The sequence below is a fragment of the Actinocorallia aurantiaca genome (genome assembly GCF_039533685.1).
In the GTDB taxonomy this organism is placed as follows: domain Bacteria; phylum Actinomycetota; class Actinomycetes; order Streptosporangiales; family Streptosporangiaceae; genus Actinocorallia; species Actinocorallia aurantiaca.
Genome location: NZ_BAAATZ010000003.1, coordinates 132643 through 186374, shown reverse-complemented (window position 1 = coordinate 186374; position 53732 = coordinate 132643). Strand labels below are relative to the sequence as shown.

The following is a 53732-nucleotide window of genomic DNA, read 5'->3' as shown; positions in this document are numbered from 1 at the left end:
AGTCGCTCGGTGCCCTCCCCAGCGCCCCCTTCACTCGATCGACCACTGCTCTCCTCGGTGCCTCCGCCCGGGGACGTGTCGGGTGGTGACGAGCATCGGAGCCGTGAGTGTCGAGCTGACGGTCCGGCCGGGTCGGGTCGCTATCGGGCGAGCGGGGCGGGCAGGGAACTCGACGGCACTCGCGCTTCGGCGCTACCTGGCATCAGCGAATAGAACGAGCCGGTACCTAGATTGCATTCCTAACTAGCTAGCTCTAGCATCTAGCTAGCACCGCATCTAGGAGGTTCCTGATGACGCTCGCCCTCTCCCTCGCACTCGTCGCCTACCTGCTCCTGGCCAGCCCTGTGCTCGGCAAGCGCGCCTACGATCGGCTGGCCGCCGCCCGTGCTGCCGATCCGGGTGTCTACCGCCGCATGTTCGGGCTCTGGTGCGCGGAGTTGTGGCTGCTCGCCGCCACAGCCCTGGTGATCGTCGTCTTGTCTTCGGACCTCGGCCCGGCGGACCTCGGCCTGACGCTCACCGAGCCTCTCGGGGACACGCTCGGCACCGTCTCCGGATTCCTCATCGTCGGCGCGGTCTCGACCTACATCCTCCCCAGGTTCATGAAGGGCCGCCCGGTGCCCGGCCAGGGCAACGTCGTGCACCTGATGCCGCACACCAGGACCGAGCACTGGTATGCCGCAGGCCTGTCGGTGACCGCGGGCATCACCGAGGAGATCGTCTACCGGGGCCTGCTCATCGCGGTCGGGATGAGCGTCTTCGGGCTCGACCAGAAGACTGCGGCCGCCGCCGCGCTCGCAGTGTTCGCGATCGGCCACCTCTACCAGGGCTGGCACGGCATGGTCATGGTGACGCTCGCCGGCCTCGGCCTGACCCTGCTCTACCTGCGCACCGGCAGCCTCCTCCTGCCCATCCTTTTGCACATCCTGATCGACCTGCGCGGCCTGGTGCTCCTGGCACCCAAGCCGAAGCCGCAGCCGCAGCCGCAGCCGGTCGGCCTCGCCGCCTAGAGAGGATCCCCGACGTGATCAGCGACCGCCGGTCCAGTTGGCTCAAAGGAGTACTCGACCTGTTGGTTCTCGCCACCCTGACCGACGGCGAGAACTACGGCTACGAGATCGCCAAGAACCTCTCCGAGGCGGGCCTCGGAGAGATCAAGGGCGGCACCCTCTACCCGGTGCTGAACCGGCTCGAAGAAGCCGGCCTCGTCTCCGCCGAGTTCCGGGCCGCGGAGCGCGGCCCGGGCCGCAGGTACTACCAGCTCACTCCGCTCGGAGAACAGACACTGAACGAACAGGGCGGCCTCTGGCTGAGCTTCGACGAATCCGTCCGAGCCGTCCTGGCGAAGGGGCACCGATGAGCACCTACTTCGATGAGCTCACCGCCCGCCTGAACGCGGCCGGCATGCCGGACGACCGGGTGAAGGCCACGGTCGAAGAGCTCACCTCCTACCTCGCCGACAGCGGCGGCGACCCCGTGGACGAGTTCGGCCCGGCGGCCGACCTGGCCCGCGACCTGGCCGGCTCGGCGTCCGCCTCGGGCGAGCCCGCCGGGGACGCCCGCACCTGGCGCTGGACCGCCGACCTGTTCCACGACGTGAGAATGCTCAACGAGTACGGCGCCCAGGGCTGGGAGGTCCAGAAGGTCGACCGCAGCGGCCTGTTCAACTCGACCCGCGACCCGGACCGCCCTCAGCAATGGGAGTACCGGCGCGAGCCCCGCGGGCACAGGGCCCGGCTGGCCCCCGAAGGGTGGGAGCCGTGTGGCGGCTGGGTCGTATGGGAGTACTTCAAACGGCCCAAGGCCACGACGCTCGGTCCCGCTGCCGAGTTGACCGCCACTCCGCCGCAGCCCGAGCGCGGAGTCTTCCTCAGCCCGCGCTTCTTCGCCTTCGTCGCCGCCATGGTGGCGATCATGGTGGCGATCGCGGCGACCGTCGTTCTCCTCATCGGGTCACTCGACATCTCCGGCCACGGCCTGTCGACGGTGCTCGGACTCGTGACCGGGGCGGCAGCGGGCGCGGCCATTTCGGTGGCCGTCCTCTGGCTGCTCCGCCGACGCCGTTGACTCCTACGCGCAAGGACCCACGGCCACCCGCACATTCTCCAGACCACTCATATCGAGCCGCGTGGAAAAAGTCGCGCCTCGGCGGGCCGGATCTGCGATGTACCCGGCTGAGAGCCGCCACTTCTGCCGCGCGCCCGCGGCGTGAAGCTCGGTCGGCCTCCGGCGACGGCCCTGAGACGCGTCGACCCCCTGTCCTTGGGGAGTCGTTGGTGGTTCGGCGGCCGGTTCTGTCAGCGACCGGGAGTAGTTTCACCGGGGTGACGACGAGCGAGAGCGACCCGGTGCGCATCGACACCTCAGAGGGCGGAGTCCTCATCAGCTGGGGAGAGCCGGGATCCACCACAGCGGGTATGGCCGAGATGCTGTCCACGGCCTTGACGGTGTCCCTGCGGTCCGGTGTGCCCGCTTATCCCCTGATCGAAGAGTTGATGAATCTCCGATTCGTTCCCGACGGGCCGACAGGTGACCCTCTGGTTCCCTCCGCCGTCTCCGTCGCCGACCACGTGGCCCGGCGTCTGGCCTTCGACCGCCTCAGCTCCGAAGAGCTCAGGAAGCTCGGGCTGTCCGGCTCCGGTTCGGCCTGGGCCGACGCCTACACCTCCGGTGCGGGAACCTGATACCGCGACGACACGTCGGAGATCGTTCACGAGGCCGCCGGTCGCATGGCCGGCTCTGCTCCGGCTGCGCGGCCGGCGCCCGCATCACCGCTGGACGGCGGCTCGCAGCCGGTGATCTGTCGTCGCGGTGCCAGGCCCTCCGCGCACGGCGGACCACCGGCTGGACCGAGGTGCTTTCAGGCCCTCACCGGTAAGCCGTGTCTTTGCCCTGCCTACACGATTCATCCGGTTCCCGGACGGATCGGCTGGGCAGCCGTGGATCAGAGAGCGGACTGGAGGAAGGTCCAGGCGTCGTCGATGATCTCGGGGAGCGGTCGGTGGGCCTTCCAGCCCAGGTCGGCGGTGATGCGGGCGGAGGATGCGACGAGGACCGGGGGGTCGCCCGCTCGGCGGGGCAGGGTCGTGACGGGGATGGAATGACCGGTGACCTGGCGGGCGGTGGTGATGACCTCGTTGACGGAGTAGCCGGTGCCGCTGCCGAGGTTGTAGATCCGGTGGGTGCCGGGGGCCGCGGCGGCCAGGGCCAGGAGGTGTGCTTCGGCCAGGTCCGCCACGTGGAGGTAGTCGCGGATGGCGGTGCCGTCGGGTGTGGGGTAGTCGGTGCCGTAGAGGGTCACCGAGGGGGCCAGGCCCGCCGCCACGCGGAGGACGTTGGGGATCAGGTGGGTCTCGGGGTCGTGGCGTTCGCCGAAACCGGCGTAGGAGCCGCCCACGTTGAAGTAGCGGAGGCTGATGGCGGCCAGGCCGTGGGCGGCCGCTTCGCCCTGGAGGGCGTAGTCGACGGCGACCTTGGACTGCCCGTAAGGGTTGATGGGGACGGTCGGCGTGTCCTCGGTGATGGGTTCGTCGCCCGTCACTCCGTACGTGGCGGCCGTGGAGGAGAAGACGATGCGGCGTACTTCCGCCGCGCGCATCGCTTCGAGCAGGGCGAGCGTCCCCGCGACGTTGTTGTCCCAGTACAGCTCGGGTCTGGTCATCGATTCCCCGACCTGGGATTTGGCCGCGAAGTGCATGACGGCGTCGTAGCCGCCCTCACCGAGGACCCCTCCGGCCTGCTTGATGTCCGCTTGGACGAAGCGTGCGCCTTCCGGGACCGCCGCGGCCACGCCGGTCGTCAGGTTGTCCAGCACCGTCACCGTGTGGCCGGCTTCGAGAAGCTGCGTGGTGACGACCGATCCGATGTAGCCGGCGCCGCCCGTGACGAGAACCTTCAAACCATCCTCCAACCTGCCCGATCGAGTGTTCAAGGGATTCCCAAGTAGTTCACAACCGGCTGAGAGCAGGATCAGCGAGGCGAACGAACACGGGAGGAAACGATGAAGGGTTCGCGCCTGATGGCGCTCCTGCTCGCGATGGCCGTCCTGGGCACCGGCTGCCAGTCGCGGGGCTACGCGATGCCGGTGGAGACGTCGCAGAGCATCCCCCGCTGAAGCAGGTCCGGGCGTGCCCGGGCCTTCCTTTCGCGTTCCAGCACCCGAGGCGGCAAGAATCTCGACGACTCATGGTGTTGTCAAGGCCGCCGTGCGCGGTGGTCGCGGCGTGGCCGCCAGAGGCCATGGCCTGGTCATCCGTCTTCCGGAGTGCCGGTGGCGCCCATCCTGGCGGGGCCCGAAGGCCCCGCCGGACGGACGTCACCGGATGCCGGGCTGGTTCACCGGCTTCGGAGCGGACCTCAGATCTGCTTCTCGTACCCTGCGAGCCGGACGCAGGTGGCGAGGCCTTCGATGGCCACATCGAGCTCGGCCGGGACCGGGAAGGTCGGCGCGATCCGGATCGTCCGGTCGGCCGGGTCCTCTCCGTAGGGGTGGGTGGCGCCGGCCGGGGTCAGCGCGACGCCCGCCTCCTTGGCCAGCTGGACGACGCGCTTGGCGCAGCCCTCGGGCACGTCCAGGGAGATGAAGTAGCCGCCTTCGGGCTTGGTCCACTCGGCCAGGCCGGTCCCGGCGAGCTGCGCGGTGAGGATGCGGTCGACGGCGTCGAACTTGGGCCGGACGATCTCGGCGTGCTTGCGCATGTGCGCGGCGAGCCCCTCGGCGTCCTTGAGGAACTGCACGTGCCGCAGCTGGTTGATCTTGTCGGGCCCGATGGTGCTCTTGCCCAGGAAGCCCGTCATCCACTTGACGTTGGCCTCGGACGAGCCGAAGAACGCCACGCCGGCGCCGGCGAACGTCACCTTCGAGGTGGAGCCGTAGACGAACACCCGGTCGGGGTTCCCGGCGGCTTCGGCCTCGGCGAGGACGTCGAGGATCTCGGCCGGCTTGTCGGTGAGGTGGTGGACGGCGTAGGCGTTGTCCCAGAAGATCCGGAAGTCGGGGGCGGCCGTCCGCATGCGGGCCAGCCGGCGCACGACCTCGTCGCTGTAGGAGACGCCGGTGGGGTTGCTGTACTTGGGCACGCACCAGATGCCCTTGATCGTCGCGTCGTCGGCGACGAGCCGCTCGACGACGTCCATGTCCGGGCCTTCGCCCGTCATGGGCACCTGGATCATCTCGATGCCGAAGCGCTCGCAGATCGCGAAGTGCCGGTCGTAGCCGGGCGACGGGCAGAGGAAGGCGACGCGCTCACCGTCCGTCCAGCGGCCGGTGCCGCCCGGGACGCCGCTGAGCAGCGCGTGGACGATCGTGTCGTGCATGAGGGTGAGGCTGGCGTTGCCGAGGGCCAGCAGCCGCTCGGCGGGGACCTGGAGCCCCTCGGAGAAGATCTCGGCGAGCTCGCGGAGGCCGGTGAGGCCGCCGTAGTTACGCAGGTCCGTGCCGTCCGCGGACTTGTACAGGCCTTCCCCGGGCAGCGTCAGCAGCTCGTTGGAGAGGTCGAGCTGCGCGGGTGCGGGCTTCCCTCGGGTGAGGTCCAGCTTCAGCCCGCGGGCCTTGAAGGCCTCATAGTCCTGGCGAGCCTGTTCATGGAGTTCGGCCACTGTCTGAGAAGTCACTACGCGTCCCTCTGGAGATGCCGGTCCGGGCTTACGCAGGATATCCAAACGACGCAGGTGATCAGCGGGGCAAGGCATCCTTGATGCCATGACGTACCGCGTGACCTTTGTGTGTACAGGGAACATCTGCCGTTCGCCGATGGCCGAGCACGTCTTCCGGCGGCATGTCGAGGACGAGGGCCTGGACGTCGAGGTGGACAGCTCCGGGACGGAAGGCTGGCACAGGGGAGATCCCGCCGACCACCGGACGGTGCGGATGCTGGAGCGCAACGGCTACACCAGCGCGCACGCGGCGAAGCAGTTCCGGAACGCCTGGTTCGATCATTACGACCTGATCATCGCCCTCGACGAGGGGCACTACCGCGACCTGCGGGCGCTCGCCCTGAAGGAGGAGCACCGGGACAAGGTCAGGCTGCTCCGCTCCTACGATCCACAGGCTGTGGATCCGAACGTCCCCGACCCGTATTACGGTGACGAGACCGGCTTCCAGGAGTGCCTGGACCTGATCGAGGCCGCCATGCCCGGCCTGCTGGACGAGGTGCGCAAGGAGTCCCCGTGAGGCTCCTCGGCCTCCGCGCCGTCCGTTCGCGGGATCTCGGACGCAGCCATTCGTGGACGCTGCACCGCGTGACGCTGGAGGACGGACGCGAGGTCTTCGTCAAGAAGGGCGGCGACTTCGCGGCCGAGGCGAAGGGGTTGCGCTGGCTGGGCGACCCGGCCGTGGAGGTCCTCCAGGTGGGCGAGGGCATGCTCGTCCTTCCGTGGCTGCCGCCAGAGTCGGCCACCGTACCGATGGCCGAGGAGACGGGGCGGGCCTTGGCCGGCGTGCACCGCCGCGGCGCGCCCCGGTTCGGGGCCGACTGGACCGGGGACATCGCCGGCCTGCCGCTGGACAACTCTCCCGCGGACGACCCTGCGGGCGGCTGGCGGGAGTGGTACGCCGAACGCCGGGTGCTGCCGTACGCACGGACGGCCCGGGATCGGGGCGTCCTCGGCACCTCGGACATCCGGGAGGTCGAGGCCGCGCTGAACCGCGCCGAGCAGCCCGAGGAGCCGCCTTCCCGCATCCACGGAGATCTGTGGGGCGGCAACGTCCTGTACTCCGGGGGCAGGGGCCGGCTGATCGACCCCGCCGCGCACGGCGGCCACCGCGAGACGGACCTCGCGATGCTGGCTCTCTTCGGCGCCCCGCACCTGGCCGCGCTCCTGAGGGCTTACGACGAGGTCGCTCCGCTGGCCGAAGGCTGGCGCGACCGCGTCCCCCTGCACCAACTCCATCCGTTGCTCGTCCACTGCGTCCTGTACGGACGCTCGTACCGGGATGGCGTACTGGCCGCCGCCAGGTCCGTTTAACGGCCAAGTAATGTGATGTTCATGGGCATGGTGATGGCTGTCAGCTTCACCCGTTATGGACGGCTTTACTACCTGGATCCGGGGCCGCACAGCCCCCGCGTGGGAGACCGGGTACTGGTGCCCACCGACTACGGCCCGGAGGTCGCCGAGTGCGTCTGGGCGCCGCAGTACGTCACGGACGACCTCGAAGGCCTGCCGGTCTGCGAAGGACCGGCGACGGAAGAGCACCTGGCCCGGGACGAGGCCAACCGGATCCGCCGTGCCGAGGGCAAGGCGACCGCCAAGAAGCTCATCCGCCGGCACGGCCTGCCGATGAAGGTGATCGGCATCGACTACCTGGCCGAGGCCAACACCTACCGGTTGTACTTCTCCGCGCCCGGACGGGTGGACTTCCGCGCGCTGGTGAGGGACCTGGCGCGCGGGATGCAGGCGCGCGTCGAACTCCGCCAGATCGGGCCGCGCGACGAGGCCCGGCTGCAGGGCGGCATCGGCCCCTGCGGACGCGAACTGTGCTGCGCCACGTTCCTGAAGGACTTCGAGCCCGTGACCGTCCGGATGGCCAAGGAGCAGGACCTCCCGGTCAATCCGCTGCGGATCTCGGGGGCCTGCGGACGGCTGATGTGCTGCCTGAAGTACGAGCACCCGCTCTACCAGGAGGCCCGGCAGCGCATGCCCGACCCCGGCACCGAGGTCAGCACGCCGGAGGGCACGGGACGGGTCGTCGGGATCAACGTGCCGTCCGACCAGGTGACCGTCCGGCTGGACTCGGGACGGCGCTGCGCCTGCCCGTCCGCGTCGGTGTGCTCGCCCCGGCAGCAGCACGACGAGCGCTACCCCGGTTGATTTCGGCCCGGCTGACTTTACTTCGGCCGACTTTTCCGACATCACGGATGGTAATCACTTCGGGACTCGCCGTTTGTCCGTGTGGTGATGTAACCATGGAGGGACTACATCGACGAACAGGGGCGCAGGCGTGAGAGTACGGGGAGCGACCGCGGGGCTGGTGGCCCTGGCATTGGTGACGTCCTGCACCGGGACGAACGACCCGGAACCCGGCACGGCCCCGCAGAGCGGCTCCATCGCCGAGGCTCCCGCCCAGGCCGCGGCCCTCGCCTGGAAGGACTGCGGCGGCGGCTTCCAGTGCGCCAAGCTCAATGTCCCCCTCGACTACGCCGACCCCGGCGGCGAGAAGCTCACCCTCTCCCTGATCAGGCAGCCCGCCAAGGGCAAGAAGATCGGCTCCCTGCTCACCAACCCCGGCGGCCCCGGCGGTTCGGGCGTCCAGTTCATCCGCACCAGCGCGAGCTCCTTCGGCAAGCAGCTCCAGCAGCGCTTCGACCTTGTCGGCTTCGACCCGCGCGGCGTCGGCGAGAGCAACCCCGTGGAGTGCCTGTCCGACGGCGAACTCGACAGATTCCTGGCCACAGACGTCTCTCCCGACGACGCCGGTGAGATCGACAAGCTGGCCGAGGCGAGCCGGAACTTCGCCGAGAGCTGCCAGAGCGAGTCCGCCAAGATCCTTCCCTACGTCGGCACCCGGAACGCCGCCCGCGACATGGACCGGATCCGCGCCGCCCTGGGCGAGAAGAAGCTCACCTACTACGGCGCGTCCTACGGCACCTACCTGGGCGCCTGGTACGCCGAACTGTTCCCGCAGAACGTCCGCGCTCTCGTCCTGGACGGCGCCGTCGACCCGAAGGCCTCCTCCGCCGAGATCAACCTCCAGCAGGCCAAGGGCTTCGAGACGGCCCTGCGCGCCTTCACCTCCGACTGCGTCAAGCGGGACGACTGCCCCCTGGGCACCGATGTGGACGCCGGGCTGAAGAAGGTCAAGGACCTGCTGGACACCGCCGACCGCCAGCCCCTGAAGAGCACCTCCGACACCCGCCCGGTGACCGAGTCCCTCGCCACCCTCGGCCTGGCCACCCCTCTCTACCAGAAGGACGCCTGGCCGCTCCTGCGCACCGCCCTCACCCAGGCCATGAAGGGCGACGGCAGCATCCTGCTCCGCTTCGCCGACCTCCTGGTCGAACGCGAGGAGAACGGCAAGTACTCCAGCCAGACCGAGAGCAACATGGCCGTCAACTGCGTGGACAAGCCCACCACCGACCTGGCCGACATCAAGAAGCAGGCCGCCGCGGCCGCCAAGGCCGCCCCCCGCTTCGGCGAGTTCATCGTCTGGGGCGCCCTCCCCTGCACCTACTGGCCGACCAAGCCCGCAGAGCCCACCCGCGCCCTCACCGCCAAGGGATCCGCCCCCATCCTGGTCGTCGGCACCACCCGCGACCCGGCCACTCCCTACCAGTGGTCCAAGAACCTGGCCTCCCAGCTCGACAAGGGCGTCCTGCTCACCTACGACGGCGACGGCCACACCGCCTACCTGACCGGCTCCCGCTGCGTCACCTCCGCCGTCGACACCTACCTGGTCAAGGGCACCCCGCCCAAGGCCGGCACCACCTGCAAGCCCTGACCCGCCCATACACCCGCCGGACCCTGTAGACTGCTTCCCGCACCGGCTAACTCCGGGGCTGCCGCCTTAGCTCAGTCGGCTAGAGCGACGCACTCGTAATGCGTAGGTCAAGGGTTCGACTCCCTTAGGCGGCTCCAGCTCAGAAGGCCCCTCCCGATCCGGGAGGGGCCTTCTTGCTGTGGGGCGCCTAGTGGGGGCGGGGAGCGGTCACTGCGCGGGCTTCGACTGGTAGACGCGGACCCAGTCGACCAGCATGTCGGCGGGGAACTTGGTCGCCTTGGTCGGGGGGCCCTGCCAGTCGCCGCCCACCTGGAGGCTGAGGATGAAGTTCATCGGCTGGTCGAACGACCAGTCCTTGTAGCGCTTGAGCGTGCCGTACGGCTCGCCGTCGACCCACCAGCGGACGTACTCGGGGGTCCAGTCGACGCCGACCACGTGGTAGCGGGTGTCGAGCGACTGCTTGAACTCGGCCTTGGTGTCGATGACCTTCTCGGTCTGGTGCGCCGCGCCGAGGATGACGTCGGGCCAGGCGCCGACGACCTCCGTGATGTCGATCTCGGCGTACTTCTTCGAACCGTACTTCTGGTTCTTCGACTGGAGCCAGACGGCAGGGAAGATTCCCTGGCCGAGGGGGAACCTGACGCGGGCGGCGAAACGGCCGTAGGTCAGGTCGAAGCGGCCCGCTGTCTGGATCCTGCTCGACCGGTACTTGCAGCGCCCGTACCAGCACTTCTGCTCGTCCTTGTTCTCCGTGGCCGAGATGACGAGTGTCCCCTTGCCGTCCAGCCGCGCATTCGCCGGGTCGAAATAGGCCAGGCCGCCCACGCCCCAACCCTTGCGATCACCGGTCGCCAGGCTCCACTTGGTCTGGTCGAGGGGTGCCCCCGCCTCCCCGCCGTCGAACTCGTCGGACCAGACGAGGTCCAAGCCGCCCTTGCTGGTCAACTGATCGGACGCGGGGTCGATCGCCGGGGCGAGTGCGGGCTCCGCCCGAGGGCCGGCGCTCACCCGCTCGTTCCCGGTGGTCAGATGGACGAAAGAGCCGAAGGCCAGGACGCCGCCCGCGATCGACGCGACGACGATCTGCATGCGCGCGCCCCACGACTGCCTCGGCGAGTTAACGCCGCTCACCGTGACCTCCGTAACCTCCGAGAGGGTCTTCTTCGAACCACTGGCGCTGGGGCGACGGACCCCACACCCCATGCGGTCGGCGTTCCGGGTCGGCGAGAGTCGCCGAGGCGGACTGGCCGAGAAGGTCGAGCCGTTCGGCGTGCTGCCACAGGCCCCGGGTGGGCATCCCCTGGGCGGGTCGCGGCGGCCCGCCCTGAGGGAATGCCGGAGCCGGCCCGTTGCGGGGCGGGGCCTGGGGCGAGGGGGCGCCGGGGTGACCCGGTCGCTGCGATGCCGGAGCAGGGGAACGGCCGATGCGGACCGTGCCCTGCGGCGGCGCCATCGGTCCCGTACCGTACGGCGGCGGCGTCATCGGACCCGTGCCGTGAGGTGGAGGCACCATCGGACCCGTGCCGTACGGCGGCGGCGTCATCGGGCCGGTGCCGTGCGGCGGTGGGAAACCGGGCGTCGGACGTCCGGGCATCCCGTGAACAGGTTGGGGGTGAGGCGCCGTCGACGGGCCTCTCCGCTGCGGCAGAGGCGGGTGCGCCGGTGGTGCGCCGGCCATGTGGCCCGCGACGGGAACGGGCCGCATGGGGCCGGACGGCTGCTGCCGCCGCACCGTCCCGACGGGGACCGGCTGCGAGATCGTGGTGGAGAAGACCGAGGCCACGGGGCGCCGCTGGGCCTCCAGGTAGGTGCTCCGGTCGAACTGGGGGACCAGCGGTTCCTGCCGGACCGGGGGCGCGGCGGGCGCGGCGGCGGGTTCCGCGGCGACCTCCACCTGCTTGCGGGTGCCCCAGGAAGAGGTCTGCAGCGTCATCAGGGACCAGACCCGGATCGGGAGGAGCAGCAGGATGTGCATCAGCCCGTACAGCGGGGCCAGCAGGAAGATGCCCACCTTCTGGAAGAGGTTGAGTCCCGGCCTGGGAAGGTCCAGGTAGCGGACGGAGCGCAGGTAGCCGAAGCAGACGACCATGATGGCGTACTGCGCCAGCAGCAGCCGCCCGTGCAGGATCGGGAAGATCACCAGCGAGTAGAGCAGGGTGCAGGTGAAGACGAGCCAGGTGGCGATCTCGATGAACGACAGGAGGAACGCCATCGGCCGCTTGAAGGGGAAGGTCTTCAGGCACCAGAGGGTCTCGCGGAAGAACGAGCGGTTCCACCGGGCCTGCTGGCGCAGGTAGTGGTTCATCCGCTCGGGGACGGCCGTCTCGGCGATCGCGCTCGTCTGGATGAGGACCTGCCCCTCCATGAGGCAGTAGTTCGTCAGGCGGCGGTCGTCGCCGACGACCGCGGGCTGGCCGAGGAACATCTGGGTGCGGAAGTCGTCGAGGTACTTGTGGACGACCCAGCCTCGGTAGGCGGCCAGCGAACCGCAGCAGCACAGGACGCTCTTCAGCATCGAGTAGGCCGCCCGCTCGTACAGGAAGGCGTTGGCGTAACGCAGCTCGATCAGCCGGGTGAGGACGTTGACCTTGTAGTTGTAGGCGAGGACCATGCCGGTCGCGCCGGTCACCTTCTCGTCCGCGTACATCGGCGCGAGCAGTTCCTCGAAGGCGTACTCGTCCAGCACGGTGTCGCTGTCGACGCCGATGTAGACGTCGGCGTGCGGCGCGGTGAGGAAGCCGCGGGCGAGGGCCTCGCGCTTGCCCATGTTCTTGGGCTGGCGCAGGACGAGCAGCCTGACGCCGTACTCCACGAACGTTCCGATCAGCGATTCGGCGATGCGCGCGGCGTCGTCCGACGCGCTTCCGTCGTCGACGACCATCACGGTGCGCGGCGGCTCGGTCTGCTCCGCGATCGTCATGAGGCAGCGCCGGAGGATCTCGGGGTCCTCGTTGTAGATGGGCACGATGACCGCCGCGTCCAGCAGGTCCTCGCGGCGCACCCGCGGTCTGCGCTTCGGCGAGTACGCCAGGGCCAGGAGCAGTTTGACCGTCAGCAGGCCGAGGAGGATGTATCCGAGGGGGCCGAGGTCCGAAGGGGTGGCGTAGCGATAGGCGACGTATCCGAAGAACGCGAACGCGACGGCACTGCCCCACCGGGAGGCTTTCTTCCTCAAAGTAAACCCTCCGGCGCGACCTACATCAAACGATTTTGCTTACCGGGCGGTTAGGTTACCTGCCAAAACGTCCAAAACGCGAAATTTAATCAAAAAACCTCGTCGCCGAGTGCAACCTTCCAGAGCTCTCCGAAATCAGCCGGGTCCAGGGGCTCCCGGAGCCCGGCGTCCGGCCCCTACTTCTTCCGGTGGACCCGCACCCAGTCGACCGCCATGGTGGCGGGGAACCTGGTCGCGGCGTTCGGAGGCCCCTGCCAGTCGCCTCCGATCTGGAGGTTGAGGATGATCTGCAGCGGCTGGTCGAACGACCACCCCTTGTAGCGCTTGAGCGTCCCGTAAACCTTGCCGTCGACCTGCCAGCGGATGTGCTTGGGCGTCCACTCGATGCCGTACACGTGGTAGCCGGCGCTCACCGGCTTGTTCAGGGCCTTCCAGAAGCTCACCACCTGCTTGGTCTGGTGCGCGGCCCCGTAGACGTTGCGCGGCCGGGCGCCGACGACCTCGGCGATGTCGATCTCGGCGTACTTCTTCGTCCCGTACTTCGCGTTCCGCGTCTGCAGCCAGAACGCCGGGAACACGCCCTGCCCGACCGGGAACTTGATGCGCGCGGAGAACCGCCCGTACTTCTGCATGAAGCGCTCCGCCGTCTGGAGCCGCGCGGACCGGTACGCGCACGGACCGTAGTAGCACTGCGTGCCGCTGCTGTCCTTGCGCGCGGTGATCAGCAGCCGGCCCGCCCCGTTCTGCTTCGCGTTCGCCGGGTCGTAGTAGGCCAGCCCCCCGACGCCCCAGCCGTTCCGGTCCCCTGTCTGGGCGTACCACTTCCGCGGGTTCGGCGGCGCGTTCTTCTTCCCGCGGAAGTCGTCGGACCAGACGAGTCTCCACTTCGGCGCGGCCTCGGCCGCCTCCGGGAACACGGGCAGCGTGCTCGAGACGAGCAGACCGCAGACCACGAGCGCGGTCACCGAACGGGACATCTGGATTTCTCCTTGCTTGTCACCTCTCGCACCTTTCGACCCGGTAGAGAATGCCACCGAGATCCGCGGGGCGTACAGGGTGCGGCCGGGGATATCGATGTGATCGCCGGATCCGGGGCGACGCCGCCCGGCCCCGTAGGCGACGACCACCATGGGTGATCACGCGGATGCAAATCGTCAGACCCGGGTGTCACAGTGGGCAGCACGGTGAACACGGGGAGGGCGATCATGGCGGCGCCGCTGCGCATGTTCGCCTTCGAGGTCTACGAGCGGCTCCGTACCCGTCTCGGTACGGAGCGGGTCGGTCAAGAGGAGAGGATCCAGTGGACGGCGGTCGCGTCGTCGCGGGTCTTGGGGCGGGGCCACCGGGTCCTGTCCGGGTCCGACGCCTCCGCCTCGCGGGTGCGGCGGATCAGGCCGGACGGCCCCTCTCCGTCGAGGATGTCCAGTGTTCCGGCCCAGCTCCGCAGCCCGAACAGGTCGACGAGGCGGCTGGCGCCGTCGGTCATCACCGACACCGAGCGCACCTCGTCCAGCGGAAGGGAACCCGTGAGGGCCTCCCGGGCGGCGGCCGGATCCGTGCAGGCCACCCAGAAGCCGTCCGGGTGGTTGCGGTAGGCCGCGATCTTCTCCGCTCTGGACAACCGGGAGAAGACTCGCGTGTCGCCCCGGAGCAAAGGCCCCTCCCCGAGGGACTCGATCCTGGCTCGCAGCGTCTCCACGCGGTCGTCGGTCACTGCCAGCGGTTCGCCGTCGGATCGGGCGAGGAGCACCGTCGAATCCGCCAGGACCAGGTATTCGAGCTCGTCGCCTCTCGCTCTGGCGACGGCCACCGTCGCCGAAGGCGAGTGCGGGTTGCCCACGTCGCACGTGTCGGCATGCGCCAGGACGACACGTTCGATGGCGGACTCGAGGGCTTCGGCCAGGGTCGACGAATGGTCGGTGACGGCCCCCGCCAGAAGTCCGCCGAGGGTGCGGGCGTACCAGGCGACCGAGTGGGTGCATCCCGGCTCCAGCCCCGGAGGCGCGCTGGCCCCGTCGATGACGACCACCGCTCCGGGCAGCACGGCCGCGAAGTCCTCGTTCTCCTTGCCGGGCCTCCCCGGCTCGGTACCGACCGTCACCCGCACGCCGACACTTTACAGAGCGGCGTGCGGGGTTCCGGTCCGCTGCCGTTCCCCAGCGAGCGGGTGACAGCCGACCCGTTCGCCGGGCCCGTGATGCAAAAGGGCGGACGGCGTCGATCGCGCTTCAACGCTGATCTGATCGACGTGTGAAGCTCACCCGTCCGGTGTTCGAGGTAGGGCTGAACGGCCTGCCGCGACGGTCGTGCCGTCGTCAGTTCCGGGAGGCGTTTCGTAGAGCCTCGTCGTCGACGATCTGATCGATGCCCGGAAGACCGCTGAGGGCCAGCCGAATCGTCGGTGTGCTTCCAGGCTCGGCCTCCACACGGAACGAGTCCGGAATGTCGCCTACCTTCTTCGTCGCGACGATGCCCGGCCTGTCCTGGAAGAGGATCCGGAACCGTTCAAATGCCTCTTGCTTCGACTCGTATGTCACCTTTCGGACCTCGGGCAGGGATTCCAGCTTGTCACTGATGGCCTGCCGCTGCCGGTCGGTGGATTCGCGGCCCTCGCATTTCGAGCTCGAGGATCTCTCAATGCAGAAGTAGACCGAGGTCTGGTAGGAATCGGCGGACGAAGCGAACGCCTCCCCGACGGACGGGACCGGGGACGGGTCTCCTGGGAAGAACATGACTCCTCCGACGACCGCGGCCACCGCGGCCGCCGCGGAGAGCGGGGGAATGAAGGAGAAGCGGCGAGTGGGGGCCGTGAAGGTCGGGAACGCGTCGACGGTCCGGGCGGCCGTGTGGAGCGCGTCGCGTAGGCGTTCTTCGGTGCTGTTCACTGGTGCTCCTCCAGGAGTCGGCCGAGGGCGGCTACGCCCCGGGAAGTGGTGGACTTGACGGTGCCCCTGCTGATCCGCATCGTGGCCGCGGCCTCCTCTTCGGACAGGTCGAGGAAGTAGCGCAGGATCAGGGCCTCTCGTTGCCTCGCCGGAAGCCGCTGGAGCGCGGCCAGGACCTGTCTGCGGTCCTCGCCGACCATCACCTCGGACTCCGCGGACCAGGCCGGCGGCAGGTCGTTCCCCGGAAACGGAAACCGCCTGCGGCGCAGGACCGACCGGGAGCCGTTGAGCACGGCGGACCGGGCGTAGACGAGGGCCTTTCCGGGGTCCCGCAGCGATCGCCAGCGTCGGTAGAGCCCCAGGAACGCCTCCTGGACGACGTCCTCCGCCGCCTGCCGGTCGCCGACCATGAGGAAGGCGAGCCTGGTCAGCCCGAGCGCGTGCTCTTTGTAGAGCTCGGAGAACGTGCTCTCGTCCGGAGGGCCCAGGAGCACCGTGTCGACATTCATGTCCCAGAGACGCCGCTACGGCTCTGAGGTTGCCTCAAAGGTGCGAGAAGTCCAATGAATCCGGAACGGCCGGCACCCGCCCGGCGTCCCGGTGCGGGAGGGACGCTGCTCACTGTGGACCGGGCCGGACGAAACGTCATGATCCTCCTGTATCAGGGACTTGGAGAAGAACATGCGTATCGCACATGCCGTCGCGGCCCTCGTGGGCGTCGGGGTCCTGAGCGCCTGCACGGTCACCACCGATTTCGACGCGACCGGGCCCAGCGGCAGGCCGTCGAGCCGGACGACGGTGAAGACCGACGTCGACGCGCCCCCTCAGCGGCAGGACCAGTCCCAGGGGACGCAGCCGCAGTCCCGCCGGGTGGCCTCGGCGTCGCAGGCGGGCGGGCTGGTCAAGCTCACCGGTCAGGGGGCCGTCAGCGACGTCGCGATCGACCCGGGCGAGATCCGCCCGAACATGACACTGGTCATGGACAACTACCAGTACCGGGGCCGGTCGGGAGATCCGGTGCTGCTCGTCGCGGTCGACAACGTTCCCGAGGACACCAACACGCGGCGCGAGCACCTGTGGCGCGGGATGCTGGAGTACATCGGCTGGACGTACGGGGGCGTCACCGCGGAGCCGTACGCGCCGGGGCCGTACGGCGGCTCCCTCGAGTGCTTCCTGGCCTCGCTCTCCGAGAGCGGCAACGTCATCTGCGGCTGGGCGGACGAGAACACCGCGGGCGTCGCGCTCTTCCCCGACAGCGACCTCTCGACGGCGCCGGCCACCTTCGCGGCGATGCGCGGCGACATCGAGCGGTGACCGTCCCGCGGGCGGCGGAACCCGCCGCCCGCGGGAACGGCTAGCGGACGGCTCGGGCGGCGTTGACGATGCCGACGCCGTAGAAGCCGTTGCGGGCCCGGGTTCCTTCGCACTTCTGGGTGGTGCTGCCGCGCGTGCCGGAGGCGCCGAACCATTCATAGGTGTGGTTCGCGGGAACGGGGCAGGCGTGGGGCACGGCTGAGGCGCGCAGCCGTGCCTCCACCTTCGCGGGGTCCATGGTCAGCCCGCCGCCGGGGGCCTTCCTGCCGAAGCGGCTGACGATGAGGGCCGCCACTCCGGCGACGTGCGGCGCGGCCATCGAGGTGCCCTGCAGGGACAGGTAGTAGCCGTCGCCCTGGCGGACGACGTACGAGACGGTCGGCTTGCCCTTCGCGTCGATCCGGCGGTTCTCCAGCGCCACGTTCTTGGGGTAGGCGGCCCAGATGCCGCCCTTGTCGTCGACCTTCTTGGCCTTGTTGTCCAGCTTGTCGCCGCCGGGCGCGGCGAGCGCCACGTAGCCGAGGCCGAAGCTGGAGAAGTAGGACTTGCGCTTGCTCGGCCCCGTGGACGAGACCGAGATGACGTGGTCGCCCTCGGACGGCTGGGAGACGCAGCTCGGCGAGATCTTCCGCGACCGCGGCTTCTGCCCCTGGGTGATGGCGAAGTTCGGGCTGGCCGCGTCGGTGATCTCCTTGCTGTAGTCGGCCTGCCCGTTGCCCGCGGCCGAGATCAGCGTGACGCCCTTGCGGTGGGCGTAGCGCAGCGCCCGGTTGGTCGCCTCGATCACTGTCTTCTGCTGGAGCCGCTCCTCGGCGCTGTCCGCCGGGTTGTCGAGGCAGTTCCACGCCCAGGGGTCGATGTAGTACGACATGTTGACGATGTCGATGCCGTGGTCTGCCGCGTACGTCAGGGCGTCCAGGGTCGGCTTGAGGAAGAAGTAGCCGGAGTCCTGCCCCGTGCGGAGGTTCACCAGCGTGACGTTGGGGGCCACGCCCTGCACGCCGATCCCGTTCCGCGGCGAGGCGATGGTGGACGCCACGTGGGTGCCGTGCTCGTTCTCGTCGACGTCCACCGGGTCCTTGCAGGACTTGTCCCGCTCCTCGGCGCACGGCCCGTCGAGCTTCGTCCCGTTGGCGTCCACGGGCTGGTCGACGGTGAAGTTGCGGCTCAGCTTCCGGTCGAAGTTCGGCGCGATGTCGGGGTGCCTGCCGTCGATGCCGGTGTCCATGACGCCGACGAGCACCCGCCTGTCCCCGCGTTCGAGGCGGTGCGTCCGGTCCGCGTCGATCTGCCGGAGGTTCCACTGCAGCGCGCCCAGCGGCTCGCCCTTCGCCCTGCGCCCGGGCCTGGGCGCGGCGCCCGTCCCGAAGAGCTTCTCGGGCGAGCGCGACAGCTTCTCGGCCGCCCCCGGCAGCGCCCCGACCACCCTGTTGGTGGTGGCGCCCTCCAGCGCGGACGCGGCGCCCACCCTCCGCAGGAAGGCCGCGTCGGCGGTGCGGACCGTCGCGACGCCCAGCACGGTGTTCTCCTCGACCACCCGCCCTCCGGCGGCCCGCACGGCCGCGCGGGCCGTCTCCGGGGCGGCGCCCTCCTCGTAGAGGACCACATACTCCTGCTCCTGCGCGCCCTGGGGCTCCGCCCGTACGGGCACCGTGACCAGGGCCCCCATGACGACTGCCGCCGCGGACGTGGTGGCGAGAACGTGCCGCATTCCAACTCCCCGAAACTGGATCGTCCTCCAGATACTACGGAGAGTGATGAATCGGTGACAGGGCTTCGGAGTAAGAAGTCCGTTCAGCCGGTACGAAGTTCCAGCATCATCGCCTCGACGGCCAGCAGCGGGTTGACGTTGGCGGCCAGCCGCCTCCGGCAGGCCATGATCGCGTCCAGCCTCCGGATCGCCGCCTCCGCCGAGAGCTTGCGGGCGTAGGTCTGGATCTCCGGCAGCCGGTCGGTGTTGACGACCGGCACGGAGGCCCCGAAACGCAGTGTCAGCACGTCCCTGTAGAACGACGCCAGGTCCAGCAGCGTCCGGTCGAGGGCGTCCCGCTTCAGGCGGGTCGCCCGGGACTTCTGGCGGTCCTCGAGCTCCTTCATCGCCCCCGCCGTGCCGCGCGGCATGCGTCCCTTGGCGGACTCGCCCAGCGCCTGGCGCATGGCCGCCGTCTCGGACTCGTTCAGCTCCTCGGTGAGGGCCTTGGCCTCGGCCTCGGCGCCCTTGACCAGCGCTTCGGCCGCCATGACGGCCGGTCCCACCGCCGTCAGCCGCGCCGGGACCGAGAGGACGTCCTGCCGCCGCTGCCTGGCGGAGGAGTCCCCGGCGAGCCGGCGGGCCCGTCCGATGTCCCCCTGCGCGGCCCTGGCCGCCACGGAGGCCAGGTCGTGCTCGATCCCGTCCCGCTGGACGAGGAGGTCTCTGACGGCGTCGGCGGACGGCGTCCGCAACGTCACCAGACGGCACCTGGAGCGGATCGTCATGACGAGGTCGTCCGGGGACGGCGCGCACAGGAGCCACACCGTCCTCGGAGGGGGTTCCTCGATCGCCTTCAGCAGCGCGTTGGCGGCGGCCTCGGTGGCCCTGTCCGCGTCCTCGAACAGCACGACCCGCCACCGTCCGCCGCTCGGGCTGGACGCCGCGCGCATGACGAGCGCGCGCGTCTCCTTCACGGAGTACGAGAGGCCCTGGGGGCGCACCACCTCCAGGTCCGCGTGCGTTCCCTGCAGCACCTGGTGGCAGTTCGCGCAGTACCCGCATCCCGCGGGCTCCTCCAGGCACTGCAGTGCCGCCGCGAAGGCCGTCGCGGCCGTCTGGAGGCCGGAGCCGGGCGGGCCGGTGAACAGCCACGCGTGCGTCATCCCGCCGGACCCCTGACGGGCCGCCGTCACCGCCGCCTGGAGCTGCGCGACGACCGGCCCCTGACCCACCAGGTCGTCGAACACCGTCATGCTGCCAGGCTAATCCCTCCGCCGCGAAGGCACGACGCCATCGGGCCGTCAGGCATCGGTGATCACCGGGAAGGTCGAGGTGATGTCCTCGGTCGAGGCCGGAACCGGGTCGGGAAGGACGCCGAGCACCTTCTCCTGGATCTGCCGGGTGATCTCGGACTGCGCCAGGGAGGCGTCCACGATCAGGTAGCGGTGCGGCTCTGCCTCCGCGAGGGCGCGGAAGCCCCGGCTCACCCGCTCGTGGAACGCCGTCGGCTCGGACTCGATGCGGTCGGCGGGAGTGGAGAACCTGTTCAGCCCCAGGGACGGCGGAACGTCCAGCAGGACCGTCAGATCCGGCTGGAGACCGGACACCGCCCACTCGTTGACGGCGCGGAGCTCCTCGACCGGGAGCTCACGTCCGAAGCCCTGGTAGGCCAGGGACGAGTCGATGTAGCGGTCGGTGATGACGATCGAGCCGCGGCCCAGCGCCGGCAGGACGACCGTGTCGACGTGCTGGGCCCTGTCCGCCGCGTACAGCAGGGACTCTGCGCGGAAGGAGAGCCCCGTGGTCTCGCGGTCGAGGAGGATCGCCCGGAGCCGCATCCCGACCTTGGTGGCGCCCGGCTCGCGGGTCGTCACGACGTCGAAGCCGTTGTCCCGCAGCCAGATGGCGAGCAGCCGCGCCTGGGTCGTCTTGCCCGCGCCCTCTCCGCCTTCGAAGGCGATGAACAGGCCGCGCTCCTTCTTCGGCACGGGCGGGACGTAGGGGACGCCCGTCAGCGCGCCGGAGAGGTCGCGGCGGAGCGGGATGCCGCGGCGGTCGTCCATCAGCCGGTAGGAGACCAGGCCGGTGATCAGGGTGAGGAGCGCCGCGACGAGCAGGACGCCGTTCACGCCGTCCGCCCGGTAGCCGAGATCCCCGACGCGCAGGGCGTGCTCGCCGATCGCCCCGGCGGCCAGCGGAGCCAGCCCCAGGACGGTGATCAGCGAGATCCGGGCCATCGCCTGCAGGTAGCCGGACGCGCGGTCCCGCAGCTCCTCGCGGAACTCCCCGTCCACCAGGGCGTGGCCGCCGCCGACCGCGGCCCCCGCGCCCAGGCCGAGCAGCGCCGACAGGAAGAACAGCGCCACCAGGTCGTGGACCAGCGCGACGGGCACGAGGACGAGCGAGGTCAGGATGAGGGTCAGGCCGAACAGCCTGCGCCTGCTGAAGCCCGGCAGCATGCGGGGGCCGAGGAACAGGCCGAGTCCCAGGCCGACGAAGACCGCGGCGAACACCATCCCGTATCCGGCGTCTCCGCCGTGCAGGGAGTCCGCATAGATCCGCGCGACGCCGAGCACGGACGCGCAGGCGATCGAGGCGCCGATGGTTCCGACGACGAGACCCCGTACGAGGGGCGTGCCTCCGACGTACTTCCAGCCGTCCAGGACCTGCCCCACGAGCGAGGGGACGGAGACGGGGTGCCGTACGCCCTTCAGCGAGAACACCGTCACGAGGCTCACCAGGAACACCGCCCCGGTGACGTACAAGGTGAGATCCGGCCCCGGAAGGACGGCTTTGGCGATCAGTGCGACCCCCGCGAACAGCAGCCCGGCCACCGGGGCCGAGCCGTACGCGGCCACGAGGGCCAGCCGCCGGGCGCCTTCCAGGTTCTTCTGGGGCACCGTTCCGCCGAGCACGGAATCGCCCGCCGCCCGCCAGAAGAGTGTGAGGAACTCCACCAGGAAAGCGGCGATGAACAACCATTCCAGCCGGTCCACGATCGGGACGGACACGATCAGTCCGGCCCGCAGCGCGTCCACGACGACCATCGTCCAGCGGCGGTCGAGCTGTTCGGCGATCGCCCCCGCCAGCGGGCCGAAGAGCACCACCGGCAGGAGCTTGGCGATCAGCACGGCGCCGACCGCGTACGCACCGGACGTGTAGCCGTCCGTCAAGGACCACGCGAAAGCGGTGAGCGCGAGCACGCTCAGCCAGTCCCCCAGGCCGGACAGCGACAGCGCGATCCACAGCCGGCGGAACGGCTTGATCCGGAAAACGCCTGGATTGTTCATGCCAGGCAGGGTATCGGCGAGAGTGTCCCTACGCCTTGGACTTGGCCGTCCTCTTACGCGCCGGTTTGGGACCCGCTGCCGCTACTTTCTCTCTACGTTCCTGGAGCAACTCCGCCGCCCTCTGGATCGTGATCGACTCGACCTCGTCGCCCTTGCGCAGAGACGCGTTCGTCTCCCCGTCCGTGACGTACGGCCCGAACCGGCCCTCCTTCACCGTGACCGGCTTGCCGGACGCCGGGTCGTTGCCCAGCTCCCGCAACGGAGGCGCGGCGGCCTTGCGGCCCCGCTGCTTGGGCTGCGCGTACAGCTCCTTCGCCTGCTCGATCGTGACCGTGAAGAGCTCCTCCTCCGAACCCAGGGAACGGCTGTCGGTGCCCTTCTTCAGATACGGGCCGAACCTGCCGTTCTGCGCCGTGACCTGCTCGCCGTCGAGATCACCCACCACCCGCGGCAGCGACAGCAGCCGCAGCGCCTGCTCCAGGGTGACGGTGTCCAGCGACATCGACTTGAACAACGAGCCCGTGCGCGGCTTGGGAGCCCCCGGCTTCTTGCGTCCGGAAGCGGTCGTGGTGACCTCCTCCGGGATGATCTCCGTGACGTACGGGCCGTAGCGGCCACTCTTGGCCACGACCTCGTAGCCCGTCTCCGGGTCCTTGCCCAGAACCCTGTCGCCGCTCGGCTGGGCGAACAGCTCGTCGGCCTTGGCCTTGTCCAGCTCGTCCGGGGCTAGCTCCTCGGGGATGTTGCAGCGCACGCCGTCCCGGTCCAGGTACGGCCCGTACCGGCCGACCCGGATCATCGTGCCGGGGTCGTCCTTCACCGGGAAGGACGAGATCTCCTTGGCGTCGATCTCCCCGAGGTCGCTGACCAGCTCCTTGAGGCCGTGATCGCCGTGGTAGAAGCGGCTCAGCCACGGCACCCGCTCGGTCTCGCCGCGGGCGATCGCGTCGAGCGACTCCTCCATCTGGGCGGTGAAGGCGTAGTCGACGAGGTTCCCGAAGTGCTTCTCGAGCAGCTGGGTCACCGCGAACGCCAGGAACGCCGGGACGAGCGCGGTGCCCTTCTTGAAGACGTAACCGCGGTCGAGGATCGTGCCGATGATCGAGGAGTAGGTGGACGGGCGGCCGATCTCCCGCTCCTCCAGCTCCTTGATCAGCGAGGCCTCGGTGTAGCGGGCCGGGGGCCGGGTGGAGTGGCCCTCCGCCAGCAGCCGCAGCGCCTCCAGCGCGTCGTTCTCGGCCAGGACCGGCAACCGCGACTCCTGGTCGTCGGTGTCCTTCTCCGGGTCGTCCGCGCCCTCCACGTAGGCCTTGAGGAAGCCGTGGAAGGTGATCGTCCGGCCGGACGCGCCGAACTCGGCCCGCTCCCCCGAGGTGGACTCCCCCAGGATCCGGACGGAGACCGACTGGCCCACCGCGTCCTTCATCTGCGAGGCGATCGTCCGCTTCCAGATGAGTTCGTACAGGCGGAACTGGTCGCCCGACAGGCCCGTCTCAGCCGGGGTCTGGAACCGCTCGCCGGACGGGCGGATCGCCTCGTGGGCCTCCTGCGCGTTCTTGACCTTGCTGGTGTAGACGCGCGGCTGATCCGGCACGTACTGCGCGCCGTACAGGGCCGTGGCCTGCGCGCGGGCCGCGGAGATCGCCGTCCCCGACAGCGTGATGCTGTCGGTACGCATGTAGGTGATGTGCCCGTTCTCGTAGAGCTTCTGCGCGATCTGCATCGCGTACTTCGGCGAGAAGCCCAGCTTGCGGCTGGCCTCCTGCTGCATCGTCGTGGTCCGGAACGGCGCGTACGGCTTGCGCGTGTACGGCTTCTGCTCGACGGACGTGACCTTGAACGGGCGGCCCTCCAGCCGGGATGCCAGGCCCCGTGCGGTCTCCTCGTCCAGCTTGCGGACGGCGCCCTTCAACTCGCCCCGGGAGGTGAAGTCCTTGCCCTGCGCGACGCGGGTGCCGTCGATCGCGACCAGCTTCGCGGTGAAGCGGTTCGGCTCCCGTGGCTCACCGGTGGCCAGATCGACGCTGACGTCCCAGTAGTGGGCCGGGACGAACGCGATGCGCTCACGCTCCCGCTCGACCACCAGACGGGTCGCCACGGACTGGACGCGGCCCGCCGACAGCTTCGGCATGACCTTCTTCCACAGGACCGGGCTGACCTCGTAGCCGTAGAGGCGGTCGAGGATCCGGCGGGTCTCCTGGGCGTCGACCAGCTGCAGGTTGAGCTCGCGGGTGTTGGCGGCGGCGGCGCGGATCGCCTCCGGAGTGATCTCGTGGAAGACCATCCGGTGCACCGGGACCTTGGGCTTGAGGACCTCGCGCAGATGCCAGGCGATCGCCTCGCCCTCGCGGTCCTCGTCCGTCGCCAGGTAGAGCTCGTCGGCCTCGCTGAGGAGCTTCTTCAGCTTGGTGACCTGCTGCCTCTTGTCGGCGTTGACGATGTAGACCGGCTCGAACTCGTGGTCCACGTTGACGCCGAGCCGTCCCCAGGGCTCCGCCTTGTACTTCGCGGGCACCTGCGCGGCGTCCGCCGGCAGGTCACGGATGTGACCGATGCTGGACTCGACGACATAGCCCTTGCCGAGGTATCCCGCGATCTTCTTCGCCTTCGCGGGCGACTCGACGATCACCAGGCGGGTACCTCCCGGCTTGCTGCCGTTACTGGCTGGCACAGCGCTCCGACCTATCCATATCGCTTCAAATCCGACACTTGATCGCCCGTGGGCTTCTTCAGTCGACGTTACCCGTGTTGTGACGGGTCCCCCGTCGTGCGGACTTCCCGCACATGACGCGACGATAAACCCTCGACAGGATGACACGCCCCCCGACCGGGCAGACTCGAGACCTTCCCAGAGGGTTCATCCCCCGGCTCCCATCTGTCATGATGCCCTTGATGGTGGAGTACACCTATCTCACTGTGAATCTGCCGGCCGGGACCACCCGGGAGGTCGCCCGGCAGATCATGACCGAGCGCGCCGAATACGGCGGCTGGGAGCTGCACACCGTTCGGGTCCACCGGGACGGACGGCGGCGGATCCAGCTCCGCAAGAAGATCATCCGACAGCGGAGCACGCTGCACAGTCACACGTAAAAAAGGCTTTGCCCGCCCCGGCCGCGCATCCGGAACGGGCAAAGCGATCTCGAGGTCAGCCGCCACGGGTCCACTGGGCCCGCCGCCCTCTCCACCGACCACTCCGGTCCCGCCCGTGCCGCCGGCCCGGCCTGTTCGACTCGCCGCGTCGGCCCCGCCGGCTCGGCCCGTCCTGCCGACTCGGCCCGTCCTGCTCGTCCGGTCCGCTCCGCCCGTTCGACCCACTCCGCTCGGCCCGTCGGCGGCCGTGCGGGCGGCAGTGCCGGCCTCGCCGCCTCCGGGCTCCGGACGGTCGGCCCCTGCCGGGGAGCAGGCCCGAGGACAGGGCGCCCACCGTCAGGAGGAGGGTCAGCGTCGCACCCGCCAGCAGGATCCGGACCTGCCCGTCTCCCGCGGACGGCTCGGCCGGGGCCGCCACCATGGCCACGGGCCGTTCGTCCGCCCGGGAGACGGGCAGGCCGTGCGGGCCCCGCTCCGGCGGCAGGCCGGGCAGGGACCCTCCGAGCACCGCCGGCACCTTCCGGGACCGTGCCGACGGCACCGTCGGAAGCTCGCCGGACGCCTGGAGCCGTTGAGAGGGAGGGGCGTCCGCGCACACCCCTCGCACAGCGCAGAAGGCGCAGGTGCCGGCGGCGAGGAGGACGACCGAGGCACCGTTCCTGACCCACATGCGCATACGACTCCTGTGGACACGGCATCCGCCGACCGGGCATCCACCCGGCGGAGGCAAAGCTTCCACCTACATGGAGTTACGTTACCACCACGCACAGTTCCCGAGTGGGCATGAGTTCAAAAGACTCATGCGTTGTCGAGGAAACGGTCGAGGACCCGGACGCCGAACCTCAACCCGTCCACCGGCACCCTCTCGTCCACGCCGTGGAACATCCCCGAGAAGTCGAGGTCGGCGGGGAGCTTGAGCGGGGCGAACCCGTAGCAGCGCATTCCCAGCGTCGCGAACGACTTGGCGTCCGTGCCCGCGCTCAGGCAGTACGGGACGGGGATCGCGCCCGGATCCGCCCAGATCAGGGCCTCCTCCATGGCGCCCACGAGATCGCCCTCGTAAGGCGTCTCCACCGCGATGTCGTAGTGCACGAACTCCCGCTGGACCTTCTCGCCCAGCAGCGCGTCGACGGTCTCGAAGAACTCCTTCTCGTAGCCCGGGAGGAACCGCCCGTCCACCTGGGCCTCCGCGTGCTGCGGAATCACGTTCGCCTTGTACCCCGCGTCCAGCCGCGTCGGGTTGAGGGTGCTGCGCAGCGTGGCGCCGATCATCCGCGCCAGCGTCCCCAGGTGGGGAAGGCACGCCTCGGGGTCCTTGGGGTCGAACTCGATGCCGTACGCCTCGCAGGCCTGCTCCAGGAAGCGCCGCACCGTGGGCGTCAGCCGGATCGGGAACCTGTGCTCGCCGATGCGCGCCACCGCCTTGGCGAGCTCCGTCACCGCGTTGTCGTCGTGAATCATCGACCCGTGACCGGCCGTGCCGACGGCCTTCAGCCGCATCCAGGCCAGGCCCTTCTCGGCCGTCTCGATCAGGTAGAGCCGCCTGTCACCGGGCACCGTGAGGCTGAACCCGCCGACCTCCCCCACGGCCTCCGTGCACCCCTCGAACAGCCCGGGGTGGTTGTCGACCAGCCAGTGCGCCCCGTAGGCGCCCCCCGCCTCCTCGTCGGCGAGGAAGGCCAGGACGACGTCGCGCTTGGGCTTGCGCCCCGTCCGCGCCCGGTCGAGAACGGACGCCAGGATCATCGCGTCCATGTCCTTCATGTCGACGGCCCCGCGCCCCCACACGCACCCGTCCGCGATCTCCCCGCCGAACGGGTCGTGCGTCCAGTCCGACGCCCGGGCCGGCACCACGTCCAGGTGCCCGTGCAGCAGCAGCGCGTCCCGGGAGGGCTCCTCCCCCTCGATCCGCGCGATCACGCTGGCCCGCTTGCTGTCGGACTCCAGGATCGTCGTCTTGATCCCCGCCCCTTCGAGCTTCTCGGCCACGTACTCCGCCGCCGCCCGCTCCCCGGGTCCCGCGTTGTCCCCCGCGTTGCTGGTGTCGATCCGGATCAGTTCCCGGCACAGCTCGACGACCTCGTCTTCCATCCCCATCCCAGGCCCTCCCCTTCTCGGTCCGCCCACCCCCTCATCCTCCCAGCCCCCCGCCCCGATCTCCCCCCGTTGATCGAATCGCCCTTCACCCTCAGCCTTTGGTACAGTTACGACGCCACCGCGCACCAGTGCGCGGCAGCAACCCACGTCCGGGTGGCGGAATAGGCAGACGCGCTAGCTTGAGGTGCTAGTGCCCTTTACGGGGCATGGGGGTTCAAGTCCCCCCTCGGACACCAAAGTTGTACATGTCCGGATATTTTCGGGCAGGATCGACCGTCACCCGAGGTCAGCTCCGGCTGAACTCGGGTGCTTTCGTTTCTGGGCGCTCCTCCTTTCAGCTGTTGTCTCGTGGTGGTCTAACCGGCCCGCCGATCGACTAGGACCCGCGCCGTTCCGGGGAGATCGGCCCGTAGGAAGCTTGTCCGCGGGTCGTAGACGAGCTCGATGCAGCGGGCGTGCAGCCACCCGATGACGTCCTCGGCACCAGGCACCTGTGTCTCCGGCAGGTCGGCCGGGTCTGTGGTCAGAAGCAGGTACAGGGTCGGCAGACGAGCCAGGAGATGGTCTTCCCGCACATAAAGGTTCTTCGGACACCGCAGATCCGGGCGTGAGACGCTGATGTGGCCGTGACGGCAGCGGTAGACGGTCCGACCGTTGGCCCAGCAGGACTCCAGCCTCCGCTCACACAGGCCGGCCAGCAGATACATCCGGCCGGAACGACCGCGGCGGGCACTGACGCCCTGGACGGCGGCGAAATCGGCTTCGCTCACCAGGGCCTCATGAGCGGGACGTTCAGAGATCGCCCAATCGTCGGGCAGGCCGCGGCGCTGCACCTGCCGTGCCCCAGACCCGTATTGCCCGGATCGATCAGGTCGTGGGCCGAGGGCTGGCGATTCCGCCCCTCGCGGCCGGTGTAGCGGGGATTGGCCAGGATCGAACGGACCGTGGTCAACGCCCACCCCTCACCAGAGCGGTGCGCGTTGCGCTGCGGGTCGGCCACCGACGGGCACGGGACCTGCATGTCGTTCAGCGCCAGGGTGATGCGGGCCGGGCTCCGCCCCGCCAGCCGCTGCGCGAACATCCACTGCACGATCGGCGCCGTCTGCGGGTCCGGCTCCAACCGATGAGCCCGACGTCCCCACGCCGCATGCGCCCGGTTCGGATGGGGCCCGGCATCTGCCAGGCGGTATCCGTACGGCGGACGACCACCCTGATACCGGCCCTGAGCCCGCGCTTGGGCGGCCATCGCGGTCATCACCCGCATCCGGGTCCGGGCGATCTCCCACGTCGAAGAACTTCACCGTGATCCGCCCGAACCCCAGCACCAGAGTCTCGGCCTGACCACGCTGCCGAGCCCGGGACGTCACCGGATCCTGGTAATCCTCCGTCGACACCCGCCCGTAGAACGCGAACCGCAACCCACCCCGCCCACGCAACGCCACCGGCCGGCTCTTCGAGCGTTCCACCCACGCCAGTAGCCCGCCACCTGCTTCCCTACCCATGTTCGGTAGCGCCACGGCCTCTTCCTCTCTCCAGAGCGGAAGCACCCACCTTCAAGATGACCGGAACAGGAGGAAACGATTCCGAAGAATCCAGAAGTTCTACCTATGTAGCCTCCCGGCAACCAGGAGAACCTCCCCGCCCCGAGGAGTACGCCCACCGTCGTTCTCTCCACTTGCAGCACCTGTACGATTCGTCGCCCATGCAGGAGTTTGCACCGCTAGACGATCTTTGTGGGACAGTGCCTGGCATGTTGCAAACCAGTGCCGGGCGCCTCTTGGCCGTGGTGTTCTCCTCGGCCGCCTTGACGGTTCCGGCCGGAGCCTCTACCGCCGCGGCAAGAGACCCGCTGGCCCCCGTCTGGGTCAGTCCTCTCAAGGGCGACAGCGACTTCAGCACCATCGTCGCCCCGGACGCGAAGAACGTCTGGGCGTTCGGCACCACCCGTTCAGCGGGCAAGGCGAGGCCTCTCGCCTACCGCAAGAGCGGCTCCATCTGGAAGAGGGCCCGGCTTCCAGACGGGTTGAACGGCGGGATACATGCGGCTGACGCCCCTTCGGCGAACAACATCTGGGCCGTGGGAGGCGGCTCGTTCGACCGCGGAGGCAGTGCCTACCTGCTGCACTGGAACGGCGAACGCTGGAAGCTCGTCCGGCGCTGGAAATCGGCCCTTCCTCTGACCATCGCCACCACCGGCAGGCGTGGAGTCTGGGTGTTCGACAGCCTGCAGTCCCGCGCCCTGCGCTTCGACGGCCGACGCTGGCACAACGTCAAGACTCCAGCCCTCGTCCTGAACGCCGCCGCCCGAGGGAAGACGATCTGGGCCTCAGGCCTCGGCAAGGGCAGCAAGGCCAAAGTCATGCGCTTCGACGGTCAACGCTGGAAGCTCTCGAACCCGGACGCCCTCCTGCCGAAGCACACCAAGGAATCCATGACCTTCTTCGGTGAACCGGCCTTCGCAGGCGAGAACGTCTGGATGATCGCCCACCGCTTCGCGAACCGCAACGACGGCAACCCGAAGATCGAATCCTTCCTCCTCCGCCACGGCAACGGCAGGTGGAGGAAGGAGAAGACCGGCCCCGCCTCCACGATCAGCCACGCCCCCGCCCCCGATGGCAGAGGAGGCCTCTGGCTCCTGGCCTCCAAGAACATGTCCTACCCGGACGGGAACCTGGAGTACGACCTGGTCCTCGCCCACCGCACCGCCACCGGACGCTGGAGCGAACGCCCCCTCGGCCACGTCGCCAACGAGACCACGGGCATCTCCGAGTTCGTCCGCATCCCCGGCACCCAGCGTCTCTTCGGCGTCGGCAGCGTCGAACCACCTGGAAGAGACGAGAACGCCGTGATCTTCGAACTCTCCTGAAACACGTCTCGGAGCGCTTCGACATGCACGGGCTCTCCACTCCACGATTGTTGCGGCTGCCGACCTCTCGTAAGCGCTGGTCATACCGGTGTCAGCGGCCTGGGCCTTCGCGTGACCGGCGACGTGTTCGCAACGGATCTGTGACGGGACACGCCGGGCAGCGTTTCACTGGGCCAGCCACTTCCACCTGGTCTTCGTCGGAACCGCGCCCACTTCACTCATAAAGCCACCCGTGCCGTCTTCCGGGTAGGGATTCATCAGCTTCGTCAATTCCGGAGCACAGACGTCCCAGGTCAGCTGACGGGTGGCGTACGGGGCAATGCCCGCGTCCTGGGTGAGCGTCTTGACCGGACCATCCTTGTCCTCGGGATATTCGCCCTCCTTGTGCTTGGGCGCGTAGCTCGTCTGGAAGGACTGAATGATCGAGACGACCGCCGTGTCGGACCGGTTCTCGTACACCGTGACGATTCTCGTGCACTCGTCGTCCGAGGCCGTTGTGCTCCGGTCCACCAAGACGACCGACCCTTGCGGGACGGGCCGCGGGCTGGGTTCGGGCGGCCGAGCACTGCGCGACGGAACCGGTGCCTCGACCGTCACCGTGACGGTCGGCTGCGGCGCGGGACTCGACGTCGGCGGAAGAGCGATCGGCGCGGAAGGCGAAGTCGACTCCGAGGTCAGGAGGAGAGCGGCGACCACGGCGGCGGCCGAGACAGGCAGGGAGAAGGAGACGCCGAAGACGGCGCCCCTCAGGAGATCACGCTGCATGGCAGGCTTTCCGAGCGCAGGGGCGGAGGCGGGAGACGCTACCGCTTCGTGATATCGAGTCGATGTCGTGCAGGACGATGTTGGGAACCGGTTGCGCTGCGAGTGGCCGACGCCTGTTCGCCCTCAGGAGCGAGCGTCAGGGGCGGCAGATGAAGCCGGTCTCCTCGGTGCCGCGCTTGGTGCCCATACCGACGGGCAGGCTCAGTCTGAACGAGACGGTCTCGCTGTCGCTGAGGAAAACGAGGAGATCTGGCTCGGCGCGGAGGTTCTTCAGCAGTTCGCAGGGGCCGGTCGTCCTGTCCTGTCTTCCCCGAACAGCGGGGGACGCCCTCACCTTGGAGAACTCGGCCTGCTCTTTCTTCCCGAAGCCGTTCATGTACATCTGTTACATTGGTGACATGAGCGAACCGGTGATCGAATCCATGGCGGAGGTGCGCAGTCACCTCGCCGACGTCATAGACCGTGCGCGCCGTGACGAGATCCCGACGATCATCACCCGCCGGGGCAAGCAGGAAGCCGTGGTGCTCGATATCGAGGAGTACCGGCGACTGCATCAGATCGCCGAAGAGGCCGAGGAGGCCTGGCTCAACCAGCTGGCCGACGAAGCCGAGGCCGAAGGCACGGAGGGGTCGGTCTCCCTCGAAGAGATGGCGGCCCTGATCCGCGACCACCACGGCTGACCCATGGGACGCACGACACGCTTCACCCCCCAAGCCCAGCGGGACATGCTCAAAATCCCGCGCCAGGACGCCATGCGGATCCTGCACCGTCTCACTGAACTTCAGAAGGCCATGGACGCGGGAGACACCTCGGCGTTCGACATCAAGGCCCTCCAGGGCCACAACGCTCGCTGGCGTCTCAGAGTCGGTGACCACCGCGTCGTGTACACCATCGAAGGCGGTCAGCTGACCGTATGGGTTCTGGCGGTCGGCAACCGCCGCGACGTCTACCGCCGCCTCCCATAGAAACCGCATTCACCCAGACGGCAGGTCGCAATGCGGTCATCACCGTGACCGTGTGGCCGATACCCAGCCTGACGACCGGGTGCCGGCCCAATGCGGATCAGGGCACGCGAATGCGGCAGATGTCGCCGATGGGTAGGTAGGGGCATGTGCAAATGGTTGTGATCTCCCCTCGGACACCACGGCAACATAGAGCGCCAGGTTCCTGACCTGGCGCTTTTGCCATTCCATGGCCATGGCGTTCATGTCGGTGAACCTGTCGCCCCAGATCAGACGCATGGGTGTTCGACTCCCCCTCCAAGCCGCACCATTAGTCCATGGGCCGCATCAAGGTGGCGTACACGCGGCCTTCGACGGGTCACGATCGGGAAGCGTTCCTGACCGCAAACCAGCTGGCCGGAGCCTTCGGGGCGTCTCACTCGGAGGTAGGTGCAGGAGGTCGTGAAGCCGTTATCGCGGGCCCGCGTCCATCGTTTTCCCATCGGGTTCCCACAGGGGGCCGCCAGGCTGGAGGCCGATGGAGAGGGAGTGATCGCGAATGAAGATCGAGGACATCGCGGAGCTGGGTCCCGAGCTGGACGAGAGCAGCCTGCGTTTCGTGGCCGGCGGCCGTCCGCCGGTGGACAAGTCCAGCTCGGTGTACGACGAGACGAACGGCTACTGCACCTGGGACGGGGACTTCTGTTAGGAGCCGCGATCCGGCGGGGGCACGGTGCCCCCGCCACCCGGATCAAGATCCCGTAAAACCGGGACACGGGACTCTCAAATCCGGGACAGCCTCCCGTTTAACGTGCCCCTGTCGGTTCTGTTCAGGGGGGACGATGAGTAGTCCGGGTCTGCGGGTGCTGGGGACCGTGGCCGCCACCGTTGACGGACGTCCCGTCCGGCTCGGTGGCCCGCGTCAGGTGGCGGTGCTCGGTGTGCTGCTCGTGGCGCACGGCCAGGTGGTCCCGGATGACGCCTTGATCGAGGCGGTCTGGGAGAGCACCGGACCACCGGCCTCGGCCACGGTGACGCTGCGCGGTTACGTGAAGAAACTGCGCAAGGTGCTGGAGCCGGGACGCCCGCCCCGCGAGCGGGGGCGCGTCCTGGTACGGGAAGGGTCCGGGTATGCGCTGCGCACCGGCCCCGGCGCTGTGGACAGCGACCGGTTCACCACGCTGTTGAACATCGCGGACCGGTACATGGCCGACGAGCGGCACCAGGCGGCCGTCACCGCCCTGGACGAGGCGCTGAGCCTGTGGAGCGGCCCCGCCTACGCGGGCTTCGACGGCGAACCGTGGGCGCTTCCGGAGGTGACGCGCCTGTCGCATCTGCGACGGGTCGCGCGGGAGCGTCGGCTTGCCGCGCGGCTGGCCCTGGGGGAGGACACGACTCTGATCGGCGACCTGGAGGTGCTGGTCGCCGAGGAGCCGATGGCAGAACGGGCCTGGGAGCTTCTGGTCCTGGCCTGGTACCGGTCCGGCCGGCAGGACGCGGCGCTGGCCGCGCTCCGCCGGGCGCGGGAACGACTCGCCGAGGAACTGGGCGTGGACCCCGGGCCGTCGCTGCGACGACTGGAGACGGCCGTACTGAACCAAGACCAGACGCTGATGGCCGGGAGGCGACGGTGAGCGGCACGATCCTGATCCTGAGCGTCGAGCATGACCCGCACGCACGGCACCTGGCGCCCATGCTGCGCGAACGCGGGCATGAGGTGATCGTCTTCGACCCGGCGCGGTACCCGGTGTCGGCCGGCCTCGACCTCGCCTACGACGGGCAGGGCTCCGTACGGCGCACGCTGCGGCTGCCGGAGGGGGATCTCGCCCTGGATGAACTGGCGTCGGTCTGGTTCCGGCGTCCCGGTAGCCCGGTCGCCCATCCGGAGATCACCGAACCGGGCGCGCGGGAGCACGTGGAACGGCAGAGCGAGGCGCTGGTCTCCGACGTGTGGGACGACCTGGACTGCCTCATGGTCCCGGCCTCCCGCACGGTGCTGCGCACGGCCCAGCGCAAGGCCGCGCAGCTGCGCCTGGCCGGGCGGCTCGGCTTCACGCTGCCGCCCACCCTGATCTCCACCGACCCCGAGGAGTTCCTGGACTTCTACCGCCGGCACGACGGCCGGGTGATCACCAAGCCGATCGAGCTGCCCTGGGCGCGGGGCGGCGGCGAGGGCGCGGTCTTCGTGCGGATGACCGAGCGGGTCTCGACCCGCGACGTCGGCTACGCGGACGCGCTGCGGTACGGCCCGATCATCGTCCAGGCGTACGTCCCCAAGCGGCTGGAGCTTCGGGTCACGGTGGTCGGCGACGCGGTCTTCGCCGCGGAGATCCACTCGCAGTCCACCAACCGCACCCGTGACGACTGGCGCCGCTACGACCTGGCGGCGACCCCGCACGCGGCGCACGACCTGCCCGGGGGGACGGCCGAACAGTGCAGGAGCCTGGTGCGGGCGCTCGGCCTGCGGTACGGCGCGATCGACCTGATCCTGACTCCGGAGGGCCGCTACGTGTTCCTGGAAATCAACCCGAACGGCCAGTACCTGTGGATCGAGCGGCTGACCGGACTGCCGATCAGCGCGGCACTGTGCGACCTGCTGGGTTCGGCCGGCACGACCGACCCGATCGGAGCCCGCTGATGTCCGCACTCTACGACGAGGCACTCGGCCTTCTGGTCGCGCTCGCGGCGGAGGAGGCCGAACCTCCGGCGGCCGAGGACCGCCTGGCCGGAATGCGCGCACGGTTTCCGGAGCTGCGGTTCCGGCTGGTGTGGCAGCGCGAGGAGTACGACCGGACGCACCACTACGACCTGCTCGTCAAGGGAGACCGGCCCGGCACCGTGTCCTTGTCCTACTGCCCGGACAAGGCCCTGCCCTGGCCGCTGCGCGGCACCCACCGTGCCGATGACCGCCTGCTGCTGCGGGTCAACGGCGTGGACATGGAACTGGATCAGGCGATCGGCTGCCTGGACGTCCTGTGGAACGAGACCAGGCTGGCCGACCGGCTCGTCACGGCCTGCCTGGTCCAGGAGGTCCTCGCCGAGGAGCCGGTCGAGTTCGGGCCCGGCGACCGGCAGCGGGCACTGGAGGCGTTCCGCCGGGCGCGCGGCCTGCTGACCGCCGAGGCGACCCGGGAGTGGATGCGGCGGCACGGGCTCGGCGAACGAGCGCTGGAGGACCTCGTCGCGCAGGAGGCCACGGTGGCCGCCGTCCGCGAACGGGTCACCGCCGGGCGGGTGGAGGCCTACTTCGTCGAGCACCGGCGTGGCCTGGACCTGGTCCGGACCGTCCGCGTCGCCTTCGCCGACCCCGGCGAGGCCAAGGCGGCGGCCGAGGAGCTCCGCGCGGGAGCGGACTTCTACGCGGTCGCCGAACGGGCGCGGACCGCGACGGCGACGATGACGACCGTGCGCCGGGACGAGCTTCCCGAGACGTTCGCGGAAGCCGGGCCCGGCCACACGGCCGAGGCGGGACCACATCTCATCCGGGTGGTGAGCGAGTGGGCGGCGGTGCTGGACGACGGCACCCGGCGGCTGATCGCCGAGCGGCTCTTCGACGCCTGGCTCGCCGACCGGCGCCGTGACGCCCGGGTGCAGTGGTTCTGGGGCGACGCGTCATGACGGGGATCTTCCGGGAGGAGGCTCTGCGACGGCTGCGCGACCCGGAGTCCGAGGACGACGCGCCGCCCGCGGATCCGGCCGGTGTGCACGCGGTCCTGTGGGCGTGCGTCGTGTTGCTTCTCTGTGCCGGCGCGGCGGCGGCGGCCTGGGTCAAGGTGCCGGTGTTCGAGCGGGTTCCCGGCGGCACCTCTGTCGTCGAGGTGGGGGAACAGTCGTTCGCGGAGCATGTCAGGTGAGGCGTGTGCCCCTCGTCCCGCAGGCCGGTGCCGCGGACTGCGCGGCCGCGTGCCTGTCCATGATCCTGCGCTTTCACGGCAGCCACGTGCCGGTGCGGCGGACCGCCGAGCGACTCGGCGTCGACAGGGACGGCGCCACCGCACTCGACCTGATCGAGGGGGCGCGCTCGTACGGGCTTTCGGCGAAGGCCTGCTCCCTCGACGTGACGGCGCTGCCCCGTGTCCCGGTCCCGGCGGTCCTGCATTGGGACTTCCACCATTTCGTCGTCCTCGAGCGGTGCACCGAGCGTGAGGTCCTGATCGTCGATCCGGCGGTCGGGCGGCGCAGGGTCTCGTGGGAGCAGGTGGGCCGGTCGTTCACCGGAGTCGTGCTGGCCTTCGAGCCGGGACCGGACTGGGCGGCGGTGGCGGTCCACCGCCGCCATGGCCGCGAACCGCGTCTGTGGCGGCTCCTCCGGAGCACGTTGTGGGCCCGGCGGCGGCTGCTCCTTCAGGTCCTGCTGGCGTCGGTGCTGCTGCAGCTGCTGGGTCTGACCCTGCCGGTCGTGGCGGGGCAGGTCATCGACGACGTGCTCCCGTTCGACAACCGCGGGCTTCTCCGGGCGCTCGGGGCCGGGCTGGCGCTGGCCGTGCTGATGCACCTGCTCACGGGCTATCTGCGAACGAGCCTGCTGGTCAGCGTGCGCGTGCACGCCGACGCCGAGCTGAGCGGCGGTGTGGTCCGGCATCTGCTCGCGCTGCCCTTCGTCTACTTCGGCCGACGCGGTGCGGCGGATCTGGTCAGCCGGGTCGGCGGTGTCGCGTTCGTGCGCGACACCATGACCGCGCAGGCGCTCGCGGCGCTGCTGGACGGCCCGCTGGCAGCCGGTTACCTGCTGATCGTCCTCGTCCACGACCCTGTCCTGGGCTCGGCTCTGCTCGTGCTCGCCGTGCTGCAGGTCCTGCTTCTCCTCGTCAGCAGGCGCCGGGTGACCGCGCTGGCCGAACGCGAATTCGCCGCGGTCGCGGCGGCCGAGCAGACCCTCATCGAGAGCATCACCCAGATCGAGACGGTCAAGGCCGCCGGAGCCGAGGCGCGCGTCCTGGACCGCTGGTCCGCGCGGTTCGCCGGGCAGCTGGGCGCGGCCGCCCGCAGCGGCCGCGCCCTGGGCCTGGTCGACGCGCACCTGGCCGCGCTGCGGGCGCTGGCCCCGGTGATGCTGCTGTGGATCGGCGCGTGGCGGGTCCTGGACGGTGCTCTCAGCCTGGGCACGATGCTGGCGCTCAATGCCCTCGCCACCGCCGTGCTCGCCCCGCTGGCCTCCCTGATCACCGGTCTCCAGCGCCTCCAGTCGGCCGCCGCGCACCTGGAGCGCATCACCGACATCATGGCGACCGACACCGAGCAGCCTTCCGGTCAGCGGTTCGCCGCGCCCGTCCTGCGGGGCGCGGTGGCCCTGCACCAGGTGGGGTTCCGATACGGCCCGCGCGCGCCATGGATCCTGCGGGACATCTCGCTGCGCATCCCGGCCGGGTCCAAGGTGGCCGTCGTCGGCGCATCCGGATCCGGCAAATCCACGCTTGCACGGCTGCTGTTGCGCCTGTACGACCCCACCGAGGGAGAGCTCGCCTTCGACGGCCTGCCCGCCGCGGTCCTGGACCGACGCTCGCTCCGGCGACAGTTCGGCGTGGTCATCCAGTCACCGGCGTTGTTCACCGGTTCCATCCGCGACAACATCTGCTTGAACGACCCCGGGGCTCCTCTGGAGCGAGTGGTCGAGGCCGCTCGCCTGGCCTGCGTACACGAAGACATCGCCTGCCTGCCGATGTCGTACGAGACCATGCTGGTCGGCGGCGGCGGCCTGTCGGGCGGCCAGTCGCAGCGCCTGGCCCTGGCACGCGCGCTGCTCGGCCGTCCCCGCATCCTGGTTCTGGACGAGGCGACCAGCAACCTCGACACCGCCACCGAGGCCGCCGTCGAGGCCAACCTCACGGCATTGCGCCAGACCCGCATCGTGATCGCACATCGCCTCAGCACGATCCGGGACGCCTCGCTGATCGTCGTACTGGACAAGGGTCGCATCGTCGAGCAGGGCACCCACGGCGAGCTCCTGGCCCTGCGCGGCCACTACCACCGCCTCGTCGAGCGACAAGCCGAGGTCTGAGCCCCGGCCGCGAATGCTCCTGGCCACGTACACGGCATCGCGGCCGTCCGCTCGGGCACACGGCTACCGCCATGACCACGTGGACCTGCGTCGGGTGAAAAGGTGGTGGCCGACAGGGACCGGCCACCACCGGGCGCACCCGATCTGCGGCAGGTGCCTACAGCCGGCCGAAGACCTGGCCGGAGCGCTCGCCGAGGTTCTCGCCACCGGCGAAGAGGTCGCGGCAGGCCCGGAAGTACTCTTCGGGACTGATCCTCCCGTCTCTGTCGGTGTCGATGGCCTCGGCGCCGACGTGGGCGTCCTGGTCCTTCACGTTGAAGGCGCGCAGCAGTTCCGCGTACTCGTCACGGGAAAGGTAACCGTCGTCGTCGACGTCGGCCGCGGCGAATTCCGCGTCGGTGACCGGGCGGAGCGCCTTGTCGGCGTTCTTCCGGTCGGCCTTCTCGTCCATGTAGACGCGGAACTCCTCCTTGGAGATCGCCTCGTCCCGGTCCATGTCCATGGCACTCGCGATGTACTCCCAGGAGCGGTCGTACGCCTGGAGGAGCTTCCGGCCCTTGGCGGAGTCCACGTTGTGCCCGAAGTGGGTCAGGATCCGCTCGCCGAGAGCCCTCAGGTCACTGCGCTGGATCTGGCCGTCGCCGTTGATGTCCGTCGCCTCGAACCAGCGGTCGGCCTTCTTGGAAACAGTTGCGGAAACCATTTTTCCTCCGTTTTCTTGGTGATTTTCTCAATATTCGACTTACCCTCGATGAAGCGCCCAAAAATGGGAGAAGAGTCAAATATCTACTATTCACAAATCTGCGGGGAACAACCGTTCACCAGGCGACTGGCAGGGACCTGACGCCGTAGACGGCGGAATGTGTCTCGAAGACCACTTCCTCCGGATCTACGGCGAGGTGGAGGTCCGGGAACCGGCCGAAGAGGGCGGGGAGGCAGGCGCGCAGTTCTATGCGGGCGAGCGCCGCGCCCACGCAATGGTGTGCGCCGTAGCCGAACGCCAGGTGCGGCACGGGCCTCCGGGTGACGTCGAAGCGGTCGGGGTCCGGGACCAGCGCCTCGTCCCGGTTGGCCGAGGGCAGGGCGCACATCACGTAGTCGCCCGCGCGGATGCGGCACCCCTGGATCGTCACATCACGGGTGGCGGTCAGGACGAACCCGTAGTGCACGACCGAGAGGTAGCGGAGCATCTCCTCGACGGCGCCGGCGGTCAGCTCCGGGCGGTCGCGCAGGATGGCGAGCTGCTCCGGATGCCGCAGCAGCAGCAACACGCCGAGCGCGATCATCTTGGCGGTCGTCTCGTACCCGGCGACCAGCAGCAGGCTGCAGATGCCGGTCATCTCCCCGTCGGAGAGGTCCTCGCCGTGCTCGCGCAGCAGCATGCCGATCAGGCCGTCACCGGGCACGGCGCGCTCATGGGCGATCAGGTCGCGCATGAAGGCGCGAACATGGTCGAAGTTGGCGGCCTGCGCGGCCGGGGGCGTGGTCAGGTCGAACAGCATGGCGCCGATCCGGTGGAGCTCGGCACGGTCGGCGTGCGGGACGCCGAGCAGCTCGGAGATCACCGACGACGGCAGGGGCAGCGCGAGCGCCTGGACCAGGTCGACGGGCGGACCTGCCGCCTCCATGGCGTCCAGGTGCTCGGCGACGACCGAGTCGACGTAGGAGTGCAGACGGCTGAGGCGGCGCATCGTGAACGCGCTGGAGACCATCCGCCGCAGCCGGGTGTGCTCGGGCGGGTCGTAGGCGACGAAGAAGCCCTCCTGCGGGGGCGGGATCTCCCGGGACTCCGGCCGCGGCGGCGGCATCGGCCCCTGGCCCGCGGCGATGTTGCTGAAGGAGGCGGTGTCGCCCAGGACGCGGCGGACGTCGGCGTACCGCGTGATCACCCAGGAGGGCTCTCCGCCGGGCAGCGTGGTCCGGCACACCGGCTCCGACGAGCGCAGCGCGCGGAACTCCTCGGCCGGACTGAAGGGGCACAGGCCGCCGCGTCGCACCGGCAACGGCATCTCGGACGTCATGGACATGGGCTGGTCTCCCTGGGATCGGACCGCGGGCGTGCGAGGCGCGGGGGGAGCTGCGCGAGGCGAGCGCTCATGTCCGTCACGAGCTCCCGCTCCGCCGGAACGAGGTAGAAGTGCCCGCCGGGCAGGACGCAGGTGCCGAAGCCGCCGGTGGTCAGGTCGGCCCAGGCCGCCAGGTCCGGCGGCCCGGCCAGCGGGTCGTCCTCACCCAGGTAGCCGGTGACGGGGATGTCCACCACGGCCGGGTTCCGGGGGCGGTAGGCGCGCAGCAGCTCGTGGTCGGCGCGCAGGGCGGGCAGGACCAGATCGCGCATCCCCTCGTGTGCGAGGAGCGCGGGGTCGGTGCCGCCGAGCCCGGCCATCGCGTGCAGGAGCTCGTCGTCGGTCGGCGGCTCCGCCGACGGCGGGGGCATCCGGTGCGGCGCGGGATGCGCGGACACCAGCAGCGCCGACACGGCGTCCCCCGGCAGGCGGACCGCGACCTCGTAGGCGACCAGGGCGCCCATGCTGTGGCCGAACAGGGCGAGGGGGACGTCGGCGCGCTCCGACAGCGCGCGGCTGATCAGGTCGGCCAGCGGCTCCATCCGGTCGATGCCCGGCTCGGACAGCCGGTCCTGGCGGCCCGGATAACACACCGCGAGGACTTCGACGTCCTCCGGCAGATGGGACGGCCAGGTGCGGAACAGGTGAGGACCGCCGCCCGCGTGGGGAAAGCACACCAGCCGCAGCCGAGGTCGTGGCACGCGCCGGTTCCCGCGGAACCACGAGCGCGGATCGGTGGTGGGACCGGCGCTCATTCCGGCACCCCCGCCGCGGCCAGTACCCGCGCGAACGCCTCCGCCGTCGGCTCGGTGAACAGCGTCTGCACGGGGACCTCGGCACCGAGGTGCTCCTTGCACTGCTGGATGATGTCCAGCGCGATGACCGAGTGGCCGCCGAGGTCGAAGAAGTCGTCGTGGACCCCGATGCCTTCGACCCCGAGGACCTCCTCCCACACCGAGACCACCCACTTCTCCAGCCCGGTCCGCGGCGCCAGGTGGGCGGCGGGCAGGTCCGGCCGGGCCATCCTCGCGGCGGGCGGCGCGGCGTTCTCGTCCGGGACGCGTCGCCGGTGCGGATCCCTGGACGACATCAGCCGGAACAGGTCGTCGGGGGCGGCCGTGGCCACGGCCACGTGCCCGAGGGGCAGCGCGGCCAGCGCGAGGCCGAAGGCGGTGAGGGCTTCGTCCGGCTCCATGCCCGGCGTGATCGGGCTCCCGTCGTTCCCGTCGGCCGGGCCCGCGGCCATGCCCAGACCGCGCCACCGGTCCCAGTTGACCGACAGCGCCGGGAACGGCGCACGGGCGGCCATGGCGTCGAGACAGGCGTTGGCCGCCGCGTAGCAGCCCTGCCCGGGTGCGCCGGAGAGCGCCGCCAGCGAGGAGAACAGGACCAGGAAGTCGGGCTCCTCGCCCCGTGCGGCCAGCGCGTCGATCAACGCGCGCGTGCCCGCCGCCTTGGCCCGGAGCGCGTCGGCGACGTCCTCGCGGCGTGCGGAGCGCAGCGTCCCCGTGCCCGCTACGCCCGCCGCGTGCACGATCCCGTGGACGGCGCCGAACCGTCGCCGGGTCTCCCGGAGGACCTCCTCGAGCCCGGCGCGGTCCGCCACGTCGACGCCGCGGACCAGCGCCTCGCCGCCCGCGCGGCGTATCCCCTCCAGGACCGCCGCGATGCCGGGGCGCTCCACGTCGCGTCCGAGCAGCACCAGCCTGGCCCGGTGGCTCCCGGCCAGATGATGGGCGACGGCCAGCCCGACCCCGCCCAGCCCCCCGGTGACCAGATAGGTACCGCGCTCGCGCAGGGGCGGGGCAGGCAGGCGGTCGGCTGCCAGGGGCCGGAACTCGCGTATCCACCTGCGGCCCGTGCGGTAGCCGACGGGGTTCTCGCCGTCCGGGCGGGCGAACTCGGTGAGGAGGTCGTCCATCGGCGGCGGGTCGGAGTCGAGGTCCACGCACCGCACCGAGACCCGCGGCTCCTCCAGGGCCAGGCTCCTGGCCGCCGCGTGGACGCCCGCCGCCGCAGGGACGATCGGCTCGCCTCCGATGATCCGGTAGGCCCCGCGCGTGACGACGCAGACCTCCAGACGGCCCTCGCGCCCACGCGCCGCGCGGGCCAACCCGATCGTGGCGGCCAGGGCGGAACCGTCCTCCTGCGGCTCCCATCCCGACCACAGGTCCATGATCCGCAGGACCTCCGCCCGGCCGGCGAGGTCCAGCAGCCGGGCGTACTGCTCGGGCCTGGCCGAGTCGACGGTGCACGCGTCCGGCGACAGGACGCGGAACTCCCCGCCCGCGGTCGCCACGAGCGGCTCCGCCCCCTGGCCGCGCAGCGCGTCGACCGTCCGCCGCGCCAGCGCGGAGCCGTCCGAGAGCACCACCCAGCGCAATCCCGCCGGATCCTCCGGACCGCGGACGGCGACGTCCATCGAGCGGCGCCAGCCCACCCCGTACAGCCAGTCGGCGGGGCGGCGCCCGGACCGGCGGGCGGCGGGTTCCAAGGGCAGCGGCACCCGGGCGAAGGGGTAGCGGGCGAACGGGATGCGGGACCGGCGCTCGCCGGGGAACAGGGCGGTCAGGTCGACGTCCAGGCCCGCCGCCCACAACCGGCCCGCCGCCTCCAGGAGCGCCGCCCTGCCGTCGCGCTCGGGCTCGTGGCGGGCCGCGCCAACGATGGCCGGCGCTTCGCGAACGGACGCGTGCTCTTCGGCCAGGGTGGTCAGACCGCTCCCGGGCCCGGTCTCCACCAGCGCCGCGGGGTGTGTCTCCAGGACCCGGTCGAGCCTCCGGGCAAAGGAGGAGGAAGAGGAGGAGTCGACGGCGTTCGCCCAGTACCCGGGATCGGTCGGATCCCCGTCCACCACCAGCGGCGTCGTCGGCGTCTCCAACCGGATGTCGGAGAGCAGCTTCCGGAACGCGTCCACCGGGCCCCCGCACCGCGTCTCCGCGTGCCCGGCGGCCAGCCTCATCGCGTCGGGCAGGGAGAGGACGCCGGCGAAGTTCGCCGCGGCGTACTCGCCGAGGCCACGGCCCATGACGGCGCCGGGACGGATGCCCAGGGAGATCAGCAGCCGTCCGAGGGCGATCTCGGCGGCGAGCAGCGCGGGCATGCCGGAGCGCGGGTCCGCCGCCTCGTCCTTCGCGTGGGCGGACAGCAGCGCGTCACGGACCGCGGGGCTCCCGGCGTACCGCAGGCACTCGTCCGCGCCATCGCGGAACACGTCCGACCACTCGTACAGGTCACGGCCCATCCCGGCGTACCGGGCCTCGGCTCCGGGGAACATGAGGACGGCGGGACCGCGGCCGGGGACGGGACCCGGCCCGCTTCGCCGGGCGAAGGCGCGCAGGGCACGCGCCGCGTCATCGCCGTCCCGGAACACCCCGGCGAACCGCCGGGTGAACCGGTGCCCGGCGGCCAGCGTCCAGGCGACGTCGGCGAGGTCCGTCTCCGGGTTCCCCTCCAGGAACGTCGCGCAGGAGTCGGCGACCTCCGCCAGGGCACGGGCGTCATGGGCCGACAGCGTCAGAAGCCGCCAGGGACGCGCCGGTCCGGCGGGCACCGGGGGCGGGGCCTCCTGGAGGATCACGTGCGCGTTGGTGCCGCCGACCCCGAAGGCGCTCACCGCCGCCCGGCGCGGTGGCCCGCCGCGCGGCCAGTCCTCTCCCTCGGTGAGCGGGAGACGGAGGCTCCCCTCGACGAAGGGCAGGTCCGGGTTGGGAGCACGGAAGTTCGGGCACGGCGGGAGGAACCCGTAACGCAGCATCAGGACCGCCTTGATGAGGCCCGCGACTCCGGCCGCGGCGTCGGCGTGCCCGATGTTCGCCTTGACCGAGCCGATCGCACACCCGCCCTCGTAGACCCGCGACAGGGCGCTGAACTCGACGACGTCGCCGATGGCCGTCGCGGTGCCGTGCGCCTCGACGTACCCGACCGTGCCGGGCTCGACCCCGGCCACGGCCAGCGCGTCCCGGATCACCCGCTCCTGCGCCGCCGTCGAGGGGGCGGCGTAGCTGGGTTTGTCCGAGCCGTCGTTGTTGAGGGCACTGCCCTTGATCACCGCGTGGATCCGGTCGCCGTCGTCCAGCGCGTCGGCGAGCCTGCGCAGCACGACGATCCCGGCGCCGTCGGCCGGGACGAACCCCGAGGCATCGCGGTCGAAGGGTCGCACCCGCCCGTCCGCCGACAGCGTGCTCCCCGGCTGGTGCAGGTAGCCCAGCTGCCGTGACCGGCTCCACGAGACACCGCCGGCCAAGGCCATATCGCACTCGTACGTCAGCAGCGCCTGGGCGGCGAAGTGGACGGCGACCAGAGACGTCGCGCAGGCCGCCTGCACGTTGACGCTCGGACCGGTGAGCCCCAGCTTGTAGGAGACCCGTGTGGTCAGGAAGTCCTTGTCGTTGGCGGACAGCAGTGACGCGCCGACATCGCCCAGGAAGTCGTCCAGGCCCACAGGACGGTGCGTGCTCACCGTCTGCCCGCCGTAGACGCCGATCCGCCCGGGGAACAGGGCCGGGGCGTGGCCCGCGTCCTCCAGGGCGTGCCAGGCGGTCTCCAGGAACATGCGCTGCTGGGGGTCCATCAGGGCGGCCTCACGCGCCGAGTAGCCGAAGAACGCGGCGTCGAAGTCCTCTCCGTCCTCGACGACCCCGCCCGCACCCACCAGCCGCGGATCGGCGAGGCGCTCGGCGCTCGCGCCCGCGCGCCGCAGCCCCTCCGGGCCCGGCCGGGTGATCCCCTCCCTTCCCGAGGCGATGAGCCGCCAGTACGCGGCGACATCAGGGGCCTGGGGAAACCGGCAGGCCATGCCCACCACGGCGATGTCGGTTCCGGATGTCATCGCAGCCTCCGCTGTCGGAGCAGGTGCAGGGACTCGGTCCGCCGGTCCGCGCGCCGGTCCGCGTGCTCGTCCGGTGACCGGTCCCGTCGCGGGCCTCCGTCGAGCCGGGCGGCCAGCAGCCGGACGGTGCGGGCCACCAGCAGCTCCGCCGCGGACAACCGGACGCCCCAGCGCGCGGCGACCCCCTCCTGGAGCCGGAGCAGGTCCAGCGAGGTGCCGCCCAGGAAGGAGAAGTCGTCGTCGGCGCCCACCCTGTCCAGGAGCAGCAGCTCGGCCCACATTCGGGCGAGCGCGTCCTGGGTGGTCCCGCTCGGTGCCACGTAGCCCGCGCCGATCAGGGGGCGGGCGCGTTCCGGCACCGGGAGCGCGGTGTGGTCCACCTTTCCGTGGGGGGTCAGCGGGAGACGCGGCAGCACCACGAAGATCGAGGGGATCAGATGGTCGGGCTTGTCCGCGCGCAGGAACCCGCGCAGCTCGTCCACCGTCACCGGCGCGCCCGCCGCCGTCTCGACCCAGGCGACCAGACGCCGGTCCATCCCGGGACGCTCGTGCGCGCCGACCACGGCTCCCGTCACCCGGGGGTGGCGCCGCAGCGCCTCCTCGACCTCGGCGGGCTCGATCCGGTAGCCCCGGATCTTGAGCTGACGGTCGGCGCGGCCGCGGAACTCCAGGTTCCCGTCGGGCAGCCGCAACGCCAGATCACCGGTCCGGTACAGCCGCGCACCGGGGCGTCCGGACAGATGGTCGGGGACGAACCGGGCGGCCGTCGCGGAGGGCAGGTCCAGGTATCCGCGCGCCACTCCCGCGCCGCCGATGTACACCTCGCCGGTCTCTCCTTCCCCGGCCGGACGGCCCCGCCCGTCCAGGACGTGCACCTCCACGCCTTCCAGCGGCGTCCCGATCGGGGGCGGCCCCGGGCGGTCGCCGCACAGGGCCGCGGTGGCCCCCACGGTGCACTCGGTCGGCCCGTAGGCGTTGAAGAACCGCACCTTCGAGCCCCAGCGCCCGACCAGGGACTCCGGCAGCGCCTCGCCGCCCGCCGTCAGGGTCGCCGCCGGCGGCGTGTCCTCCACCGGGAGCGTGGCCAGCAGGGACGGCGAGGCCGACAGGTGGGTGGCCGAACACCTGCGCAGCTCGTCGGAGAGCGCGGACCCGTACAGGGGTGCGTCGTCCGCGCGTACGCACAGCGTCCCGCCGTTGAGAAGGCTCATGGCCAGTTCCCAGACCCACGCATCAAACGTGGGCGGAGCGAACTGGAACACGCGGGAGCCCTCCAGATCGCCGTAGAGACGCCGCAGGGCTCCCGCGAGATTCACCACCCCGGCGTGCTCGATGAGCACGCCCTTCGGCTCTCCGGTCGAGCCGGACGTGAACAGGACGTACGCCAGGTTCTTCGCCTCTGGCACCGTCCCTTCCCGCCCTCCCGTGGACCGGCGGTAGGCGGCGGTCAGGCTGACGACCTCACCCGTGAACCCGGCGAGGACGCCCGCCGTGTCGGCACCCGCCAGCACGATCCGCACCCCGCCGGCCAGGATCGCCGCCACCCGGCCGGCGGGCAGGCGCGGTCCCAGCGGCACATAGGCGCCCCCCGCCTTCCACACCGCCAGCGCCGCCAGCGGGAACTGGCCGGGATGGTCCGGCACGACGCCCACCACGGTCTCAGGGCCCACGCCGCGCGACCGGAGCTCGGCGGCCAGCGCGTCGGCGCGGCCGTCGAGCTCCCGGTAGGTGATCCGCCCGTCGGGGCCGGAGACGGCGATCCGGTCGGGCGTCCGGACGGCCCAGTACTCGAAGACCTGGTGGGCGCATCCGGGCCGGTTCATACCGGCTCCTCCACATGCTTGCGGAACTGCTCGTAGAGCACCGCGACGTGCTCGCGGCTGTAACCCTCGTCCAAGGCGTGCTGGACCCTGTCCCGCAACGTGGAGAAGAACGAGCGGCCCACCCCGGCCTCGTCCGCGAGGACCGACAGGTTGCGCAGGATGTCGATGTGCGTGGTGAGCGGCGCCTGCTCGAAGTCGTACTCGCCGCGCCGCATGAGCTCCACCCCGACGTCGATGGTGTCTCGCAGGCCCTCGTCGTACATCGGGATGGACTCGGCGAAGTCCTCCAGCGGCACGCCGCACGCCGTGGCGATGGCGGCGCACTCAAGCAGGCCGTTGACGATCGAGTAGTAGTACGACGCGGAGACGGTGTGGTACGCCTTCACGTACGCCGGGTCGGCGCCCAGGTACCGGGCGGCCCCGCCCAGCGCCGCCACCAGCGGGGCGATCCGGAGGTAGCGCTGCTCGGCGCCGCCGTAGACGGCGAAGCAGTTCTGCGTACCCACGGCCTGCGGGTAGTTGAGGATGGCGGCTTCCAGATACTCGCCTCCGGCCGCCTCCACCCAGGCCGCCAGGGGCGGGACATGGGAGGGCACCCCGCTGGCGGTCTGCACGACGAGGCGGCCGCCGAGCTCGGCCCGTACGGGCTCCAGGACCTCGCGGGTCACGTCGTAGTTGAGCAGGCAGAGCACCACGAGGGGACTCGAGCGGACCGCTTCGGCCAGATCGGCCGTGAACTCGGCGCCGTCGGGCACCGGTTTCGGCGTGCGGTTCCAGACGGTGACGGACAGTCCCGCGGCGCGGCAGGCGCGGACCACGGCCGAGCCCATCACCCCGGCTCCGATGACGGCCACTTCGCTCATGCGCGGTTCCTCGCTTCCTCGGCTTCGCCCCGGCCTTCCCCGGCGTCCTCCGGGGCCCTGCGGGCGACCATGATCATTGCCCCGATCTCGGCGACCCGGCCCCAGTCGGCGAACAGGTCGATCAGCCGCCCGGCCTCCGCGGCCCCGTAGTCCGCGGCCAGCTCGTCCTCGTGCCGGCGCAGCCGCTGCGCGAGCCGGGTGAACGAGCCGTCGACGTGGCGGGTGATGTCCACCGTCTCGACGATCTCCAGTCCCGAACGCCGCGCCGTTTCGTGATGCGTTTCCGTCGTTTCGAAAGATCTGATGCGGAGCAGATCGAAAAAGTCCGCGACGCGCTTTTGCAGTTCGGGTGTCACCGTTTCCCGGAAAACCGGAGTCTCCACGACCAGACGACCGCCGGGACGCAGCATCCGCCTAATCCGCGGATACAGCTCACCGATTTCGAAGTGCGGCGTCGACTCAAAGGAGAGCACCGCGTCGAAAGAGTTCTCCGGAAAAGGAAGGTCGTCGCCGTCGCACCGCGCCACCCGCACCAGGTCGGCGAGCCCGGCCCGGTGCGCGTGCTCGGCGGCCGCCGCCACCGCGCCCGGGTCGACGTCGACCGCAGTCACCCGGGCGCCGGTGGTCCGCGCCACTTCGACGGCCGGACGGCCATAACCGCAGCCCAGGTCCAGGACATGGCCACCGGCGCCCACCCGCAGCCGCTCGATCACGATCGCCGTCAGCCGCGCCACCGCGACCTCGATCGGCGAGGTGTCGTGCGCGTCCTCCCAGAACCCGTAGTGCAGTTCGGGGCCCCAGTACCGCAACGCCAGCGGCGCTATTTCCGTATAAGCCCGGACGACGTCATCACAGGATGCGACGGCGGCATCATTCACAGACATCACGATCACCTCTCGTGCCGCCGATAATTCATTCGTCAATCCGTCTCCTTGACTTCCCGAGAGCCACTCCCTCACACCGGCAAATCAGGTAAAAAATTATTGGATCGAGGGCACGTACGAAGGAAGGTTACATCGGGAATTCATCCGGGTTGACGGGAGGAGTGTGCGGGATATGTTCGACCGGGAGCCCTTGGCGCGTTACCCCTTTGACGAGCCCGCGGGGCTCGGCGTCCATCCGGCCCACTCGGACTGCCGGTCGCGAGGCGGGCTCACCCGGGTCCGGCCGCCGCACGGCGACGACGCGTGGCTGGTCACCCGGCACGAGGACATCAGGGCGGTGCTGGCCGACCGGAGGTTCAGCCGCGCCGTGGCCGTCACGCGAGACGAGCCGCGGACGGCCGCGGTGCCCCTGCAGACCAGCGTGCTGGCGCTCGACCCGCCGGACCACACCGACGTCCGACGCCAGGTGGCAGGGGCGCTGGGCTTCAACGGCCCGCGCATCGCCGGGCTGCGGGACGCCTCCCGGGAGCGCTGCGCCCGGCTGATCGACGGGATGCTCGCCCATGGCGCCCCCCTCGACCTCGCCGAGCACTTCGCGACGCCGCTCTCCGGAGAGATCACCTGCGAGCTGCTCGGCGTGCCGTTCGCCGACCGCGAGCTGTTCCGCGACGGGCTCGAAGCACTGGCCTCCACGCTCCCGCAGGAGGTGGTCGGCCCCCGGATCGCGGCGATCTACGCCTACGTCGACGAGCTGTGCGCCGCACGCCGCGTCGAGGCGGGCGACGACGTGCTCGGCGTCCTCACCCGGGCCAGGGACGACGCCGCCAGGCTCTCGGACGACTCCTTCTTCACCGAGCTGATCAGCGACCTGCTGCTCGCCGGCTACTACAACACCTCCACCCAGTTCCTGAACGCCGTCTACCTGCTGCTCACCCACCCCGAGCAGCTGCGCAGGCTGCGTGACGATCCCGGCCTGATGCCCAGGGCAGTGGAAGAACTCCTGCGCTACGCCCCGTTCCCGGCCCACGTGACGTTCGCCCGCTACGCGACCGAGGACGTCCACGTCGGCGGCACCCTCGTGCGCGCGGGCGAAGCCGTCCTGGCCGCCCTGCCCTCGGGCAACTTCGACAGAACGGTCTTCGAGGACCCCGCGAAACTCGACCTGTCCCGCTCGAAGAACCCGCACCTGTCCTTCGGCCACGGCCTGCACCACTGCCTGGGCGGCCCCCTCGTCAGGATGCTCTTCCAGATCGCCCTGTCCGCCCTCCTCGACCGTCTGCCCGACCTGCGCCTGGCCGTCCCCGAACACGAGCTCCCCTGGCAGCCCGGCCTGGAGCTCCGGCGCCTGGTACGGCTCCCCGTGACCTGGGGCCCGCTCCCGGGCTGATGGTGCCTTGTCAGGTCTGGGGCACCCGGCCCTGGGTCGGCCCCGATCTAGGAGCGCCGTGGCATGCGCTGGGCGGAGGACCGGCTCCTGGCCGGTTCCGACGGGTCAGACCGGGTCGTAGCCGCCGGTTGCGATCTCTTCGAGCAGCGACGGGCGGGACGGCTTCCAGCCGAGGGCCCTGCGGGCCTTCTCGCCGGTGGCCTGCTGGTCGAGCAGGAGCGCCTCGCCGAACGCGCCGAGCCGTGCGATCGTCGTGGCGGCCTCCTCGGGGACGACTCGGCCTTCGAGACCAAGACGGCGGCTGGCGGCTTCGCCCAGCTCTCGGGTCGTCGGGTTCTGGCCGCTGACGCCCAGGAAGCGCGAGCCCGGCTCGCCGTGCTCGAGGACGGCGACGTAGAGCTCGGCTAGGTCGTCGACGTGGACGGTGGTCCAGTGCTGCGTGCCCGGACCGACGAGGACCAGCGCTGCCGGGTCGTCACCGGTCTGCGCGGCGGACACCACGAGGTTGGGGATCCCTCCCCTGCGGCCGTAGACGATGCCGGGCTCGACCAGCAGGGAACGGATGCCGGGTGCCGCCAGGACGCGCTCGTCGAGCTCCTGGCGCCAGGCCACGAGGCCGGGTGCGTCGATCGGGGTGTCCTCGGTGATGTCGTCACCGGAACCGTGCACCCAGAGGCCGCTGGTGCGCACGAAGGTGCCGCCGGCACGCAGGCCCTCCAGGACGGCCTCGGCGAAGTCGGTGTCGGCGGCGCTGCTCGTTTCGTCACCCGGTGAGGCGGTCGTGATGACGGCGTCGGCCTCGCCGGCGAGACGGCGGACCACGTCGCGGTCACGCATGTCGGCGACTACGGACACGACGGCGTCATGCCGTACGGCCTCGGCCTTCTTCTCGTCGCGGACGAGGGCCGTGACGGAGTGCCTGGCCGAGACCAGGGCGGAGAGCACCCCTGAGCCGATGTAGCCGGTCGCGCCGGTCAGGAAGATGTTCATGGGCTGCTTGCTCCTGTGGAAGTGGGGGTGAGTCGTGCTCCTCCCATGATCTCCGCGCCGGGTGTTCGAGGGAAACGAATACCTTCGATCTCGTTCATCGCCTTCGGCGATGACTGCTCTACGCTGGCGGCGTGGAACAACGTCAGTTGCAGTTCTTCGTCGCGGTGGCCGAGGAGCTCAGCTTCACCCGGGCCGCCCAGCGCACCCATGCGGTGCAGTCGACGGTCTCGGCGAGCATCCGGGCGCTGGAGAAGCAGCTCGGAACGCCGCTGTTCGAGCGCAGCACCACGCGGGTCTCCCTCACCGAGGCCGGAAGGACGCTGCTGCCGGAGGCGCGACGCGCCCTCGACGCGCTCGACCAGGCCCGTGCGGCGGTGGACGGCCTCCGCGCCGGTATCACCGGCAGCCTGCGCGTCGGCACGCTCTCAGGTCTCACCGCGGTCGACCTCCGGGCGCTGGTCAGCGACTTCCGGGAGCGGCACCCCGGAGTTCGCCTCAGCCTCGGCGTCGACGCCGCGGGCACCGGCGGACTCTTGCAGCGTGTGCGCTCGCACGCCCTCGACGTCGCGTTCGTCGGCGTTCAGACGACGAGCATCCCCGACGTCCACCTGCACCCCATCGCCACCTTCCAGCCCCGCCTGCTCGTCGCCGCGGACCACGCGCTGGCCGGGCGCACGCGGGTGACTCCGGCGACCGTGGCCGACGAGGCCTTCATCGACCTCCCCCCGGGTTTCTGCAACCGGGACCGGTCCGACAACGACTTCCGGCGCGCCGGCATCACCCGGACCATCGCCGTCGAGGTCAGTGACCTGAGCGCGATTCCCGCGTACGTCGAGTCCGGGATCGGCCTGGCCCTCGTCCCCCCGCTCGCCACGGAAGCCGGAGCCCGCGTCGTACCGGTCGATCTCGACCCGCCGGCGGCGACCTGGACGCTCGCCGTGGCCCGGCTCAACACCCCGGCGCCGACCCGGGCGACCCGCGCCTTCATGGACCTGGTCGATGCCCACGTCGTCCAGCGCGACCATTACTGAGAGTTCTCATACTGGTCGAAAGGGGCCCAGTGCGTGAGCGGTGGAACCCTTCTTCAGCGGACGGCCCTTCGAACGCATGAGAGAACTTCAGCGCTGGGCTCGGAGGAGTTCGTCGGGATCCGTGACCGAGTAGACGGCGGCCCGTTTCCCGTTCTCGGGGTCCCGGACCGCTCGTCAGCGATGTTCAGGCCGAGCCGGCCAGGTCAGCGGCAGCGTGTCCAGGCCCAGCAGGCCGTAGGTGTGCTCCAGCGCCGCGTCCGGATGCGGGAGCCGGTAGTCGGGGACGGCCCGGTGCCACTCTTCCAGGGCGATCCGCAGTTCCGTGCGGGCCAGGTGGGAGCCCAGGCAGCGGTGCGGGCCGGCGGCGAAGCCCAGATGGCGGTTGGGGTCGCGGCGGAGGTCCACCCGGGTGGGGTCGGGGAAGGCGCCGGGATCGCGGTTGGCCGCGGGCAGGGGGAGCATGACCATGTCGCCCGCCTTCATCGGGCAGCCGGCGAACTCGGTGTCGCGGGTGACCTTGCGGCCCGGCAGCACGATCGAGTAGGCCCGCATGAACTCCTCGATCGCCGAGGGGATCAGTGACGGGTCCTCGCGCAGCGCCTTCTGGTCGGCGGGGTGCGCGGCCAGGTGCCAGAAGGCGTAGGACAGCTGCGAGGTGACGGTGTCCAGGCCCGCCATGAACAGCAGCAGGCACATCGCCAGCAGGTCCTCATCGGGGACCGGTTCGCCGTCCAGGGTCCAAGTGACGGCGTCGCTGAGCAGGTCGTCGCCGGGGTCGGAACGGCGCTGCTCGATCAGCTCGGCGAACATCCCGGTCACCTGGCCCATCGCGGCCACCCGCTCGGGATTGGCCGCGGGCGGCCCGTGGAGGATGGCCCGCTCCCAGGCCAGGAAGGTCTCCAGCCTCTCGACCGGCAGGCCCATCAGCTCCAGGAAGATCACCGAAGGGAAGGGGGTCGCGAAGTCTGAGACGAAGTCGCAGCCTCCGTCCGCGGCCAGCCCGGCGATCAATGCCGCGCAGTGCTCCCGGATACGGGGTTCACGGGCCCTGACGGCGGCCGGGGCGAAGTGGGACTGCAGCAGCCGCCGCCACCGGGTGTGCTCGGGCGGGTCCAGCATCTCGGGGATCCACCGGTAACGCGGATGGGGGTCCAGCGCGTTCACCGAGGCGCTCGAGAACAGCTCCGGGTCCTGGAAGGCCGCCAGGATGTCGTCGTAGCGGGTCAGGACCCAGAAACCCTTGCCGTAGGTGGAGTGGAACGCGCGGTGCTCGGCGCGCAGCCCGTCCATGATCTCGGCGGTCGTTCCCACCGGCTGTCCGCCTGCCAGCGGATTGAAGTCCAGTTCGGTCATCGTGTCGCTCCGTGTTCCTCGGGGTCGGCTCGGGCGGTGGGTTCTCAGGGTTTGCGGGCCACACCGCACAGGAACCAGGCCGGCAGCCCTCGCTGCGGCCCGGAGGGCTCGGGCCGCCAGTCGGTGAGCGGCACCAGTCCCGGGTCTAGCAGTTCGAAGCCGTCGAAGAACCGGGCGATGGCCTCACCCGGCCGCAGCGTCATCGCCGAACTGGCCCGCTGGTACACAGCGGCGCCGGCCTGCGCCGCGGCAGGCCGCTCGGCCGCGGTGATGTGGGAGACCACCAGGTGGCTGCCGGAGGGAACGGCCTCGCCGAGCACCCGCACGACCTCCCAGGGATCCTCCTGGTCGGTCAGGCAGTGCAGGACGGAGACGAGCAGCACGGCCACCGGCTCGCTCAGGTCGATCGCCTTCCGGAGCAGGGGGTCGTCCAGCAGTTCCGAGGGCCGCCGCAGGTCGCCGGGGACGACCTCCACGCCGCCGACGCCCTTCAGCAGCGCCCGTCCGTGGGTGAGCACCACCGGATCGTTGTCCACGTAGACGCACCTGCTCGCCGGGGCGGCACCCTGGGCGACCTCGTGCACGTTCCCCTGGGTGGGAAGCCCCGCCCCCAGGTCGAGGAACTGCCGCATTCCCGCCTCCCGGACCAGGAAGCGCACCGCGCGGCCGAGGAACGCCCGGTTCGCCCGGGCCAGGGCCGGAGTCTGGGGGGCGACCCGCAGCACCTGCTCGGTGGCCTCGCGGTCGGCGGCGTAGTTGTCCTTGCCTCCGAGGTAGAAGTCGTACATCCGGGCGACGTTCGGCGTGGTGACGTCGATTTCCACGGGAGGCCGCTCGCTCACCCATGCCTCCCGTCGCCGTTTGAGATCTCACGATCTTAGGAGAGTTCGTAAATTTCCACCATTGAAGTCAATTTCTTGCAAAAAATCTATTCTGAGCTGTCAGGAGAGGGCA

49 protein-coding genes and 2 tRNA genes are annotated in these 53732 nt (G+C 70.4%); 23 read left to right on the top strand and 28 right to left on the bottom strand.

Going from position 1 to position 53732, the window contains the following annotated elements; translation table 11 throughout:
* Nucleotides 1–290: 290 nt before the first annotated feature.
* The 4 genes from ABD327_RS03975 to ABD327_RS03960 all read left to right on the top strand — a co-directional run bounded on the left by ABD327_RS03975 (nt 291) and on the right by ABD327_RS03960 (nt 2684).
* Complete coding sequence (locus tag ABD327_RS03975; RefSeq protein WP_344448743.1) at nt 291–1010, top strand: CPBP family glutamic-type intramembrane protease; 720 nt, start codon at nt 291–293, stop codon at nt 1008–1010.
* A 14-nt stretch (nt 1011–1024) separates the two neighbouring features.
* Entirely contained in the window at nt 1025–1360 is a 336-nt protein-coding gene (locus ABD327_RS03970; protein WP_344448742.1) for a PadR family transcriptional regulator, read from the top strand.
* The gene (locus ABD327_RS03965; protein WP_344448741.1) at nt 1357–2067 is read left to right on the top strand and encodes a hypothetical protein; all 711 of its coding nucleotides are present in this window, start codon (nt 1357–1359) and stop codon (nt 2065–2067) included. Before ABD327_RS03970 ends, ABD327_RS03965 begins: the two co-directional genes overlap by 4 nt.
* Before the next feature lie 257 nt (nt 2068–2324).
* Complete coding sequence (locus ABD327_RS03960; RefSeq protein WP_344448740.1) at nt 2325–2684, top strand: TSCPD domain-containing protein; 360 nt, start codon at nt 2325–2327, stop codon at nt 2682–2684.
* 260 nt (nt 2685–2944) lie between these two features.
* Here ABD327_RS03960 and galE read toward each other — a convergent pair whose 3' ends face one another.
* Both galE and ABD327_RS03950 read right to left on the bottom strand, forming a co-directional pair.
* Entirely contained in the window at nt 2945–3898 is a 954-nt protein-coding gene (gene galE / locus ABD327_RS03955) for a UDP-glucose 4-epimerase GalE (RefSeq protein WP_344448739.1), read from the bottom strand.
* A 458-nt stretch (nt 3899–4356) separates the two neighbouring features.
* Nucleotides 4357–5613 (bottom strand): aspartate aminotransferase type Ic, encoded by a 1257-nt coding sequence (locus ABD327_RS03950; RefSeq protein ID WP_344448738.1) that lies wholly within the window; start codon nt 5611–5613, stop codon nt 4357–4359.
* A 139-nt stretch (nt 5614–5752) separates the two neighbouring features.
* Here ABD327_RS03950 and ABD327_RS03945 point away from each other — a divergent pair, with 139 nt between their 5' ends.
* The 5 genes from ABD327_RS03945 (at nt 5753) to ABD327_RS03925 (ending at nt 9573) form a co-directional block, all read left to right on the top strand.
* Nucleotides 5753–6172, top strand: coding sequence for a low molecular weight protein-tyrosine-phosphatase (locus ABD327_RS03945; RefSeq protein ID WP_425547051.1), 420 nt, complete (start codon nt 5753–5755; stop codon nt 6170–6172).
* A complete protein-coding gene (locus tag ABD327_RS03940) occupies nt 6169–6966 on the top strand; it encodes a fructosamine kinase family protein (RefSeq protein ID WP_344448736.1) in 798 nt (265 codons plus the stop codon). Before ABD327_RS03945 ends, ABD327_RS03940 begins: the two co-directional genes overlap by 4 nt.
* Nucleotides 6967–6987: 21 nt before the next feature.
* Nucleotides 6988–7809, top strand: a complete 822-nt coding sequence (locus tag ABD327_RS03935; protein WP_344448735.1) for a PSP1 domain-containing protein — start codon at nt 6988–6990, stop codon at nt 7807–7809.
* A gap of 130 nt (nt 7810–7939) precedes the next feature.
* Nucleotides 7940–9436, top strand: coding sequence for an alpha/beta hydrolase (locus ABD327_RS03930; RefSeq protein ID WP_344448734.1), 1497 nt, complete (start codon nt 7940–7942; stop codon nt 9434–9436).
* A gap of 60 nt (nt 9437–9496) precedes the next feature.
* A tRNA-Thr gene (locus tag ABD327_RS03925) sits at nt 9497–9573 on the top strand.
* Between the two features lie 70 nt (nt 9574–9643).
* Here ABD327_RS03925 and ABD327_RS03920 read toward each other — a convergent pair.
* The 6 genes from ABD327_RS03920 to ABD327_RS03895 form a co-directional block, all read right to left on the bottom strand.
* Complete coding sequence (locus ABD327_RS03920; RefSeq protein WP_344448733.1) at nt 9644–10567, bottom strand: glycoside hydrolase family 16 protein; 924 nt, start codon at nt 10565–10567, stop codon at nt 9644–9646.
* A complete protein-coding gene (locus tag ABD327_RS03915; RefSeq protein ID WP_344448732.1) occupies nt 10554–12611 on the bottom strand; it encodes a glycosyltransferase in 2058 nt (685 codons plus the stop codon). The genes ABD327_RS03920 and ABD327_RS03915 overlap by 14 nt, the downstream gene beginning before the upstream one ends.
* A 176-nt stretch (nt 12612–12787) precedes the next feature.
* A complete protein-coding gene (locus ABD327_RS03910) occupies nt 12788–13588 on the bottom strand; it encodes a glycoside hydrolase family 16 protein (protein ID WP_344448731.1) in 801 nt (266 codons plus the stop codon).
* 305 nt (nt 13589–13893) lie between these two features.
* Nucleotides 13894–14718: a protein phosphatase 2C domain-containing protein gene (locus ABD327_RS03905; RefSeq protein ID WP_344448730.1), complete on the bottom strand. Its 825-nt coding sequence runs from the start codon at nt 14716–14718 to the stop codon at nt 13894–13896.
* A gap of 208 nt (nt 14719–14926) precedes the next feature.
* On the bottom strand, nt 14927–15496 hold the full coding sequence (locus ABD327_RS03900) for a permease-like cell division protein FtsX (RefSeq protein ID WP_344448729.1): 570 nt from the start codon (nt 15494–15496) through the stop codon (nt 14927–14929).
* Entirely contained in the window at nt 15493–16005 is a 513-nt protein-coding gene (locus ABD327_RS03895; protein WP_344448728.1) for a SigE family RNA polymerase sigma factor, read from the bottom strand. The genes ABD327_RS03900 and ABD327_RS03895 overlap by 4 nt, the downstream gene beginning before the upstream one ends.
* Nucleotides 16006–16177: 172 nt before the next feature.
* On the opposite strand from ABD327_RS03895, the gene ABD327_RS03890 reads away from it, so the two are divergent.
* On the top strand, nt 16178–16810 hold the full coding sequence (locus ABD327_RS03890) for a hypothetical protein (RefSeq protein WP_344448727.1): 633 nt from the start codon (nt 16178–16180) through the stop codon (nt 16808–16810).
* Nucleotides 16811–16850: 40 nt separating this feature from the next.
* On the opposite strand, the gene ABD327_RS03885 is transcribed toward ABD327_RS03890, so the two are convergent.
* The 4 genes from ABD327_RS03885 to topA form a co-directional block, all read right to left on the bottom strand.
* On the bottom strand, nt 16851–18521 hold the full coding sequence (locus ABD327_RS03885) for a S8 family peptidase (RefSeq protein ID WP_344448726.1): 1671 nt from the start codon (nt 18519–18521) through the stop codon (nt 16851–16853).
* Between the two features lie 83 nt (nt 18522–18604).
* Complete coding sequence (locus ABD327_RS03880; protein WP_344448725.1) at nt 18605–19756, bottom strand: DNA polymerase III subunit delta'; 1152 nt, start codon at nt 19754–19756, stop codon at nt 18605–18607.
* A 48-nt stretch (nt 19757–19804) separates the two neighbouring features.
* The gene (gene tmk, locus ABD327_RS03875) at nt 19805–21793 is read right to left on the bottom strand and encodes a dTMP kinase (protein ID WP_344448723.1); all 1989 of its coding nucleotides are present in this window, start codon (nt 21791–21793) and stop codon (nt 19805–19807) included.
* Nucleotides 21794–21821: 28 nt separating this feature from the next.
* Nucleotides 21822–24464, bottom strand: coding sequence for a type I DNA topoisomerase (topA, locus tag ABD327_RS03870; protein WP_344448722.1), 2643 nt, complete (start codon nt 24462–24464; stop codon nt 21822–21824).
* A gap of 221 nt (nt 24465–24685) precedes the next feature.
* On the opposite strand from topA, the gene ABD327_RS03865 reads away from it, so the two are divergent.
* The gene (locus ABD327_RS03865; protein WP_344448721.1) at nt 24686–24883 is read left to right on the top strand and encodes a DUF5703 family protein; all 198 of its coding nucleotides are present in this window, start codon (nt 24686–24688) and stop codon (nt 24881–24883) included.
* Nucleotides 24884–24938: 55 nt separating this feature from the next.
* Here ABD327_RS03865 and ABD327_RS03860 read toward each other — a convergent pair whose 3' ends face one another.
* Complete coding sequence (locus ABD327_RS03860) at nt 24939–25553, bottom strand: hypothetical protein (protein ID WP_344448719.1); 615 nt, start codon at nt 25551–25553, stop codon at nt 24939–24941.
* 128 nt (nt 25554–25681) lie between these two features.
* Entirely contained in the window at nt 25682–26980 is a 1299-nt protein-coding gene (locus ABD327_RS03855; protein ID WP_344448718.1) for a M20/M25/M40 family metallo-hydrolase, read from the bottom strand.
* Nucleotides 26981–27127: 147 nt separating this feature from the next.
* On the opposite strand from ABD327_RS03855, the gene ABD327_RS03850 reads away from it, so the two are divergent.
* Nucleotides 27128–27216 (top strand) — tRNA-Leu (locus tag ABD327_RS03850).
* Nucleotides 27217–27336: 120 nt separating this feature from the next.
* On the opposite strand, the gene ABD327_RS03845 is transcribed toward ABD327_RS03850, so the two are convergent.
* On the bottom strand, nt 27337–27750 hold the full coding sequence (locus ABD327_RS03845) for a hypothetical protein (RefSeq protein ID WP_344448717.1): 414 nt from the start codon (nt 27748–27750) through the stop codon (nt 27337–27339).
* Nucleotides 27747–28226, bottom strand: coding sequence for a recombinase family protein (locus ABD327_RS03840; RefSeq protein WP_344449070.1), 480 nt, complete (start codon nt 28224–28226; stop codon nt 27747–27749). Before ABD327_RS03840 ends, ABD327_RS03845 begins: the two co-directional genes overlap by 4 nt.
* A 504-nt stretch (nt 28227–28730) precedes the next feature.
* On the opposite strand from ABD327_RS03840, the gene ABD327_RS03835 reads away from it, so the two are divergent.
* Complete coding sequence (locus ABD327_RS03835; protein ID WP_344448716.1) at nt 28731–29846, top strand: hypothetical protein; 1116 nt, start codon at nt 28731–28733, stop codon at nt 29844–29846.
* A 165-nt stretch (nt 29847–30011) separates the two neighbouring features.
* Here ABD327_RS03835 and ABD327_RS03830 read toward each other — a convergent pair whose 3' ends face one another.
* Both ABD327_RS03830 and ABD327_RS03825 read right to left on the bottom strand, forming a co-directional pair.
* Nucleotides 30012–30611, bottom strand: a complete 600-nt coding sequence (locus ABD327_RS03830; protein ID WP_344448715.1) for a hypothetical protein — start codon at nt 30609–30611, stop codon at nt 30012–30014.
* Nucleotides 30612–30747: 136 nt separating this feature from the next.
* A complete protein-coding gene (locus ABD327_RS03825) occupies nt 30748–30987 on the bottom strand; it encodes a hypothetical protein (protein ID WP_344448714.1) in 240 nt (79 codons plus the stop codon).
* A 22-nt stretch (nt 30988–31009) separates the two neighbouring features.
* On the opposite strand from ABD327_RS03825, the gene ABD327_RS03820 reads away from it, so the two are divergent.
* From ABD327_RS03820 to ABD327_RS03785, 8 genes are all read left to right on the top strand, one after another.
* Nucleotides 31010–31291, top strand: a complete 282-nt coding sequence (locus ABD327_RS03820) for a type II toxin-antitoxin system Phd/YefM family antitoxin (RefSeq protein WP_344448713.1) — start codon at nt 31010–31012, stop codon at nt 31289–31291.
* Nucleotides 31292–31294: 3 nt separating this feature from the next.
* Nucleotides 31295–31576, top strand: coding sequence for a type II toxin-antitoxin system RelE family toxin (locus ABD327_RS03815; RefSeq protein WP_344448712.1), 282 nt, complete (start codon nt 31295–31297; stop codon nt 31574–31576).
* 535 nt (nt 31577–32111) lie between these two features.
* Entirely contained in the window at nt 32112–32261 is a 150-nt protein-coding gene (locus ABD327_RS03810) for a hypothetical protein (RefSeq protein WP_344448711.1), read from the top strand.
* Between the two features lie 133 nt (nt 32262–32394).
* Complete coding sequence (locus ABD327_RS03805; protein ID WP_344448710.1) at nt 32395–33186, top strand: AfsR/SARP family transcriptional regulator; 792 nt, start codon at nt 32395–32397, stop codon at nt 33184–33186.
* Entirely contained in the window at nt 33183–34190 is a 1008-nt protein-coding gene (locus tag ABD327_RS03800; RefSeq protein ID WP_344448709.1) for an MvdC/MvdD family ATP grasp protein, read from the top strand. The genes ABD327_RS03805 and ABD327_RS03800 overlap by 4 nt, the downstream gene beginning before the upstream one ends.
* Nucleotides 34190–35170 (top strand): TIGR04500 family putative peptide maturation system protein, encoded by a 981-nt coding sequence (locus ABD327_RS03795; RefSeq protein ID WP_344448708.1) that lies wholly within the window; start codon nt 34190–34192, stop codon nt 35168–35170. Before ABD327_RS03800 ends, ABD327_RS03795 begins: the two co-directional genes overlap by 1 nt.
* Nucleotides 35167–35406, top strand: coding sequence for a hypothetical protein (locus tag ABD327_RS03790; protein WP_344448707.1), 240 nt, complete (start codon nt 35167–35169; stop codon nt 35404–35406). Before ABD327_RS03795 ends, ABD327_RS03790 begins: the two co-directional genes overlap by 4 nt.
* Complete coding sequence (locus ABD327_RS03785; RefSeq protein WP_344448706.1) at nt 35403–37550, top strand: peptidase domain-containing ABC transporter; 2148 nt, start codon at nt 35403–35405, stop codon at nt 37548–37550. The genes ABD327_RS03790 and ABD327_RS03785 overlap by 4 nt, the downstream gene beginning before the upstream one ends.
* Nucleotides 37551–37707: 157 nt before the next feature.
* Here ABD327_RS03785 and ABD327_RS03780 read toward each other — a convergent pair whose 3' ends face one another.
* The 7 genes from ABD327_RS03780 to ABD327_RS03750 all read right to left on the bottom strand — a co-directional run bounded on the left by ABD327_RS03780 (nt 37708) and on the right by ABD327_RS03750 (nt 48017).
* On the bottom strand, nt 37708–38253 hold the full coding sequence (locus tag ABD327_RS03780; RefSeq protein WP_344448705.1) for an EF-hand domain-containing protein: 546 nt from the start codon (nt 38251–38253) through the stop codon (nt 37708–37710).
* 115 nt (nt 38254–38368) lie between these two features.
* Nucleotides 38369–39577 carry a cytochrome P450 gene (locus ABD327_RS03775; protein WP_344448704.1) on the bottom strand — a complete coding sequence of 403 codons (1209 nt, stop codon included), beginning with the start codon at nt 39575–39577 and terminating at the stop codon, nt 38369–38371.
* A complete protein-coding gene (locus tag ABD327_RS03770) occupies nt 39568–40317 on the bottom strand; it encodes a thioesterase II family protein (RefSeq protein WP_344448702.1) in 750 nt (249 codons plus the stop codon). The genes ABD327_RS03775 and ABD327_RS03770 overlap by 10 nt, the downstream gene beginning before the upstream one ends.
* Before the next feature lie 50 nt (nt 40318–40367).
* Nucleotides 40368–44447, bottom strand: a complete 4080-nt coding sequence (locus ABD327_RS03765; protein ID WP_344448700.1) for a type I polyketide synthase — start codon at nt 44445–44447, stop codon at nt 40368–40370.
* The gene (locus ABD327_RS03760; protein WP_344448699.1) at nt 44444–46270 is read right to left on the bottom strand and encodes a non-ribosomal peptide synthetase; all 1827 of its coding nucleotides are present in this window, start codon (nt 46268–46270) and stop codon (nt 44444–44446) included. Before ABD327_RS03760 ends, ABD327_RS03765 begins: the two co-directional genes overlap by 4 nt.
* Nucleotides 46267–47133 (bottom strand): NAD(P)-dependent oxidoreductase, encoded by an 867-nt coding sequence (locus ABD327_RS03755; protein WP_344448698.1) that lies wholly within the window; start codon nt 47131–47133, stop codon nt 46267–46269. The genes ABD327_RS03760 and ABD327_RS03755 overlap by 4 nt, the downstream gene beginning before the upstream one ends.
* Nucleotides 47130–48017: an SAM-dependent methyltransferase gene (locus tag ABD327_RS03750; RefSeq protein WP_344449069.1), complete on the bottom strand. Its 888-nt coding sequence runs from the start codon at nt 48015–48017 to the stop codon at nt 47130–47132. The genes ABD327_RS03755 and ABD327_RS03750 overlap by 4 nt, the downstream gene beginning before the upstream one ends.
* A gap of 172 nt (nt 48018–48189) precedes the next feature.
* On the opposite strand from ABD327_RS03750, the gene ABD327_RS03745 reads away from it, so the two are divergent.
* Nucleotides 48190–49404 (top strand): cytochrome P450, encoded by a 1215-nt coding sequence (locus tag ABD327_RS03745; protein ID WP_344448697.1) that lies wholly within the window; start codon nt 48190–48192, stop codon nt 49402–49404.
* A 105-nt stretch (nt 49405–49509) separates the two neighbouring features.
* On the opposite strand, the gene ABD327_RS03740 is transcribed toward ABD327_RS03745, so the two are convergent.
* Nucleotides 49510–50394 (bottom strand): NAD-dependent epimerase/dehydratase family protein, encoded by an 885-nt coding sequence (locus tag ABD327_RS03740; protein ID WP_344448696.1) that lies wholly within the window; start codon nt 50392–50394, stop codon nt 49510–49512.
* Nucleotides 50395–50525: 131 nt separating this feature from the next.
* On the opposite strand from ABD327_RS03740, the gene ABD327_RS03735 reads away from it, so the two are divergent.
* The gene (locus tag ABD327_RS03735) at nt 50526–51425 is read left to right on the top strand and encodes a LysR family transcriptional regulator (protein WP_344448695.1); all 900 of its coding nucleotides are present in this window, start codon (nt 50526–50528) and stop codon (nt 51423–51425) included.
* 174 nt (nt 51426–51599) lie between these two features.
* Here ABD327_RS03735 and ABD327_RS03730 read toward each other — a convergent pair whose 3' ends face one another.
* Together ABD327_RS03730 and ABD327_RS03725 are read right to left on the bottom strand one after the other, a co-directional pair.
* Nucleotides 51600–52778: a cytochrome P450 gene (locus tag ABD327_RS03730; RefSeq protein ID WP_344448693.1), complete on the bottom strand. Its 1179-nt coding sequence runs from the start codon at nt 52776–52778 to the stop codon at nt 51600–51602.
* Nucleotides 52779–52822: 44 nt separating this feature from the next.
* Nucleotides 52823–53620 carry an SAM-dependent methyltransferase gene (locus ABD327_RS03725; protein ID WP_344448692.1) on the bottom strand — a complete coding sequence of 266 codons (798 nt, stop codon included), beginning with the start codon at nt 53618–53620 and terminating at the stop codon, nt 52823–52825.
* Nucleotides 53621–53732 lie beyond the last annotated feature (112 nt).

What these genes read in the sequence shown, in the direction of transcription:
- ABD327_RS03760 (WP_344448699.1), bottom strand. Translation starts at nt 46,270, where the DNA reads ATGAACCGGCCCGGATGCGCCCACCAGGTCTTCGAGTACTGGGCCGTC.
- ABD327_RS03745 (WP_344448697.1), top strand. Translation starts at nt 48,190, where the DNA reads ATGTTCGACCGGGAGCCCTTGGCGCGTTACCCCTTTGACGAGCCCGCG.
- ABD327_RS03880 (WP_344448725.1), bottom strand. Translation starts at nt 19,756, where the DNA reads ATGACGGTGTTCGACGACCTGGTGGGTCAGGGGCCGGTCGTCGCGCAG.
- ABD327_RS03865 (WP_344448721.1), top strand. Translation starts at nt 24,686, where the DNA reads ATGGTGGAGTACACCTATCTCACTGTGAATCTGCCGGCCGGGACCACC.
- ABD327_RS03825 (WP_344448714.1), bottom strand. Translation starts at nt 30,987, where the DNA reads ATGAACGGCTTCGGGAAGAAAGAGCAGGCCGAGTTCTCCAAGGTGAGG.
- ABD327_RS03795 (WP_344448708.1), top strand. Translation starts at nt 34,190, where the DNA reads ATGTCCGCACTCTACGACGAGGCACTCGGCCTTCTGGTCGCGCTCGCG.
- ABD327_RS03820 (WP_344448713.1), top strand. Translation starts at nt 31,010, where the DNA reads ATGAGCGAACCGGTGATCGAATCCATGGCGGAGGTGCGCAGTCACCTC.
- ABD327_RS03830 (WP_344448715.1), bottom strand. Translation starts at nt 30,611, where the DNA reads ATGCAGCGTGATCTCCTGAGGGGCGCCGTCTTCGGCGTCTCCTTCTCC.
- ABD327_RS03885 (WP_344448726.1), bottom strand. Translation starts at nt 18,521, where the DNA reads ATGCGGCACGTTCTCGCCACCACGTCCGCGGCGGCAGTCGTCATGGGG.
- ABD327_RS03945 (WP_425547051.1), top strand. Translation starts at nt 5,753, where the DNA reads ATGGCCGAGCACGTCTTCCGGCGGCATGTCGAGGACGAGGGCCTGGAC.
- ABD327_RS03740 (WP_344448696.1), bottom strand. Translation starts at nt 50,394, where the DNA reads ATGAACATCTTCCTGACCGGCGCGACCGGCTACATCGGCTCAGGGGTG.
- ABD327_RS03815 (WP_344448712.1), top strand. Translation starts at nt 31,295, where the DNA reads ATGGGACGCACGACACGCTTCACCCCCCAAGCCCAGCGGGACATGCTC.
- ABD327_RS03765 (WP_344448700.1), bottom strand. Translation starts at nt 44,447, where the DNA reads ATGACATCCGGAACCGACATCGCCGTGGTGGGCATGGCCTGCCGGTTT.
- tmk (WP_344448723.1), bottom strand. Translation starts at nt 21,793, where the DNA reads ATGAACAATCCAGGCGTTTTCCGGATCAAGCCGTTCCGCCGGCTGTGG.
- ABD327_RS03890 (WP_344448727.1), top strand. Translation starts at nt 16,178, where the DNA reads ATGCGTATCGCACATGCCGTCGCGGCCCTCGTGGGCGTCGGGGTCCTG.
- ABD327_RS03855 (WP_344448718.1), bottom strand. Translation starts at nt 26,980, where the DNA reads ATGGGGATGGAAGACGAGGTCGTCGAGCTGTGCCGGGAACTGATCCGG.
- ABD327_RS03810 (WP_344448711.1), top strand. Translation starts at nt 32,112, where the DNA reads ATGAAGATCGAGGACATCGCGGAGCTGGGTCCCGAGCTGGACGAGAGC.
- ABD327_RS03975 (WP_344448743.1), top strand. Translation starts at nt 291, where the DNA reads ATGACGCTCGCCCTCTCCCTCGCACTCGTCGCCTACCTGCTCCTGGCC.
- ABD327_RS03755 (WP_344448698.1), bottom strand. Translation starts at nt 47,133, where the DNA reads ATGAGCGAAGTGGCCGTCATCGGAGCCGGGGTGATGGGCTCGGCCGTG.
- ABD327_RS03790 (WP_344448707.1), top strand. Translation starts at nt 35,167, where the DNA reads ATGACGGGGATCTTCCGGGAGGAGGCTCTGCGACGGCTGCGCGACCCG.
- ABD327_RS03775 (WP_344448704.1), bottom strand. Translation starts at nt 39,577, where the DNA reads ATGTCCATGACGTCCGAGATGCCGTTGCCGGTGCGACGCGGCGGCCTG.
- ABD327_RS03805 (WP_344448710.1), top strand. Translation starts at nt 32,395, where the DNA reads ATGAGTAGTCCGGGTCTGCGGGTGCTGGGGACCGTGGCCGCCACCGTT.
- ABD327_RS03965 (WP_344448741.1), top strand. Translation starts at nt 1,357, where the DNA reads ATGAGCACCTACTTCGATGAGCTCACCGCCCGCCTGAACGCGGCCGGC.
- ABD327_RS03750 (WP_344449069.1), bottom strand. Translation starts at nt 48,017, where the DNA reads ATGTCTGTGAATGATGCCGCCGTCGCATCCTGTGATGACGTCGTCCGG.
- ABD327_RS03860 (WP_344448719.1), bottom strand. Translation starts at nt 25,553, where the DNA reads ATGTGGGTCAGGAACGGTGCCTCGGTCGTCCTCCTCGCCGCCGGCACC.
- ABD327_RS03840 (WP_344449070.1), bottom strand. Translation starts at nt 28,226, where the DNA reads ATGGCCGCCCAAGCGCGGGCTCAGGGCCGGTATCAGGGTGGTCGTCCG.
- ABD327_RS03935 (WP_344448735.1), top strand. Translation starts at nt 6,988, where the DNA reads ATGGGCATGGTGATGGCTGTCAGCTTCACCCGTTATGGACGGCTTTAC.
- ABD327_RS03835 (WP_344448716.1), top strand. Translation starts at nt 28,731, where the DNA reads ATGTTGCAAACCAGTGCCGGGCGCCTCTTGGCCGTGGTGTTCTCCTCG.
- ABD327_RS03780 (WP_344448705.1), bottom strand. Translation starts at nt 38,253, where the DNA reads ATGGTTTCCGCAACTGTTTCCAAGAAGGCCGACCGCTGGTTCGAGGCG.
- ABD327_RS03910 (WP_344448731.1), bottom strand. Translation starts at nt 13,588, where the DNA reads ATGTCCCGTTCGGTGACCGCGCTCGTGGTCTGCGGTCTGCTCGTCTCG.
- ABD327_RS03895 (WP_344448728.1), bottom strand. Translation starts at nt 16,005, where the DNA reads ATGAATGTCGACACGGTGCTCCTGGGCCCTCCGGACGAGAGCACGTTC.
- ABD327_RS03730 (WP_344448693.1), bottom strand. Translation starts at nt 52,778, where the DNA reads ATGACCGAACTGGACTTCAATCCGCTGGCAGGCGGACAGCCGGTGGGA.